Annotated in this window: 45 protein-coding genes and 1 pseudogene (1 of these 46 cut by a window edge); 32 read left to right on the forward strand and 14 right to left on the reverse strand. The window is 59.8% G+C overall.

Features of this window, described 5'->3' with window-relative positions; genetic code table 11:
• Window positions 1-49 precede the first annotated feature (49 nt).
• The 7 genes from AB4N82_RS22505 to AB4N82_RS22535 all read right to left on the reverse strand — a co-directional run bounded on the left by AB4N82_RS22505 (window position 50) and on the right by AB4N82_RS22535 (window position 7,961).
• Window positions 50-1,441 (reverse strand): sigma-54 interaction domain-containing protein, encoded by a 1,392-nt coding sequence (locus AB4N82_RS22505; RefSeq protein WP_122765434.1) that lies wholly within the window; start codon window positions 1,439-1,441, stop codon window positions 50-52.
• Entirely contained in the window at window positions 1,438-3,012 is a 1,575-nt protein-coding gene (locus AB4N82_RS22510; RefSeq protein ID WP_122765433.1) for an ABC transporter ATP-binding protein, read from the reverse strand. The genes AB4N82_RS22505 and AB4N82_RS22510 overlap by 4 nt, the downstream gene beginning before the upstream one ends.
• A 10-nt stretch (window positions 3,013-3,022) precedes the next feature.
• Entirely contained in the window at window positions 3,023-4,045 is a 1,023-nt protein-coding gene (locus AB4N82_RS22515) for an ABC transporter permease (RefSeq protein ID WP_034104518.1), read from the reverse strand.
• Window positions 4,045-5,106, reverse strand: coding sequence for a microcin C ABC transporter permease YejB (locus AB4N82_RS22520; protein ID WP_032886533.1), 1,062 nt, complete (start codon window positions 5,104-5,106; stop codon window positions 4,045-4,047). Before AB4N82_RS22520 ends, AB4N82_RS22515 begins: the two co-directional genes overlap by 1 nt.
• Entirely contained in the window at window positions 5,106-6,965 is a 1,860-nt protein-coding gene (locus AB4N82_RS22525; RefSeq protein WP_032886532.1) for an extracellular solute-binding protein, read from the reverse strand. Before AB4N82_RS22525 ends, AB4N82_RS22520 begins: the two co-directional genes overlap by 1 nt.
• Window positions 6,966-7,095: 130 nt before the next feature.
• Window positions 7,096-7,377 (reverse strand): peptidylprolyl isomerase, encoded by a 282-nt coding sequence (locus tag AB4N82_RS22530; protein ID WP_005788801.1) that lies wholly within the window; start codon window positions 7,375-7,377, stop codon window positions 7,096-7,098.
• An 89-nt stretch (window positions 7,378-7,466) separates the two neighbouring features.
• Window positions 7,467-7,961 (reverse strand): DUF1543 domain-containing protein, encoded by a 495-nt coding sequence (locus AB4N82_RS22535; RefSeq protein WP_339481698.1) that lies wholly within the window; start codon window positions 7,959-7,961, stop codon window positions 7,467-7,469.
• A gap of 106 nt (window positions 7,962-8,067) precedes the next feature.
• On the opposite strand from AB4N82_RS22535, the gene AB4N82_RS22540 reads away from it, so the two are divergent.
• Window positions 8,068-8,889 carry an aldo/keto reductase gene (locus AB4N82_RS22540; protein ID WP_032886530.1) on the forward strand — a complete coding sequence of 274 codons (822 nt, stop codon included), beginning with the start codon at window positions 8,068-8,070 and terminating at the stop codon, window positions 8,887-8,889.
• Between the two features lie 53 nt (window positions 8,890-8,942).
• Here AB4N82_RS22540 and AB4N82_RS22545 read toward each other — a convergent pair whose 3' ends face one another.
• Window positions 8,943-9,458, reverse strand: coding sequence for an Hcp family type VI secretion system effector (locus AB4N82_RS22545; RefSeq protein ID WP_032886529.1), 516 nt, complete (start codon window positions 9,456-9,458; stop codon window positions 8,943-8,945).
• A gap of 476 nt (window positions 9,459-9,934) precedes the next feature.
• Between AB4N82_RS22545 and tssA the strand changes: the two genes are divergently transcribed.
• The 17 genes and pseudogenes from tssA (at window position 9,935) to AB4N82_RS22630 (ending at window position 29,686) form a co-directional block, all read left to right on the forward strand.
• Entirely contained in the window at window positions 9,935-11,482 is a 1,548-nt protein-coding gene (tssA, locus tag AB4N82_RS22550; RefSeq protein ID WP_122765430.1) for a type VI secretion system protein TssA, read from the forward strand.
• A gap of 28 nt (window positions 11,483-11,510) precedes the next feature.
• Window positions 11,511-12,008 (forward strand): type VI secretion system contractile sheath small subunit, encoded by a 498-nt coding sequence (tssB, locus tag AB4N82_RS22555; protein ID WP_122765429.1) that lies wholly within the window; start codon window positions 11,511-11,513, stop codon window positions 12,006-12,008.
• A 28-nt stretch (window positions 12,009-12,036) separates the two neighbouring features.
• On the forward strand, window positions 12,037-13,512 hold the full coding sequence (gene tssC / locus AB4N82_RS22560; protein ID WP_122765428.1) for a type VI secretion system contractile sheath large subunit: 1,476 nt from the start codon (window positions 12,037-12,039) through the stop codon (window positions 13,510-13,512).
• Window positions 13,509-13,928, forward strand: coding sequence for a type VI secretion system baseplate subunit TssE (tssE, locus tag AB4N82_RS22565; protein WP_032886526.1), 420 nt, complete (start codon window positions 13,509-13,511; stop codon window positions 13,926-13,928). The genes tssC and tssE overlap by 4 nt, the downstream gene beginning before the upstream one ends.
• Window positions 13,918-15,705 carry a type VI secretion system baseplate subunit TssF gene (tssF, locus tag AB4N82_RS22570; protein WP_122765427.1) on the forward strand — a complete coding sequence of 596 codons (1,788 nt, stop codon included), beginning with the start codon at window positions 13,918-13,920 and terminating at the stop codon, window positions 15,703-15,705. The genes tssE and tssF overlap by 11 nt, the downstream gene beginning before the upstream one ends.
• On the forward strand, window positions 15,669-16,676 hold the full coding sequence (gene tssG, locus AB4N82_RS22575; protein WP_460103094.1) for a type VI secretion system baseplate subunit TssG: 1,008 nt from the start codon (window positions 15,669-15,671) through the stop codon (window positions 16,674-16,676). Before tssF ends, tssG begins: the two co-directional genes overlap by 37 nt.
• A gap of 9 nt (window positions 16,677-16,685) precedes the next feature.
• Entirely contained in the window at window positions 16,686-19,124 is a 2,439-nt protein-coding gene (locus tag AB4N82_RS22580) for an AAA family ATPase (protein WP_122765425.1), read from the forward strand.
• The gene (locus AB4N82_RS22585; protein ID WP_122765424.1) at window positions 19,121-20,653 is read left to right on the forward strand and encodes a sigma-54 interaction domain-containing protein; all 1,533 of its coding nucleotides are present in this window, start codon (window positions 19,121-19,123) and stop codon (window positions 20,651-20,653) included. The genes AB4N82_RS22580 and AB4N82_RS22585 overlap by 4 nt, the downstream gene beginning before the upstream one ends.
• 59 nt (window positions 20,654-20,712) lie before the next feature.
• On the forward strand, window positions 20,713-20,844 hold the full coding sequence (locus AB4N82_RS22590; RefSeq protein ID WP_081797692.1) for a type VI secretion protein: 132 nt from the start codon (window positions 20,713-20,715) through the stop codon (window positions 20,842-20,844).
• A gap of 16 nt (window positions 20,845-20,860) precedes the next feature.
• Window positions 20,861-21,292, forward strand: coding sequence for a type VI secretion system-associated FHA domain protein (locus AB4N82_RS22595; RefSeq protein ID WP_460103100.1), 432 nt, complete (start codon window positions 20,861-20,863; stop codon window positions 21,290-21,292).
• Window positions 21,241-22,044, forward strand: coding sequence for a type VI secretion system-associated FHA domain protein TagH (tagH, locus tag AB4N82_RS22600; RefSeq protein WP_460105155.1), 804 nt, complete (start codon window positions 21,241-21,243; stop codon window positions 22,042-22,044). The genes AB4N82_RS22595 and tagH overlap by 52 nt, the downstream gene beginning before the upstream one ends.
• Before the next feature lie 5 nt (window positions 22,045-22,049).
• Window positions 22,050-22,526 carry a type VI secretion system lipoprotein TssJ gene (gene tssJ, locus AB4N82_RS22605; protein WP_081797696.1) on the forward strand — a complete coding sequence of 159 codons (477 nt, stop codon included), beginning with the start codon at window positions 22,050-22,052 and terminating at the stop codon, window positions 22,524-22,526.
• An 11-nt stretch (window positions 22,527-22,537) separates the two neighbouring features.
• Window positions 22,538-23,866, forward strand: a pseudogene (tssK, locus tag AB4N82_RS22610) (type VI secretion system baseplate subunit TssK).
• A 5-nt stretch (window positions 23,867-23,871) separates the two neighbouring features.
• Window positions 23,872-24,735 carry a type IVB secretion system protein IcmH/DotU gene (gene icmH / locus AB4N82_RS22615; RefSeq protein ID WP_122765422.1) on the forward strand — a complete coding sequence of 288 codons (864 nt, stop codon included), beginning with the start codon at window positions 23,872-23,874 and terminating at the stop codon, window positions 24,733-24,735.
• 15 nt (window positions 24,736-24,750) lie between these two features.
• Window positions 24,751-28,128 carry a type VI secretion system membrane subunit TssM gene (gene tssM / locus AB4N82_RS22620; protein WP_460103105.1) on the forward strand — a complete coding sequence of 1,126 codons (3,378 nt, stop codon included), beginning with the start codon at window positions 24,751-24,753 and terminating at the stop codon, window positions 28,126-28,128.
• Window positions 28,125-28,847: a PP2C family protein-serine/threonine phosphatase gene (locus tag AB4N82_RS22625; protein WP_122756546.1), complete on the forward strand. Its 723-nt coding sequence runs from the start codon at window positions 28,125-28,127 to the stop codon at window positions 28,845-28,847. Before tssM ends, AB4N82_RS22625 begins: the two co-directional genes overlap by 4 nt.
• Complete coding sequence (locus tag AB4N82_RS22630) at window positions 28,844-29,686, forward strand: serine/threonine-protein kinase (RefSeq protein WP_122765420.1); 843 nt, start codon at window positions 28,844-28,846, stop codon at window positions 29,684-29,686. Before AB4N82_RS22625 ends, AB4N82_RS22630 begins: the two co-directional genes overlap by 4 nt.
• Window positions 29,687-29,694: 8 nt before the next feature.
• Here AB4N82_RS22630 and AB4N82_RS22635 read toward each other — a convergent pair whose 3' ends face one another.
• Entirely contained in the window at window positions 29,695-30,024 is a 330-nt protein-coding gene (locus AB4N82_RS22635) for a DUF6388 family protein (RefSeq protein ID WP_032886512.1), read from the reverse strand.
• A 284-nt stretch (window positions 30,025-30,308) separates the two neighbouring features.
• On the opposite strand from AB4N82_RS22635, the gene AB4N82_RS22640 reads away from it, so the two are divergent.
• On the forward strand, window positions 30,309-32,384 hold the full coding sequence (locus AB4N82_RS22640; RefSeq protein ID WP_095184563.1) for a PTS sugar transporter subunit IIC/EAL domain-containing protein: 2,076 nt from the start codon (window positions 30,309-30,311) through the stop codon (window positions 32,382-32,384).
• Here AB4N82_RS22640 and AB4N82_RS22645 read toward each other — a convergent pair.
• The 3 genes from AB4N82_RS22645 to AB4N82_RS22655 are packed head-to-tail and all read right to left on the reverse strand — an operon-like array spanning window position 32,381 to window position 35,655.
• The gene (locus tag AB4N82_RS22645) at window positions 32,381-33,214 is read right to left on the reverse strand and encodes a metal-dependent hydrolase (RefSeq protein ID WP_099602284.1); all 834 of its coding nucleotides are present in this window, start codon (window positions 33,212-33,214) and stop codon (window positions 32,381-32,383) included. The two genes, AB4N82_RS22640 and AB4N82_RS22645, sit on opposite strands and share 4 nt — an antisense overlap.
• A gap of 15 nt (window positions 33,215-33,229) precedes the next feature.
• The gene (locus AB4N82_RS22650; protein WP_460103110.1) at window positions 33,230-34,120 is read right to left on the reverse strand and encodes an SDR family NAD(P)-dependent oxidoreductase; all 891 of its coding nucleotides are present in this window, start codon (window positions 34,118-34,120) and stop codon (window positions 33,230-33,232) included.
• The gene (locus AB4N82_RS22655) at window positions 34,117-35,655 is read right to left on the reverse strand and encodes a flavin-containing monooxygenase (RefSeq protein ID WP_122765417.1); all 1,539 of its coding nucleotides are present in this window, start codon (window positions 35,653-35,655) and stop codon (window positions 34,117-34,119) included. Before AB4N82_RS22655 ends, AB4N82_RS22650 begins: the two co-directional genes overlap by 4 nt.
• Window positions 35,656-35,930: 275 nt before the next feature.
• Here AB4N82_RS22655 and AB4N82_RS22660 point away from each other — a divergent pair, with 275 nt between their 5' ends.
• The 11 genes from AB4N82_RS22660 to AB4N82_RS22710 all read left to right on the forward strand — a co-directional run bounded on the left by AB4N82_RS22660 (window position 35,931) and on the right by AB4N82_RS22710 (window position 50,241).
• Window positions 35,931-36,920, forward strand: a complete 990-nt coding sequence (locus AB4N82_RS22660; protein ID WP_206073156.1) for an alpha/beta fold hydrolase — start codon at window positions 35,931-35,933, stop codon at window positions 36,918-36,920.
• Between the two features lie 294 nt (window positions 36,921-37,214).
• Entirely contained in the window at window positions 37,215-38,495 is a 1,281-nt protein-coding gene (locus AB4N82_RS22665) for an alkane 1-monooxygenase (protein ID WP_095184567.1), read from the forward strand.
• A 113-nt stretch (window positions 38,496-38,608) separates the two neighbouring features.
• Entirely contained in the window at window positions 38,609-39,103 is a 495-nt protein-coding gene (gene praA / locus AB4N82_RS22670) for an alkane oxidation protein activator PraA (protein ID WP_032886505.1), read from the forward strand.
• Between the two features lie 133 nt (window positions 39,104-39,236).
• Window positions 39,237-39,740, forward strand: a complete 504-nt coding sequence (gene praB / locus AB4N82_RS22675; protein ID WP_081797686.1) for an alkane oxidation protein activator PraB — start codon at window positions 39,237-39,239, stop codon at window positions 39,738-39,740.
• Between the two features lie 222 nt (window positions 39,741-39,962).
• Window positions 39,963-40,466 carry an alkane oxidation protein activator PraB gene (gene praB / locus AB4N82_RS22680; RefSeq protein ID WP_277419709.1) on the forward strand — a complete coding sequence of 168 codons (504 nt, stop codon included), beginning with the start codon at window positions 39,963-39,965 and terminating at the stop codon, window positions 40,464-40,466.
• 127 nt (window positions 40,467-40,593) lie between these two features.
• Window positions 40,594-42,009, forward strand: a complete 1,416-nt coding sequence (locus AB4N82_RS22685; RefSeq protein ID WP_099602287.1) for an outer membrane protein transport protein — start codon at window positions 40,594-40,596, stop codon at window positions 42,007-42,009.
• Window positions 42,010-42,298: 289 nt separating this feature from the next.
• On the forward strand, window positions 42,299-44,824 hold the full coding sequence (locus AB4N82_RS22690) for an acyl-CoA dehydrogenase (protein WP_122765414.1): 2,526 nt from the start codon (window positions 42,299-42,301) through the stop codon (window positions 44,822-44,824).
• A gap of 149 nt (window positions 44,825-44,973) precedes the next feature.
• Window positions 44,974-46,317 (forward strand): 3-oxoacyl-ACP reductase, encoded by a 1,344-nt coding sequence (locus AB4N82_RS22695; protein WP_095184571.1) that lies wholly within the window; start codon window positions 44,974-44,976, stop codon window positions 46,315-46,317.
• A gap of 3 nt (window positions 46,318-46,320) precedes the next feature.
• Window positions 46,321-47,211, forward strand: a complete 891-nt coding sequence (locus tag AB4N82_RS22700) for a MaoC/PaaZ C-terminal domain-containing protein (RefSeq protein ID WP_032886501.1) — start codon at window positions 46,321-46,323, stop codon at window positions 47,209-47,211.
• Window positions 47,208-48,506 (forward strand): acetyl-CoA C-acetyltransferase, encoded by a 1,299-nt coding sequence (locus tag AB4N82_RS22705; protein ID WP_122765412.1) that lies wholly within the window; start codon window positions 47,208-47,210, stop codon window positions 48,504-48,506. Before AB4N82_RS22700 ends, AB4N82_RS22705 begins: the two co-directional genes overlap by 4 nt.
• Before the next feature lie 31 nt (window positions 48,507-48,537).
• Window positions 48,538-50,241, forward strand: a complete 1,704-nt coding sequence (locus AB4N82_RS22710; protein WP_099602292.1) for an AMP-binding protein — start codon at window positions 48,538-48,540, stop codon at window positions 50,239-50,241.
• Between the two features lie 151 nt (window positions 50,242-50,392).
• On the opposite strand, the gene AB4N82_RS22715 is transcribed toward AB4N82_RS22710, so the two are convergent.
• A complete protein-coding gene (locus tag AB4N82_RS22715; RefSeq protein WP_122765411.1) occupies window positions 50,393-51,508 on the reverse strand; it encodes a Gfo/Idh/MocA family protein in 1,116 nt (371 codons plus the stop codon).
• 307 nt (window positions 51,509-51,815) lie between these two features.
• On the opposite strand from AB4N82_RS22715, the gene AB4N82_RS22720 reads away from it, so the two are divergent.
• Window positions 51,816-52,856, forward strand: coding sequence for a WD40/YVTN/BNR-like repeat-containing protein (locus AB4N82_RS22720; RefSeq protein WP_032886495.1), 1,041 nt, complete (start codon window positions 51,816-51,818; stop codon window positions 52,854-52,856).
• A 15-nt stretch (window positions 52,857-52,871) separates the two neighbouring features.
• A complete protein-coding gene (locus AB4N82_RS22725; protein WP_032886494.1) occupies window positions 52,872-55,247 on the forward strand; it encodes an efflux RND transporter permease subunit in 2,376 nt (791 codons plus the stop codon).
• Window positions 55,248-55,297: 50 nt separating this feature from the next.
• Here the strand turns inward: AB4N82_RS22725 and AB4N82_RS22730 are convergent, their stop codons facing one another.
• Window positions 55,298-57,671, reverse strand: partial view of a hypothetical protein gene (locus AB4N82_RS22730; protein WP_460103121.1) — the 3' end only. Its footprint extends 2,519 nt past the window's final position; only the last 2,374 of its 4,893 coding nucleotides appear in the window; its start codon lies off the right edge, out of view; its stop codon occupies window positions 55,298-55,300.

A 57,671-nucleotide genomic window follows, 5' to 3' on the forward strand; every position in this document is an offset into this window, starting at 1 on the left:
CTCCCACATGGATTGTCTTTATATGGAGAACTTAGTCTCTTTGTGGAGATTAGGCGATGCCCAGTGCCACCATCTTCTTGTACAACGTCGACCGTCCCAGCCCCAATCGCTTGGCCGCCTCGACCACGTTGCCGTCACAGGCCTTAAGTGCCGTCGCAATCAGCTGTCGATCAAACCGCTCCCGCGCCGCCGCGAATGTCTCGCCCTCAACCGTTGCGACCGCGTCGCGCTCCACGGGGCTGAACGTGCCGATCGCCGCGCGAATGTCCGTGGCATTCAACACCAAGTCATCACTCAGCAACGCCGCCCGCTCCAGCACATTACGCAGCTCACGGATGTTCCCTGGCCACGCATGCTGTGCCAGCAGCGCCAGAGCCTCGCGGTCCAGCTCATGCTGGCTGCGCAGTTCTTCGAGGATCGCCTCGCTCAATGCGGGAATGTCCTCCAACCGATCACGCAGTGGCGGCACGTGGATCGGCAACACATTCAGCCGGTAATACAAATCGGCGCGAAACTCACCACGCTTGATCGCCGCTTCCAAGTCCATGGAGGTCGCCGCGATTACCCGCACATCGCTGTGCAGCATCTCGTTGGAACCCACCGGTTCGAATTCCTTTTCCTGCAACACCCGCAGCAATTTGCTTTGCAGCGGCAGCGGCATATCCCCGATTTCATCGAGGAACAGCGTGCCGCCCTGGGCAATCTGGAACTTGCCTGGACGGCCCTTGCGATCAGCGCCGGTAAAGGCGCCTGGCGCGGTGCCGAAGAATTCGGCTTCCAGCAGGTCATGGGGAATCGCCGCACTGTTGACGCTGACAAACGCCTTGTGCGCCCGTGGCGAGGCACCGTGGATGGCCTGGGCCAGCAACTCCTTGCCGGTGCCGGTTTCGCCGAGCAACAACACCGGCGACTCGGCACTCGCGCTGCGCCGGGCACGGCGTTTGACCTCAAGGCTGGCGGCGCTGGTGCCGATAAAGTGCGCGAAGTTGTACTTGCTCTGGCGTGAGCGCAGCAGCGAGCGGGTGGAGGCCAGCTCCTGCTGCATGCTCAGGTAACGTTCGATCAATGGCGAGAGGTTGCGCAGTTCATCGAACAACGCGAAACCAATCGCGCCGATCACCGCGCCAGCGTCGTTGTGGATCGGCAGGCGCATCACCACCAACGGGCCTTTGGGTGTGTCCTGGATATCCAGCAGGATCGGCTGGTCGTTACGTACCACTTGGCGCAACAGGCTATTGGAAATCACCTGCTCGCACGGCTGGCCGATGGCTTCGTCAGCGCTTTTGAGGCCGAAGCGCTTGGCGTAGCGCTCATTCATCCACACGATATTGGCGTCGCGGTCGACAATCACCGTGCCTTCGCTGGACTGCTCGATGATCTCGAACAGCGACTGGATCGCCAGGCCGCGAACCTGTTGGTAGTCCTTGAGGCTGGTGCTCATGTCGACAGCCCGCACGCCGCCGCCAACAACTCCTTGGTGTAGGGATGTTGTGGCGATTCGAACACATCATGGCTCGCGCCGCGCTCCACCACTTTGCCGTCCTTGATCACGATCATGTCGTGGGCCATGGCGCGTACCACGGCCAGGTCGTGGCTGATGAACAAGTAGGTCAGGCCGTACTTTTCCTGCAGCTCGCGCAGCAGTGCAACCACCTGTTTTTGCACCGTGCGGTCAAGCGCCGAGGTCGGTTCGTCCAGCAGCATCAGCGCGGGTTTCAACACCAGGGCGCGGGCGATGGCGATGCGTTGCCGCTGGCCGCCGGAGAATTCATGGGGGTAGCGATGGCGGCTGGCGGGGTCGAGGCCCACGTCCTTGAGCACCTGGATCACTTGCGCGTCGCGGTCGGCGAGGCTGCACGGCGCGTGGACTTCCAAGCCTTCGCTGATGATTTGCTGTACCGACATGCGCGGGCTGAGGCTGCCGTAAGGGTCCTGGAAAACCACCTGCATCTGTTTGCGCCATGGGCGCATTTGCTGATGGTTCAGCGGGTCGAGGGATTCACCTTGGAAGCGGATGCTGCCGGTGGAATCCAGCAGGCGCAGGATCGCCTGGCCCAGGGTGGATTTGCCCGAGCCGGACTCGCCGACAATACCCAGGGTTTTGCCGCGCTGCACGTTGAGGCTGATGCCATCCACGGCGCGCAGGTAGGTTTTGCGCCGAAACAGCCCACCGCTGAGGGGGAACTGTACGGTCAGGTCATCCACTTCCAACACGGTCTCGCGCGGATCGCTGCACAGCACATCGCCGGACGGCTCGGCGTCCAGCAACAGGCGGCTGTAAGGGTGTTGCGGCGCCGTGAACAAGGTCTCGCAGTCAGCCTGCTCGACAATCTCCCCGGCGCGCATCACGCACACGCGCTGGGCGATGCTGCGCACCAGGTTGAGGTCATGGCTGATCAATAGCAGCGACATACCGAGGCGCTGTTGCAAGGACTTGAGCAGCAGCAGGATCTTGCGCTGCACGGTCACGTCCAGCGCGGTGGTGGGTTCGTCGGCAATCAGCAACTCCGGCTCGCAGGCCAGGGCCATGGCGATCATCACGCGTTGGCGTTGGCCGCCGGACAGTTGGTGCGGATAAGCCTTGAGGCGCTCCTGGGGTTTCTGGATGCCCACCAGTTCGAGCAGTTCAAGGATGCGCGCCTGCGCCGCCTTGCCGCCCATGCCCTTGTGCAGCAGCAACGTTTCGCCGATTTGCTTTTCGATGCTGTGCAGCGGGTTGAGGGAGGTCATGGGCTCCTGGAAGATCATCGCGATACGGTTGCCGCGCAGTTTCTGCAGGGTCGCCGTCGACGCGCCGATCAACTCCTGGCCGCGATATTTAACCGAGCCCGTGGTAGCTGTGCCGGCTTCGGGCAGCAATTGCAGGATCGAATGGGCCGTCACCGACTTGCCCGAGCCCGACTCGCCCACCAGTGCCAAACACTCGCCGGGTTGCACGTCCAGGCTCAGGTTACGCACCACGGTCTGGCCGCTGAAGGCGACACTGAGGTCGCGGATTTCGATCAGGTTCATAGGGACTCACTCATGAACGTGGGTCGAAGGCGTCACGCAACGCCTCGCCAATAAAGACCAGCAGCGACAGAATCAGCGCCAAGGTGAAAAACGCCGTCAGGCCCAGCCATGGCGCTTGCAGGTTCTGCTTGCCCTGGGCGATCAGTTCGCCCAGGGATGCGCTGCCCGCCGGCATGCCGAAGCCGAGGAAATCCAGGGCGCTCAAGGTGGAAATCGCGCCGGTCAAAATAAACGGCAGGTAGCTCAAGGTGGCGGTCATCGCATTCGGCAGGATATGTCGGCGGATGATCTTGCCGTCGCCCAGGCCCAGCGCCCGTGCAGCCTTGACGTACTCCAGGTTGCGCCCGCGCAGGAACTCGGCGCGCACCACGTCCACCAGGGCCAGCCAGGAAAACAGCGCCATGATCCCCAGCAACCACCAGAAATTGGGCTCGACAAAGCCCGACAGAATGATCAGCAGGTACAGCACCGGCAGACCGGACCAGACCTCAAGTACCCGCTGGCCGATCAGGTCGACCCAGCCGCCGTAGTAACCCTGCAAAGCCCCGGCGGCGATGCCAATGGCTGCGCTGATGGCCGTCAGCGCCAGGGCGAACAGGATCGACACCCGCGCGCCGAAAATGACCCTCGCCAGCACGTCGCGGGACTGGTCATCGGTGCCCAGCCAGTTCACCGCCGAGGGCGGGCTGGGGGCAGGGCGGGTCAGTTCGTAGTTGGGGGTGTCATCGCTGAAAGGGATCGGCGGGAACAACATCCAGCCGCCGTCCTGTTTGATCAGCTTTTGCACATAGTCGCTGCGGTAGTCGGCCTGGAACGGCAGCTGGCCGCCGAACTGCTGCTCGGTGTAACGCTTGAACACCGGGAAATACAGTTCGTTCTTGAAACTCAGCACCAGGGGTTTGTCGTTGGCGATCAGTTCGCCGCCGAGGGTCAGGATAAAGAGGCCGATAAACAGCCACAGCGACCACCAGCCACGGCGATTTTTCTTGAAACGCTCGAAGCGTCGGCGTGCCACGGGAGACAAGTTAAGCATCAGGCGTTCCTCGCGGCGAAGTCGATACGCGGGTCCACCAGGGTGTAGCAGAGGTCACCGATGAGTTTTATCAGCAGGCCAAACAGGGTGAAGATAAACAGCGAACCGAACACCACCGGGTAATCCCGCGAAACCGCCGCTTCGTAGCTCATGCGACCGAGGCCATCCAGGGAGAAAATCACCTCGATCAGCAAGGATCCTGCAAAAAACACGCTGATAAATGCCTGGGGAATCCCCGAGATCACCAGCAGCATGGCGTTGCGGAACACATGGCCATACAAAACCCGTCGTTCGCTCAAGCCTTTGGCCCGCGCGGTCACCACGTATTGGCGGGTGATTTCATTGAGGAACGAGTTTTTGGTGAGAATGGTCAGGGTGGCGAATCCGCCGATTACCAAAGACGTCACCGGCAACACCAGGTGCCAGAAGTAGTCGGCGATCTTGCCCACGGTGCTCAGCTCTTCGAAGTTCTCCGACACCAGTCCGCGAACCGGGAACCAGTTCAGGGAGGTGCCGCCGGCGAACACCACGATCAGGAACATCGCGAACAGGAACGCTGGCATCGCATAGCCGATCACGATGGCGGTGCTGCTCCATACATCAAAGCTGCTGCCGTGGCGCACCGCTTTGCGTATCCCTAGCGGGATTGAGACCAGGTAAGTGATCAGCGTGGCCCACAGCCCGAGGGAAATGGTGACGGGCATCTTTTCCAGGATCAGGTCGATCACCGTCGAGCCGCGAAAGAAGCTGTTGCCGAAATCCAACTGGGCATAGCTCTTGAGCATCAGCCAAAGGCGTTCCGGTGCGGACTTGTCGAAGCCGTACTGTTTTTCAATGTCCTTGATCAGCTTCGGGTCCAGGCCCCGACTGGACCGCGAGCCGCTGCTGATGCCTTCGCCGGATGAGCCGCCGACACCGCCGCCGCCAATCCCCTGCAAGTGGGCGATGGCCTGTTCCACCGGGCCACCGGGGGCGGCCTGCACGATCACGAAATTCACCAGCAGGATGATCACCAGGGTTGGGATGATCAGCAGCAGGCGCCGCACGATATAGGCAAACATCAGCGCGCTCCTCCGCGTTTTTTCAGTTCGGCATTCATCTGCTCAGTGGTCAGAGGTGTGGGGCTGACTTCCCACCAGGTTTCCAGGGCCTCGTCATTCTTGGCCTCGATGGCCGGGCGGCCGAAACGGTTCCACCAGGCGGCGGACGTACCGGGCGGGTAGTAATTGGGGATCCATAGGTAATTCCATTGCAGCACCCGGTCCAGAGCATGGGCGTAGGTGAGCATCTGCGCCTGTGTGTCGGCTTTGACCAGACCTTTGATCAAGGCGTCAACCGCCGGGTCCTTGAGCACCATGTAGTTGTTTGCGCCCGAATCAAAAGCGGCGCTGGAACCAAAGTAGTTGTACAGCTCCATGCCCGGCGAGGTGGTGACAGGAAACCCGGTGACGATCATGTCGTAGTCCCGTGTCATCAAACGGTTGACGTACTGAGAGGAGTCGATGCGACGGATATTAAGGGTGATGCCGATCTGCGCCAGGTTGCGTTTGTACGGTAGTAACAGTCGCTCCAGACCAGCCTGCGCATTGAGGAAGGTGAACTCAAGCGGTTCGCCTTCGGCGTTTACCAGCTTGTCGCCGTTGGGTTTCCAACCGGCCTCTTCCAGCAGGGCCAGTGCTTGGAGCTGTTTGTCACGGATCATGCCGCTGCCGTCGGTGACCGGTGCCTTGAACACCTGGGTAAACACCTCGTCAGGGATCTGCCCACGCAACGGTTCAAGAATCGCCAGCTCTTCCTGGGTGGGCAGTTGGGTAGCCGCCAGCGGGCTATTAGAGAAGAAACTCTGCTGACGAATGTACATATTTCGCATCATCTGCCGGTTGGCCCATTCGAAATCCCACAGCATTGCCAGGGCCTGGCGCACCCGGCGGTCTTTGAATACCGGCTTCTGCACGTTGAAGACATAGCCTTGGGCCGGTTGCGGCATTTCCTTGGCCAGGTGAGCGCGTTGCAGGCGGCCATCGTCCAGGGCAGGGCCGTTGTAGCCGATGGAGTAGCCGGTGGCGGAAAATTCACGATTGAAATCGTAGGCGCCGCCTCGCAGCACCTGGCGGGCTACTTCGGTATCACCGAAAAACTCCAGGCTCAGGTGATCGAAGTTGTACAGGCCACGGCTGACGGGCAAGTCTTTGCCCCACCAGTCAGGGTCGCGCGTAAAGGTGATGGTGTTGCCGGAGTCGACCTTACTGACCTTGTACGGGCCGCTGCCCAGTGGGGCTTCGTAGCCGCCGCCATTGGCGAAGTCGCGGGTCTTCCACCAGTGCTCCGGGAACACCGGCAGGGTGGCGATATCCAGGGGGAGGGTGCGGTTTTCGTTGCTGGAAAAGTCGAAGCGCACCTGGCGCTCACCTTCCACTTCGACGTGCTTGACGTCGGCGAACAGTGTGCGAAAACGCAGGCTGCCTTGGGTCATTAATAAATCAAAGCTGTAGCGTACGTCTTCGGCGGTGATGGGTTTGCCGTCGGCAAAGCGCGCCTTGGGGTTCAGGTAGAAACGCAGGGACAGGCCGTCCTCGGCGCGCTCCATTTTTTCGGCGACCAGGCCGTAGACCGTATAGGGTTCGTCCAGAGAGCGCAGGGCGAGGGGCGCGTAGAGCCAGCCGTCAACCTGTGACACGCCGATGCCTTTGTCGATATAGGGCAGCACATGATCGAAGCGTCCGATTTCGATGGCCGAACGCCGCAGGCTGCCGCCCTTGGGCGCGTTGGGGTTGGCGTAGTCGAAATGGGTAAAACCGGCGGGGTACTTGGCCGGTTCGCCGTACACCGTCAGTGACGGTTGGGGGGCCGCGATCACGGCGGTGCTGGCCAGCAGCAGGGCGAGGGTAGAGCGAAATAGAGTCGAAAAGGCCAATCGCATTATCAGTCTTGAACGCCGGAAGAGCAGGAATAGGGATTTGTACGCTAACGGCATCAGCGTCGCCAGTCATCACATGCACAACGGCCCACCAAAAGGCGGGCCGTTGTTTGTCGCATCAGCGTGGACTGGATCAGTCCTGGCGGCTGGTGACTTCCAGCAGGTGGTAGCCGAACTGGGTTTTCACCGGGCCTTGCACGGTGTTGACCGGGGCGCTGAAAACTACGGTGTCGAATTCTTTAACCATTTGGCCTGGACCGAACGAACCCAGGTCGCCGCCTTGACGGCTGGATGGGCAGCTGGAGTTGGCTTTGGCGATTTCTGCGAAATCGGCGCCGCCTTCGATTTGGGCCTTGAGTTCGTTGCACTTGTCTTCAGTGGAAACGAGGATGTGACGGGCGGTGGCTTTGGCCATGGGGAGTAACTCCTTGAGTAAAAAGGGTGAGCGTACCGGATTCAGGCGGTTATTTCCTGGCAAAGTTCCCGGTATTTGATCGGCCGGTGTCAGGGCAGCACGATATAGTCGTTGCGCTGCAGGATTGCCCGGTGTGGTGCCTGGACGAGGTGCAGATAGCGCCCGTCGACCAGATCGATGGGCAGGCAGTCATCGATATCCAGCACGCCGTCGGTGTGACCCTGGGACCAATGCCCCAGCATCTGTTGCTTGCCCATGCGGGTGGCTTCCTGTTTGTTGCGCGCGACCACCAGCAGGTAATGATGGGACTCGCCAAAGGTGTTCGCTTCGTACCCGCCAAGGTTGATGAAGTACAAGTGATGGGCGCCGGCCTGGGGCGCCAGGTGGCTGAGTTCGACCTTCCAGCCGTCGACGCCATCCACGGCCATCCAGGAATCGATATGCACGCCCTTGGGGCTGCCAAACCAACCGTCGCGCAATTGCGGGTAAGTGGCTTCCAGCGTATCCGCAGCGGCGAACACCACATCGTGAACTTCGATTTTCGCCCTGGGGTGCTTGCCCCCGAGCATCACGATAAACAGCATTGCGGGTCTTTCCTCGCGACTTGGCAAAGGGCAACCATACTTCGATTGAACCCTTTTGTCCGACCAATGCCACACTGTTAATCCGCGAACTCATCAGGAGGTTGTCATGCGTACTATTGATCTGGCCGGCGTTCCCGTCCCTGTCATCGGCCAGGGAACCTGGCGCATGGGCGAAAACCCGGACCAGCACCGCGCCGAAGTTGCCGCGTTGCAACTGGGGATCGACGAGGGCATGACCCTGATCGATACCGCCGAAATGTACGGCGAGGGCGGCGCCGAAACGGTGGTTGGCGAAGCTATCCGCGGCAAACGTGACCAGGTGTTCCTCGTGAGCAAAGTCTACCCGCACAATGCCAGCCACAAGGGTGTGCCGCGGGCCTGCGAAGCCAGCCTCCAGCGGCTGGGCACTGACTACATCGATCTGTACTTGCTGCACTGGCGTGGCCAATACCCGCTTGAAGAAACCGTTGAAGCCTTCGAGCGTCTGCGCGAAGCCGGCAAGATCGGTCGTTGGGGTGTCTCCAACTTCGACGTGGCAGACCTGCAGGAGCTTGCCTCCCCAGCCTGTGCAACCAATCAGGTGCTCTACAACATCGAAGAGCGCGGCATCGAGTTCGATCTGCTGCCCTGGTGGCAGCAACATCACTTGCCCTTGATGGCGTACTGCCCGATCGCGCAAGGCGGTGAGTTACTGTCCAGCGCGACGCTCAAGCAGATCGCCCATCGTCATGAGGTCACACCGGCGCAGGTCGCTCTGGCCTGGGTGTTGCGCCAAGAGGGCGTGATCGCCATTCCCAAGGCTGTGTCGCCGGAGCACGTGCGACTGAACGCAGCCGCCGCCAAACTGGTGCTCGATGAGCATGACCTAGACGCCATCGACCGCGTCTTCGGTGCGCCCAAGCGCAAGCATCCGCTGGCGATGGTCTAACCCGCTGGCAGAAACGGCGCCGTCCCTGGCGCCCGTTCCTGCGTGGGGCCGGGTTAACCGGCTACCGGGCTGCGCCAGTCATCCGACCCGGACGTGCCGGACACTTCGTGGGTCCATACGATCTTGCGATAGGTGAAGTACACGTCCTCCAAGTGTGTGAAGTGGGCATTGCTCGGGTCCTGGCAGTTGGGCATGCGTGATTGGATGTCCACGATGGTTGCCCCTTCCAGTTCGATGGTGAAGTAGTGCTCCTGTGCTCCGGCAGATGTGCTGCGCATCCATTCCAGGCGGCACGTGACCTGCTCACCGCTGGTCAAGGCGCTGAACAGGAGTGGTGATGACTTATCGAAGACCTTACTGATCATCAGCGGTTTGTGAACCCTCTGGCCGGTTGGTTGACCGGACTGTGGGTCCCGCGGAACGACTACTTGGTGGGAAAAGGCCTGGACCAGGATCTGGTCTGCATGGCCCTGCTGATAAGTGTTGCCTACAGAGTCCTGAGTAAATGTGCCTGCCGTAATCAAACCCTGTTTGACGCCGGTGATAGAGAGATACGCGGGTGTTGGCATGACGGGTTTCCTTGCCTGATTGAAAGGTCGTTCACACCGGCGACTGCGCCGGTTGGAGAAATGCCTATAACAAGAAACGTGCCTGAAAGTGTGGGAACCAATAAGTACTTGGTGTCCGTTGAGTGTCTGCGTGGCATGTAGAAAGTTATTGAGGGTTTGGAGGCGGTTTGTCGGGTATTAATTGCGCATAAGTGCGCATTTAATTGCTCATGCCGATAGGGCGCCTGGCAATTGATTTTCGCTGATATTAGATTCGACAGGCTGGTTTTATTGCGCAATATCCAGCATATGCCTTAGTTTATGTCGCCCGTAGGACAAGTCTTAAGTATGTGGTTATTGCTTGCTGAATGTTATTGGCATGGCTAAGGTTTGCGAACTTCGTGGCGAGTCGAGCGAAGCCAAGATGACATTCTGGTGCGAATTTTAAGTTTGCTTAGTTTGTTGTTCGTACCTTGATTAATTGCGTGCGGTCCTAAATGGGATACTCGGATAAACTCTGCGTTCATTATCTTGAACTTGCCAAACTACCCTGTTCGCAAACAAGTTTTGCTGGCGGTGATATACGGTATTCGAGTGAGTATGAAGCCCTGGAGTCTGAACTGGGAAAGATGCAGTCCATTCATGGCGCTGGCCAGCCGGACTGGCAAAAGACTCTGAACATCAGCGAATGCCTGCTGCGAGAGCAGTCCAAAGATCTGCGCGTGGCTGTCTGGCTGACGTGGGCGCTGTACCAGCGCGAATCCTTTGCCGGTCTGCTGGCAGGCCTCGGGTTGCTGCGTCATCTCTGTGAGCATCATTGGTCCACGGTGCACCCACAAAAGCTGCGCACCCGCAGCGCGGCGTTCGGCTGGTTGGTCTTGCGCCTTGAGACACTGCTTGTTCAAAGCCTTTCGCTTCAGGACCAGCAGCCGTTATTCCGAGCGTTGCTAGAACAACTCTCGCGCCTTGATGAGCTCTGGACTGCCCATTTGGGCGAGGGCGCGCCGCTCTTGCTACCGATTCGCAGGCAACTGGACCAGCGGATGGAGCTTGCGGCGCAGGGTCATCCCGCCGTCACAGGGGTGAGTGCCGTGATTGCACACGTCAAACAGGCCACCACCCCGTTGTTGAAAACCGAGCTGACGGTCAACAACGAAAAGGACGCGCATAAATTGTTGCGTGCCTTGCAAGAACAAGCCCGTCCGTTGTGTACCTGGTGGTTGCGCCACAACGCTACCGACTTGCGGGCCTTGCACCTGAGCCGAACGCTGGCATGGCTGGCCATCGTCCGCTATCCGGACGCCAACAATGAGCGCGTCACCGCGCTGTACGCGCCGCCCTGCGACACGCTCAAACGCTATCAGGAGCGGTTTTGCCAAGGGCATCACGCCGATCTGCTGGTTGAACTTGAGGCTTGCTTCTCAGGTGCCATGTTCTGGTTCGACGGGCTGCACATGATCTGGCAATGCCTGGAGGCTCAGCAGGCGAAGCAGGCCATGACCGAACTGGAAGTGAGCTTTGCCCTGTTGCTGCAACGCTTGCCGGACTTACCGGCGTTTCGTTTTCACGATGGCGCTCCTTTTGCCAGCAGCAGTACTCGCGACTGGATCGCACTGCATGTTTCCCATCACCTGCAAGCGCCTGAAGTGCCCGGTGTGGTGGCCGATGCCGAGCCCTGGGAGATCGCTTTGCAGGATGTATTGCCTCGGCTGGGCAAAGAGGGACTCAAGGCCGCCGTGCAACAACTCAAGCAAGGCTTGCACGCCGCCCGCAGTGATCGAGCACGCTTTTACTGGCGCCTGGCCCAGGCGCGTTTATGTGTCCACGCGGGCAAGCATGAACTGGCGAAGATCCTGCTCGAACATTTGGATGTCGAGCTGCAACGCTCGGGCCTGGAGCGCTGGGAACCGGAGCTGGCGTTTCAAGTCACCCAACTCTTGCATCGCTGCTGCGACCTGATGCCGCAAAACCATGCCGTGCGCGAGCGCAAGGAAGACACCCACCGCAGGCTGTGCCTCTTCGATCTTGAAGCGGTACTTGAATAGGCTCACGAGCCAAAAAAGGAGAAATACCATGGCCAAAGAAGGTTCGGTAGCACCCAGGGAACGCATCAATATCACCTTCAAACCCGCCATCGGTGGTGCTCAGGAAGAAGTCGAGCTGCCGTTGAAACTGCTGGTGCTGGGGGACTTCACCCAGCGTGAGGACCTGCGCAAGCTTGAAGATCGCAAACCCATCGCCATCGACAAGAACACCCTTGATGAGGTGCTGGCCAAACAGGCGCTGAGCCTCACGCTGAATGTACCCAACCGTCTCCAGGAGTGCGCCGAAGTTGAAGAACTCGCCATCCAGGTACGCATTAATTCGATGAAGGATTTCAACCCCGCAAACCTGGTGGAGCAGATCCCCGAGTTACACAAGCTGATGGCCCTGCGTGAGGCGTTGATGGCGTTGAAGGGACCGCTGGGCAACACGCCGAGCTTTCGTAAAGCTATCGAACAGGCTCTGGCCGATGACGACTCCCGTGCCCGGGTATTGGCAGAGTTGGGCCTGAACAGCCAAATCGCCTGATATTTCTCAGTAAAAGGACACTGGTGCCATGACGACTCAACACACTCCGATACCTGTACACAGCACTGATGAGTGCAGCATCCTCGACAACATCATCGCTCAGACTCTGTTGAGTGCGGACGACGAGGCCTACGGCATTGCAAAGCGTGGGGTCTCGGCCTTTATCGAAGAACTGATCAAGCCGCAGAACAGCGGTGAACCGGTCAAGAAGCGTCTGGTTGACCGGATGATTGCCGAGATTGACGAAAAGCTCAGTCGGCAAATGGATGAGATTCTTCACCACCCAAGTTTCCAGGCGCTGGAGTCCTCCTGGAAAGGCCTGCAGCTGTTGGTCGAACGCACCAACTTTCGAGAAAACATCAAGATCGAACTGCTGAATGTCTCGCGGCAAGACCTGCTGGATGATTTCGAAGACTCGCCAGAGGTGACTCAGTCAGGGCTCTATAAGCATGTCTACAGTGCGGAATACGGTCAGTTCGGCGGCCAGCCGGTGGGCGCGATCATCGCCGACTATTTTCTGTCGCCCAGTGCCCCTGATGTGAAGTTGATGCAATACGCCTCCAGTGTGGCTTGCATGGCCCATGCACCTTTTATCGCTGCCGCCGGGCCGGGTTTTTTCGGCTTGGAAAGCTTCACCGACCTACCTGATCTAAAGGATCTCAGGGACCATTTCGAGGGCCCTCAATTCGCTAAATGGCAAAGCTTCCGCCAGAGCGAAGACGCCCGATATATCGGTCTGACTGTGCCGCGTTTCCTGCTGCGAACGCCTTACGATCCCCTTGAATGCCCGGTCAAGACTTTTGCCTACCGAGAAACCGTGGTGAACAGCCACGAGCACTACCTATGGGGTAACACCGCCTACACCTTTGCCACACGCTTGACCGACAGTTTCGCACGGTTTCGTTGGTGCCCTAATATCATCGGTCCGCAAAGCGGCGGCGCAGTGGAAGACTTACCCTTGCATCACTTCCACAGCATGGGCGAAATCGAAACCAAGATTCCCACTGAAGTACTGGTGTCCGACCGCCGCGAATATGAACTGGCACAAGAGGGCTTCATTGCCTTGACGATGCGCAAGGGCAGTGACAATGCCGCGTTTTTCTCCGCCAGTTCGGTACAAAAGCCCAAGAGTTTCGGCATCAGTGCCGAGGGCAAGGAAGCGGAGTTGAATTACCGCCTGGGTACTCAGTTGCCCTACATGATGGTGGTCAATCGTCTGGCCCATTACCTCAAGGTCCTGCAGCGGGAGCAACTGGGGTCGTGGAAGGAGCGTACCGACCTTGAGCTGGAGCTCAACAAGTGGATTCGCCAGTACGTCGCAGACCAGGACAACCCCAGTGCCGAGGTGCGTGGGCGGCGGCCATTGCGTGCGGCGCGCATCGTGGTCAGTGACGTTGAGGGTGAGCCTGGTTGGTACCGGGTCAGTCTGAGCGTACGACCGCACTTCAAATACATGGGGGCTGACTTCACGCTGTCCCTGGTTGGCAAGCTCGATAAAGAATGAGCAGGGGCCAAGGGGTGACCCGCAACCGAAGTCTGTTTGAGCGACTCGGGTATCCAGCTGAGCATTCAGCCTGTGGCGTGAGGTCTGTCGCAGCTCACCTGGGAAAAATGCTCAGCATCCGCGCAGGCAGTGTGCAGACACTGCCGGACTACGGAATGCCGGACCTCAATGACATGAACCAGAGTCTGCATGAGTCCTTGAGCCAGTCGCGCTTATTGATCGAGCGGTTTATCCGCGCCTACGAACCACGCTTGAAACAAGTCCGCGTGAGGTCGTTACCCCGAGGTCACGACGCTTTGGCCCTGGCGTTTGCCATCGACGCCACGCTCTCTATCGACGGGGTGACGCAACCTGTGGTGTTCACCGCGCGCCTGCGGGATGCGGGACAGGTTGAGGTCTTGCCTGATGTCCTTTAACCAGTATTACCAAAGTGAACTCAGTGCGTTGCGTCTGCTCGGGCGGCGTTTCTCCGAGCGAAATCCCGCGCTGGCGCCCTTTCTAGGGGAGGCTGGCCAGGATCCGGATGTGGAGCGATTACTGGAAGGTTTTGCCTTTCTCACCGGTCGCTTGCGCCAGAAATTGGATGACGAGTTGCCAGAGCTGACGCACTCGTTGATGCATTTGCTGTGGCCCAACTATATGCGGCCGATACCTGCGTTCAGCATTTTGCAGTTTGACCCGCTGAAGCATACGGGCGTCGGGGTGATGGTCGCACGGGATACGCCAGTCGAAAGCGGTGCGGTGAATGGCGAACGCTGTCGCTTTCGGACCTGTTACGACACCCGCATCCTGCCGTTGCAACTGAGCGCATTGGAGTATTGCGTCCAAGGCGAACAGGCGTTGATGAGTCTGCGCCTCGACATGAGTGCCGGAGGCAATTTCAGCGAATGTGAGTTCGACCAATTACGTCTGCATCTGGCGGGAGATCGCTACATCAGCCAAGGGTTATATCTGAGCCTATTGCGCGAGCTTGAAGGTATCGAGTTACGACCACTGGACTGCGATGGACGAGCTGTGAGCGGGGCTGATGGCAAGTCCCTGTTGTTGCGACTCGACGCTGAGCAGGTAAAACCGGTGGGGTTCGCCGAGGAGCATGCGCTGATGCCCTATCCGCACACTACGTTTAGTGGGTATCGCCATTTGCAGGAGTATTTCTCCTTTCCTGAAAAGTATCTGTTCGTCGATGTAAATGGGCTGGATGTGCTGCAGCGGTTGCCCCAGGACCAACTCAAGCAAATCTGCAGCATTCAAGTGTGCTTCACGTTGCGCGTGGGCTGCCAGACCACCGAGTGCCCCACTTTGAGCAACGTGAAGCTGTACTGCACGCCCATCGTCAACCTATTCAAACATGATGCAGTTCCGATACGCCTGGACGGCAAGCAGGACGAGTACCTGCTGATTCCTGGAGAGTACGCGCGGGAAAATGCTTGTGTGTTTTCCGTAGATAAGGTCATGGGTTGGCGCCCTGGCGGGTTGGGGTATCAAGCGTACGTCCCGTTTGAAACCTTCGAGCATGATGGCGATATCGACGCTTCGGCGCCCCCCACCAGCTACAGCATTCGGCAGCGCGCGTCGGCGCACCACACAGGGCTCGATACTTGGCTGACGTTTGGAAATGGGCAGGTGCATGCCCAGGAAACGCTGTCGATCGAGCTGACATGTACCAATCACAACCTGCCTCGGCAATTACAGGCAGGTGACATTAATCAACCCTGTGAGCAGACGCCGGAGGGGTTGTCGTTTCGCAATATCTGCGCGCCGACCGCGAGTTTTGCGCCGCCCCTTGACCAGGATTTTCTCTGGCGACTGATCAGCAACATGTCGCTCAACTATTTGTCACTGACCGATATCAACGCGTTCAAGGTGCTCCTGCAAACCTACGACGTGCCGCGTTACCACGACCGGCACGCGCAAAAGGTCAGCCAGAGAAGGTTAGGTGCGTTGCGATCCATCAGTCATAGGCCGGTCGATCGTTTGTACCGCGGAATGCCATTTCGTGGCTTGCAGATTGACCTGAGCATTGATTTCGAAGGCTTCCTCGGGAGGGGCGAAGCGTTTGTGTTCGCCTCGGTGCTGAACGAGTTCTTCGCGCTTTACGCAAGCCTCAATGCCTACCACGAACTACGTGTCATCAGCACACAAGGAGATGTGTACCTATGGCCACCCCGGATGGGGCAGCAGCCCCTGCTTTGAAGGAACTGTGCAGTGCGATCCGCGAATATTCGCTGTTCCAGGCGATTTTGCAGGTGATCAAGCGCCTGCGCGACGCCCATCCGTTGCTGGATGACGACGCGCTCTATGACAGGTTGGAGTTTCAGGCCAACCCAGGTCTTGGTTTTCCCGGTCACGACATCGATCGGGTGGAGTTTTTTGTTGAACACGGTCAATTGCGTGCGCGTCTTCGCCTCAACGTTCTGGGTCTGTGTGGCGCTGGGTCGCCGTTGCCGGCGTTTTACGGCGAGCAGGCGTTTGCCGATGAGGCGAGTGGACACGCCACTCGCGATTTTCTGGACCTGTTTCACCATCGTCTGCAACGGCTGATGCTGCCGATCTGGCGCAAATACCGTTACCAGGTGAGCTTCCAGGCGCAGGCCCGTGACGCGTTTTCCGAGCAGATGTTTGCGTTGATTGGGTTGAAGGGCCGGCAGCTGCGCACTGCAGCGCAGTTGGACTGCAAGCGGCTGTTGCCCTACCTGGGTCTGCTTAGTCTGCGGGCGCATTCGGCGGCGTTAATCGAGACAGTGCTGCGTTACTACTTCAAGCACGACCGCGTGTTTATTGAGCAGTGGGTCGAACGCTCGGTGGTCATTACTCCCGCGCAGTTGAACCAGTTGGGTGTTGCCAACAGCGTGCTGGGCACCGACCAGGTTTTGGGAGACCGGGTCGCCGATTGCGGTGGCAAGTTCAGGGTGCATGTACAGGGCCTGGATTGGCAGCAATTCCATGGTTTTTTGCCGACGGGTGCGGACTATCCGCTGCTGTGTGCGTTGGTTCGACTGACCGCTCGCGACCCGCTGGATTACGACCTGCGCCTGGTGCTGGACAAGGAGTCCATCAGGCCGTTGCACGTGGGTGAATACAACGTCTGCAGGCTGGGTTGGACCAGTTGGCTGGCACACGAATGCGCCGACGGTGTGGTCATCGTGGCCAACGACGCTCACTAGGGGCTCTTGATGATGAATGTAGACCTGCAACAACTTATCCGAACGTTGACGCCTGCGGTCCGCCAAGACTTGGAGCGCTCGGCTGAGCGTTGTGTGGCGCGTGGTGGCAGGGAAGTGCTTGTAGAAGACTTGCTATTGGTCCAGCTGGAACATCGCGATGGCCTTTTAATGAGAGCCTTGGCCGACGCGGGGATCGAAGCGCAGACGCTGCAAGCAACGCTGCAGCCCAAGGGGGAGGGAAGTGCTTCACTTAACCCGGTGTTTGCCCAAGCCCTCGTGCAATGGTTGCAGCAGGCATTGTTGGTTGCTCATCTGGAGTTGCGCCAAACCGAAGTGGACCACGGCGCGCTGTTACTGGCGCTGTTGCATCACCCGTTGCAACACGCAGGCAGTCGCTATTACGCGTTGTTGAGCCGTTTGGATGCACAGCGCGTACAGGGCTTCGTGCTGAGCCAGCGCCCGGACATCATCCCCGCCGCAAGCGACGAGTCATGGCTGGCACGTTTCACCCATGACCTGACACGCCAGGCGCGCGAAGGGCGTATCGACCCGGTGCTGTGTCGTGATGGCGAGATTCGTCAGTTGATCGACATCCTCATGCGTCGACGCAAAAACAATCCGATCCTTGTGGGGGAGGCAGGGGTAGGCAAGACCGCTGTTGTCGAAGGTCTTGCCTTGCGCATCGCCAGTTCACAAGTACCGGAGCCGCTCCAGAATGTGCGGGTGCTGACCCTGGACATGGGTTTGCTGCAAGCGGGTGCCAGCATCAAGGGCGAATTCGAACGACGGCTCAAGGGCGTGATCGACGAAGTCAATGCGTCGCCCCAACCGGTGATTCTGTTTATCGATGAAGCGCACACCTTGGTGGGCGCGGGCGCCCAGTCGGGAGCCGGCGACGCAGCCAACCTGCTCAAGCCAGCCCTGGCCCGGGGCGAATTGCGCACCCTGGCGGCCACTACTTGGTCCGAATACAAGAAGTACTTCGAAAAAGATCCTGCCCTGGCGCGGCGTTTCCAGCCTGTGCTGGTCGGTGAGCCCAGCGTGGAGCAGGCGATTTCGATCCTGCGTGGTCTGGTTCCGGCGTATGAAGCCAGCCATGGGGTGTACATCCGTGACGATGCGGTCGTGGCGGCGGCGCAAATGAGCGCACGCTACCTGGCAGGGCGTCAGCTGCCCGACAAGGCCGTGGATGTGCTGGACACCGCCTGTGCCCGTGCGCGCATCAGTCAGGTAACGATGCCCGAGGCATTAGAGCGTTTATGCACCGAACAGGCTGAAGGCTCGCGGCAACGGGACGCGCTGAGTCGAGACAGAGACGCGGGGCTTGCGGTGGATGAGCAGGCTGTGCACGCATTGAACCTGCGATTGGCGGCTATCGAGAGTGAGCGTCAACGTTTGGAACAGCACTGGTTCGAACAACGGGTGCTGGCGGACCAAGTGCACGTTTGCCCGCGACGGGTGGCACAGGTTATCGGCGCATGGACGGGTATTCCCGTTGAGCAGGTGTCCCTTGAACACAGTGAATCGGTGCTGGGGGTTGCCGATGCTCTGCGCTCGCGCATTCTCGGCCAGGAACCCGCCATACAGGCGCTCGACCGCAACTTGCGTGCCGTGGCGGCCGGGCTGAACAAGGCCGAAGCGCCGGTCGGTGTATTTTTGTTGGTCGGCCCAAGTGGCGTGGGCAAAACCGAAACGGCCTTGGCGCTGGGTGATTTGCTGTATGGCGGCGAGCGTTTTGTCACCACCCTCAACATGTCGGAATTTCAGGAAAAACATGCCCTGTCCCGGCTGATTGGCGCACCACCCGGTTATGTCGGGTATGGCGAGGGGGGTGTGTTGACCGAGGCTGTGCGTCAGCGACCCTATTCGGTGGTATTGCTCGACGAAGTCGAAAAGGCCGACCCGGAAGTGTTGAACCTGTTCTATCAGATCTTCGACAAGGGGCTGGCCAATGATGGAGAGGGCCGGGAAATCGATTTTCGCAATACGCTGATCCTGATGACCTCCAACCTGGGCAGCGAGTGCATCGTCGACTTATGCGCTGGAGGTCTGCGGCCTGACACCCAGGTGCTGCAAGACGCAATCCGCCCCGCGTTGCGCAACTACTTCAAACCGGCACTGCTCGCCCGGATGCGGGTCGTGCCTTATTACCCGGTTGTGGGTGCGGTGCTGCATGACCTGGCCAGAGTCAAGCTGGACCGTCTTGGGCGAAGGTTGCAGTCGCGCAAGTTGGCATTGAGCTATACGACAGAACTCGTCACTCACATGGCCGAGCGATGCACCCATAGCGACAGTGGTGCGCGGTACATCGATCACTGGATCGAGATTCATCTGCTGCCGCAGATAGTCGATCGGCTTTTGGGGGCGATGGCCATGGGTGAGTCCCTATCGCTGGTGCATGCCAGTCTGGATGGTGACGGGCAGCCGATCTGCGAGTTCAGCCTATGACCAACAGTGTGTTTGCCCAGCTACCCGAGCCGCTGGCCTATGCCGAGTCGTTATTGGCCTGGTTCACCCGAATGGGTATCGACAGTGACGAGTCAACGTTGCCAGACCTGTGTGTTGCAGCGGCAGCGCAACTGAGTCAATGCGAACTCAGCCAGTTGTACGGGTGTGACGAGAGCACAGGTCGACTCGATCTGATTGCCCAGCATTTGCCCGGCGCGCTGCCCCCGGGCGACCTCGCTTGCGGTCCCGACTTTCAGCATCAGCAACTGTTGCATTACGTCCTCAGTCGTTGCTGTTCCCTGAGCCTGGAGAACCTGGAAGACAGCGTGTATGAGAGCGGGTTTTTACCGGCGACAACAGTGCCGTGGCGCTCACTGTTATGCGTTCCGCTGGTCGGTCGCCACAATGCGGTCGCGGGTCTATTGCTGTGCGCCAGCCGGCAGCCGAGATGGCTGCAGAACTACGGCCCGTCGTTAAGTCAATTGGGTAGCTTCGCCTTGAGTCAACGGGCTTTGTTGCGACGGGGGCGTCCTGCGAACATCACTTCCCAGGCCAAAGGCTGCGCACCCACCGCTCGTGTGACCTATGGGCTGACCGGCAACAGCACAGCCATGGACGAAACCTACCGTCTGATCGGTAAGGTGCTGAATGCTCCCTACACGGTGCTTCTGCGCGGGGAGACCGGAACCGGAAAAGAAGTGGTGGCCCGGGCCATCCATACCTCTGGGCCGCGCGGTAGCAAAGCATTTGTGGTGCAGAACTGTGCGGCGTTTCCCGAGGGGCTGCTGGAAAGCGAGCTGTTCGGCTATCGCAAAGGCGCCTTTACAGGTGCGGAACGTAACCACGTCGGGCTATTTGACGCCGCCAATGGCGGCACATTGCTCTTGGACGAAATCGGCGATATGCCCTTGTCGCTCCAGGCCAAGCTGCTACGGGTGCTGCAGGAAGGCGAGGTCCGCCCGCTGGGAGCCTGTGCGGCCCATAAGGTCGATGTGCGGATTATCGCTGCGACCCATCGCGACCTCAGTGCAATGGTGGCCGACGGTACGTTTCGCGAGGACTTGTATTACCGACTGGCGCAGTTCCCGATCGAATTACCGGCCTTGCGTGAGCGGGACGGCGATGTGTTGCTGTTGGCGCGACAGTTCGCCCAATCGGCCTGTTCGGCACTGGGTCGCACATCGGTGCAATGGTCTGCTGCCGCCTTGGATCAACTGTCGTGCCACGCTTTTCCCGGCAATGTTCGTGAGCTCAAATGCCTGGTGGAACGCGCGGTGCTGCTCTGTGACGACGGAGTGGTGCTGCCGGAGCACCTATCGCTGTCGTCTGCGTCGAGCGCTACTCCCGTTGACGCAACATTGCGCCAGCGCCTGGAGCAGGTTGAACGGGCATTCCTGATCGACTGCCTGCACAAGAATCGTGGCAATCGGACCCGCACGGCACGTGAATTGGGTGTCGCTCGCCGCACGCTGCTCTACCGCCTTACACGCTTGAAAATCCCTGTTGGCGACGTTCGAGGGGGAGGCTGATTCATGCACATACAGACCTCACTCTTAGTGGTCAGCCTTACTTTCATTGGAGATACCTGATGCCTCTTCGTACGTGGAAAGCCTTGGGGCTTGTCCTGTGTTTGTTGAGCGGCTGCAACGCCAATTACGTTTTTGATGATGCCGACTACCGTCCGCTGGGTGATCCCCAGGCGACCCGTCGCAGCGATTGAACAGGGAAGCCTTGCCATGCAATTAGTGTTTGAGGTGTGTAATGCCGAAAGCGGTGAGCCTGCTTGCGTCAAAACATTTGATGGCGTTGGCGGCGTGATCGGCCGCGGGGCGGGTTGTGACTGGGTCATTCCCGACGCCAGTCGGTTGCTTTCCAGTCATCACGGTCTGGTCAGTTACCGGGAGGGGCAGTATTTCTTAACCGATATCAGCAGTAACGGCATTGGCGTGTCGGGCAGTACGGAGCGTTTGGGCAAAGGGCAAGCACGACTGATCAGCGAGGGCGATGTCTACCAATTGGGCGCGGTGCAAATCCGTGCGCGGTTGATGGCCCGGGGGCACAAATTGGCCAGCAGCCGTTGTTCCGCACCGACAGGATTCCTGACGATGCCTTTTTGGTGCTGGACCCCTTGCATGCGCTGGATTGTGAAGCACTGTATGGCGATTTAACCGAGGGGCTGGAGGTTTCAAAGCCCTTGGCCGAGCAAGCGAACGGTGCACTTTTTCACGGCGCCGTCGAGCAGGATCACTTGATCGTGCCCAGATGGAGTGGGCCATTGGCGGATGAGGTCTTGACTCCAGCCGAGCAGGTTGCTGCACCCGCTCGTGACCCCTTCTGGTCCCAATTCGCCGAGGCTTTGGGCATGCAGCTGGATGCGCTCGATCCACCGGCGTGCGAGGCCGTCGCGCTGAAGGTGGCGGGTCTTTTCAGGCAAACCATCGAAGGTCTGCAGCAGAGTCTGCGGACTCGCGATGAGTTGAACGCAGAGTTGGATCTGGGCCGGACCTCGCCTGCGCTCAAGCGCTACAACCCCTTGAATGATTGCGTCGATACCCAGTCAGCCTTGACCGCATTGTTGGGCCCCGGCGAGTTGGGGCAGTTGCCTGCTGAGGTAGCAGTCGCCCAGGCGTTCCGGGATATGCAAGTCCACCAACTGGCCTTGGTCGTTGCCTGCCGTGCCGCAATGCGCGGCGCGGTTGCGGCATTTGCACCCAGCCATCTGTTGCTGTGCTTCGAGCGCCAGAGCACACCGGCCAGGTTCTCAACGGATGGATCTCATTGGCGGGCTTACCAACGCCATTACCGGAGCCTGATCAATGAGCAAACCTCGGGCGAACATCTGTTGCGTAACGAGTTTTCCAACGCCTACGAAGAGCAGGTGCGCCTGGTCGCTACTTTGCACACGACTTATCCGGGATGACCTTCATGTATCGAGCCACCGTTGTATCAATACTGATCGCACTGAGCCTGCTGGCCGGTTGCGCCAGCCTGTCACCTTTTTCGACCCTGACCAAGGTGGACCTGACGTTGACGGCAAGTGAAGGCGTCAATCCCGATCTTCATGGCCGTCCTTCTCCTGTCGTCGTGCGCCTGCTTGAGCTGCGACACCCCGTAGCGTTTGAACATGCTGACTTCTTCACCCTCTATAACCGCGCCGCGCAGGCGTTGCCCAAGGACTGGGTAAACGGCGAGGAGTTGGAGCTGCGCCCCGGTGAGCAACTGGCGTTCAAGCTCAGTGTTGAGCCACAGAGCCGTTATGTCGGGGTGCTGGCTGCCTATCGGGACCTTCCCCATGTGCAATGGCGGCTTGTGCTGCCCGTAGCCCAGCAACGATTGACGCGTGTTGAGCTGATGCTCGACGAGTCCGGGGTTCGCGTCGTTACCCCTCAAGCCCCAAGGTAGGAGGATCAGAGATGCAGGTTCATAAAGTTGTCTGGCAGGAGGGCATGCTGCTTCGCCCCCAACACTTGCAGCACAACGACCGCTACTACCGCGAGCAGCTCAACCGCACCCGCTTGCTGGGAATTGATGGCTGGGGGTTCCTGACCCTTGACGTCGATGTGCAATACCTCAATTTGGGCAAAGTGGTCGTCAACCAGGCCAGCGGTGTATTTCCCGATGGCAGCTTTTTCGAGCTGAACAACGCAATGGAACCCCTGGTGTTGCAGGTCCCTGCCAACACCAGTGGGCAGGCTGTGTATCTGGCGTTGCCATTGGCCATTGGCAATCAAGTCGAGGTGCGCCAACGAGAGCAAAGCGATGTGTTGGCTCGCTACGTCAGTTGCGCAGCGCAGATCAGCGATTCCAATGCCGGTGTTGAGTCCCGTTGCCAGATCAACTGCGCACACCCGGATCTAAGATTGCTGTTAGGCGAGCAACCCGCTGACGCGCTGCATGTGAAACTGCAGGTCGCCCAAGTGCTGGACTCGACGGGCGAGGGAGGTGTGCGGCTGGACGCGGATTTTGTACCGACGTTTATCTATCTGCAAAGCTCTGGCTATGTCTCGTCATGCCTCAAGGAGGTCATCAGTCTGCTCACCACCCGAGGCGATGCGATTGCCGAGAGGATCAGGGGCGGGGGCGGATCGGAGGGCGCTCAGATTGGCGACTTTCTCATGCTGCAATTGATCAACCGTACCGAGTTGGTGTTACGCCACTTTTTGAGTCAGGGCCAAGTGCGTCCGGAGGCTCTGTACCGGGTGTTGCTGTCGATGCTGGGCTAGTTGTCCACGTTCTCCACCGATAACAAGCGCCCAACGGTAGAAAGTCGTTACAAGCATGGTGAGCAGGGGGCGAGTTTTCGCGGGTTGATGGACGGCATTCGTGCAGTGCTGTCGTTGGTGCTGGAGCAACACGCCATCGAGTTGCCATTGGAGCAGCGGCAGTATGGGGTGCTGGTGTGCCCGGTGAGTGACCTCAAATTGCTGGGCAGCGCGACCTTCATTTTGGCGGCAACGGCGCAGTGCGACTCCGAAGAACTGCGCCACCGCCTGCCGGCACACCTGAAAATTGGCTCCGTGGAGCGCATCCGCGAGCTGGTCAACCTGCACCTCGCCGGGATCAAGGTCAAGCCACTGCCGGTGGCGCCTCGACAGATTCCGTTCCACGCTGGCAAGACCTATTTCATGCTCGAACTCACTGCCCGAGACATCGCGCAGTTGGAGCAATCGGGTGGCTTTGCCTTCCACGCCAGCGGCGAGTTCGCCGGGCTCGAACTCAACTTCTGGGCCATCAGGAACTGAATGCCATGACGATGGACAGCGAATACCCGCAGGACGAAAAAACCGTTCTGCTTGACCTCGATGGTCGCGCGCCCGCCCAGGCGACGGTGACGGACTTCCCATCACCTCCGCGCTTTGAGCAGTTGGAGGACCGGATGATCTACACCGCCGGTCTGCAAGGAGCACAGAGCTTTAATATCGGCCCCAACGCCCTAGTGGCTGCCGCCTGGGAACTCTTGTCGCAGGTCGTCCAGCTCAAGGGCAGCACCGGCCGGGAAAGCTTACAGACCCTCAACGATCGATTGTCGTCGGGGATTACGGCGTTTGAAACGCATGCCTTGCACCAGGGCGTAGAGGCTTCTCAGGTCATGTCGGCGCGCTATGTGCTGTGCAGTGTTATAGACGAGGCGGTGGTCACTACGGCGTGGGGCAGTCGAAGTGACTGGTCGAAGACCAGCCTGCTGAGCCGCTTTCACAACGAAACCTTCGGTGGCGAAAAGTTTTTCCGGCTACTGGAGCGCTTATCCCGCGACCCCGTCAAGCACCTGGCGTTGCTGGAGCTGATGTACCTGTGCCTGTCACTGGGTTTCGAAGGTAAATACCGCATCATGGAGCGAGGAGGGATGCAGCTGGAAACGGTACGAGATGGTTTGTACCGACAAATCAGGCATGTGCGTGGTGAGCGCCCGCTGATGTCTTCTCCCGCTCCCTTGAGACGGGCACCTGGAGCACGGCTGCGCATAATTTCCGTTACCGGGTTCGTCGTCTTCACCCTCGGCTGTGTGCTGGCTATGTACTTGGCGTTTGCATGGGCATTGGCTAATGAACGCATGACAGTGCTGCAACCTTTTCAAATGTTGGCGCCGGATCAGACACGGTCGCCCTTGTAACGCTGGGAGTAATGAATGAACGCATTCTTCATGGGCGTGGGCACAGTGCTGCGCAAAAGTTGGGTCTGGAGCCTGTTGATCGTGTTGTGCAGCGCGCTGCTCGTATGGTTTTTTGGGCCGTTGCTGGCGGTGGATGATCACCGGTTCTGGCAAGGCGCTCCGGCTCGGCTGTTGACCATCAGTGGATTGTTCCTGCTGTGGGGGCTGGCGATGGTCATGGTGGGTGGGCGCCGTTCCGCACGACTTAACCAGCCTGCACACCAGGAGCGTCATGAGCGCCTGGGGTTGGTCGAGGACGAGCAGAAGCAGGTAAGAGGGCGCTTCAAGGAGGCGTTGCACACGCTGAAAACCTCGCGTCGCTACGGTGAACGCAGTGAGCGTTGGCGCAACGACTTGCCGTGGTATCTGTTGATCGGCCAGCAGGGCAGTGGCAAGACTCGCCTGTTGGCTGCCTGCGGATCGCACTTTGCGCTCGATCGAGGCGAGGGGATTAAAACCCCTGGCGCGACCCAGTATTTTGATTGGTATCTGGCCGACGAAGCCGTACTCGTCGAGAGTGCGGGGCGCTACCTGGCTCAACCGGATAGCGCCGTCGACGGGGCAGGGTGGTCGACGTTTCTAGGCCTGCTCAAAGTCCGGCGCAGGGCACGTCCGCTCAATGGCGTGATCGTGACCCTGGCGGTGGAGACGCTGCTTGGCAGCAATGAGCGCGATCTGGACTTGCATGCGCGAAACGTACATACGCGGTTGCAGGACATCCAGCAGACGCTGCATGCGGATGTGCCGATTTACTTGGTGTTGACCCACGCTGACCGACTGCCAGGCTTTGTGGAATTCTTTGATGCGGCACAGGGCGACAGTGCCGACTCTCTGCTGGGAGAGCGTTTGGTGACAGGCCCGGCCGGTGCTGACATTACACAGGTCCGTAAAGCGTTCGAGGCGTTGCTGCAACGCCTCGCCGCAGAGTTAATCCCGCGTTTGCATCAGGAGCGAAACGCAGAGCGTCGCGGCCAGATGCTCGACTTTCCGCGGCAGGTCGCGCAAATCGGTGAGCGTTTGTGCCTGTTTGTGGAGTCTGCGTTCTCTGCCCACCGCTTCCAGCGTATTAACGGTTTGCGCGGGTTTTACCTGACGTGTGCGCAGACGGCTGACAGACCTTCCCACTTTGTACAGGGCCTGTTCAACCGGGTGATTTTTGCCGAGGCCAATCTTGCGGGACTGCATACTCCAGAGCGACAGCGTATCCGTCGACATCAAGGGTTGCTGGCGTTGGCGGCTTCCCTGGCTATTCTCGGCGCGGGAGGGCTGTGGGCCTACAGCTATTCGGTCAACCACCAACGCTTGATTCAACTGGCTCAACTGAGCAAACCACAGCCGCCCGCCGTGCCAGGGTTGGACGTTACCCTGGCGCGGCTGCCGCTGTTAGATGCTCGCTTGGCCGCTACTCAGGTATTTCCCGCGTTGGCGGACGCTCGATTGGTCGAGCGCGGTGGGTTGTATCAAGGGGAGCTGAGTCGGCCGCTGCTGGTGAGTGCCTATGAAGATTCACTGCGTGAGCAGTTGCTGCCTCTGGTCTCCTCGATGCTGGAAGAACAGGTGCGAGCCAGTCTTGGCGACCGCGAGGAACTGCTGGATAGCCTACGGGCTTACCTGATGCTCAGTCTGCGTGAGCGTCGCGATAACGGTTGGCTGGCGCAGCGTGTAGCCGGTCATTGGTCGGTGCGTTATGCCGGTGATGCTGCGACGCAGAATCGGTTGAATGAACACCTTGCACGATTACTGGGGCTGTCGTTCGAGACGTCCTCGGACGTTGAACTGGTTGCCGAGGCTCGCCAGGAGTTGCGTGGTGAATCCTTGGCAGGCGTGGTCTACCGGGTGCTGCGTGACCAAGCGAGAAGTCTTGAGCCTCTTCGCCTGGCCGAGGGACGGGGGGTTGTCACTGCCGAGCAGCCCATACCCGGCTTCTACACCAAACGGTATGTGCAGTATTTTGAAAGGCAAGGCCCGCGCCTGGTCAACTCCATCGCTCAGGATAATTGGGTCATCGGGGAGGGCGCAGATCTGAGTGCACTGGATTTGCGGCGTTTGATGCTGGAGTTGGAGCAGCGCTATTTCAGTGAGTACGCTGATACGTGGAGTGAGGCCCTTGGCCAAGTTCGTCTGCAGGAAAGTAACAGCCTGAGGCAGCATGCGGACGGGCTTGCCAGCCTGGCGTCAGCGCAGTCGCCGTTGGTGCAACTGTTGCAACAGGTTCGGGAAAATACGCGCTTGCTCTCGGCCACTGATCGCCTTGAGGCAGTTACCCAACAGGTCTTGGATGTGGAGACTTCCGCTTCCAGTGTGTTGCTCAGCCAACTGCAGGGGCAGGCTGCACCTGACTCTGCCCGACGCGCGCTGCAGCGTCGGTTCGAACCTCTGCATCAATTGCTGGATGCGGAACAAAACCCCGGCGTTGAGCTGACGCAGGCTTTGCGGCTGCTCGATGGATGGCATCTGCAACTGGCGGCCCTGAACCGCGAAGGCGTGCCGGAGCAGGCGGTATTCACGATGGTCAGGCAGCGTATGGAAGGGCAACAGCCGTTGTTGGGTAGCCTGCGTGATGCTGCTGCGCGCTTGCCGCTGCCGCTCAAAGGCTGGTTTGAAGGCATTGCCGATGACAGCTGGCGACTACTGCTCGACGATGCCTATGTGTATATCAATCAGCGCTACCAAAGTGAGGTCTATGGCTTTTACGCCAAGGCGATCCAGCATCGGTATCCGTTCGATGCCACTGCCACCAGTGATGTCGCCCTAGGCGATTTCCAGGCGTTTTTCAAACCCCAGGGCGCCATGGCGAGCTTTTATGAAAGCTACCTGCGCTCCTTTGTCAGTGCCGAGGGCAGTCGCTATCGCCTACGGGGACTCGATGGCCGTAGCCTGGGGCTGTCGCGCTCACTGTTGGACCAACTGACCAGAGCCCAGATGATCCGCCAGGGCTTCTTCACTGAAGATCAGGGGGACTGGGCGGTGCGGTTCACGCTGGCTCCCTATAGCCTTGATCAGGCAGTCAGCCGTGCCGTCTTGAGCATTGGGGATCAACACCTTGAATACCGTCATGGTCCGATTGTGCCTATGGCGTTCCAGTGGCCGGGCGAGACGGATAATGGCCGTAGCAGCCTGGTACTGGAGAGGGGTGTGCAGCGGCCGTTGGGGATTGAAAAAAACGCGGGCCCCTGGTCGTTGTTTCGATTTTTCGAGCTGATGCAAAGTGAGCCCGCGATTGGTCAGGGCGCACAGCTGATCAAGGCCGAACTCGATGGCATGCGCGCCAACTTCCTGCTCAGCAGTCAGCGCAGTCTCGGTCCGTTCCAAATGGCGAACTGGCGCACATTCCGCTTGCCGGAGCAACTGTGAACCAGGCACATACCGCGGGATACAGTGCTGGGCGAACGGCCCGGGGCAAGGCGCGTTTGCGCAACGAGGACGCGTTTCTCGACTGCCCCCAGCGGGGGTGTTGGGCAGTAGCCGACGGTATGGGTGGTCATCAGGCTGGGGATGTGGCCAGCCGCTGGGTAATCAGCAGCCTGGCTTCGTTACCTGATCAGGGCAGCTTTGACGAACGGGTCGAGGCCGTGAGGCGGTGTTTGCGATCGCTCGACAGTGAAATGGGGCAAGCAATAAAGCAAGCCGCCGAGGGCATCATGGGCAGCACCGTGGTGGTGCTACTGCGCGAGGGCAATCGCGCCGCGTGCATTTGGGTCGGGGATAGCCGTTGCTATCTGTGGCGGGGACAGCGGTTGTACCAACTGTCGCGGGACCACGCGCTGTGGCAGCACCTGATGGACAAGCAGCAGTTGAGCCTGGAGCAGGCCCAGGCCCATCCGGATGCCAAGGCGTTGACCCGTGCCATTGGCGGCCGACAGCCGCTGAGCCTGGCAGTGCTGGAACTCAGTATCCAGCCGGGGGATGTATTTTTGTTGTGCAGCGATGGTTTGTATCAGGGACTCAGCCACGGCGAACTGGGCAGTGCCCTGAGTGTGGGGACACCCTTGCAGGTCGTGGATCGCTTATTTACCAACGTGATGCGAGGGGCCGCGCGGGATGACCTGACGGCCGTGGTGGTTCAGCCATGAGTGCAGTCACCGGCCCGCCGAACCTGCTTGCAGGACGCTATCACCTCGAACGCGAATTGGGCACAGGCGGGATGGGCGTGGTTTACCGCGCCCGTGATCTGCTGCACGAGGCGTTCGGCGAGCCCAACGCATGGGTGGCGCTGAAGCTGCTGGGCGATACGCTCGCCGAATCCCCCGACGGCCATGTATTGCTGTACAGCGAGTTCGCCCTGACCCGAAGCCTGCGCCACGATCATGTGGTCAGAACGTTTTCCTTCGAGGTTGACACCCCGCGCCAGGTTGCATTTTTCACCATGGAGTTGCTTACCGGTATGACCCTGGACCGGCTGCTCAAGGAGTGCCCTGATGGATTGCCATGGAGGGAGCTGAAACCCATCGCAATGCAACTCTTGGATGCGCTGGCGTATGCCCACCAGCAGGGCGTTCTGCATGGCGACGTGAAGCCCGCCAATATCATGGTGGGCGAGCAGGGTGTGCAGTTGTTTGATTTTGGTTTGGGGCATGGCGAGGCACAGCAGGCCGCAGGTTTGCCTGGCTTGAGTCGCAGCCGTTTAAACGCCTGGACGCCGGCGTATGCGGCACCGGAATTGCTGGCGGGCGGGCGCCTGTCTCCCAGGGCCGATCTGTATGGCGCGGCCTGTGTGATCTATGAACTCGCCCAGGGAAACCGCCCCGGCAAGGGGCAGTTGAATAAGCCATTGCCGAGGCCACGACAACTGCCCCGCCAGTGCTGGTCCGCGTTGCGTTCTGCGTTGGAGGTGGACCCTGAACGACGCACCCTTTCGGCCGAAGAATTGTGCGAAGCGATAAATGGACGGCGACGCCACTGGTTGTTTTAGTGGGCGTATCAGCCGTTCAAATCGTGCAGTTGGCAGTATTCGACCCAACTCAGTCCGGCCATCTGCGCCACTTCCTTGTGCACTTCCAGGCGCAGGGCCTCGAAGTCCTCGGAGGAGTCGGTGGTCAGTTTGAGCGTCAATTCCCATGCAAAGAGACCCTGGCGTTCGGCTTCTGCCTCAAACGCTTCATGCAGCCGTTCGGCGCGGTACTGTGCCAGGGTTTCGCCCTTGGCCTGGGCGGCCAGCGGGTTCAGCGTGTTCAGTTCTGCGGCCACATCGGGGTGTTCATTCAAGAATCGGTCCAGCGCGAGCTGGTGGTTATCGCCAGGTGGTGACAAGGGTGTGCTCCAAATCAGATGGAATCAGGCTTCAGTTTTTGGCCCGAGACGAGCCATATGCGCATTAAGCGCAGACAACAGGTATTGAAGCAGATTCCAGGATTGGCCCAGGTCACAACATTCAACAATTGAAAAAAACCGGCGTTGTCTGCTATTCATTGCTGAAATTTCCGCCCTGAACATGGCAAAAGGCTTTCGCTCCCGGTGTCAGGACGTGTAGCGTTAGCCCCGGTATTTTGGGCACTGCCTTCCATGGGCAGAGGGCGATGGGCAGAGGGTGGGTCATGGCGCAAACGCTGTTCAAACTGTTCTTCACCCAGCGTCTGGCTGCCTTGGCCAGTACCGAGTCGTTGCGTGCGATCCGCGAAGGGCTGCTGTGGATCCTGCCGTGCCTGCTGGTGTCAGCGGGTTTTCTGATCCTGTCCGAATGTGCGCGGGTCCTGGGGTTCGATCCGCAGGTGGTAGCGCTCCTCGCAGGGTTGCACAACCAGATCAGTTCAGTGATTCCGCTGCTGGTGGCGGCTTCCATCGGTTACATGCTGGCGATTCAGTACCGCCTGCCGCAGCTACCGGTGGCGTTTCTGTGCCTGGCTCATGTAGTGGTCGCGACCTTTATCCTGCGTGAATACCCCCGCGCGTCTGCCACGTTCGTCCTGTTTATCGCCATTGCCTCACCGCTGTTGAATGTGCCGGCCATGGCCTGGTTGTACCGCTACCGCTGGACCCGCCTGGTCAATGAAGACCTGGTAGGGCACAACCTGCGGGGTACGATCAATATGGTGGTGCCCGGTGCCATCACCGCTCTGGCGCTGGTGGTGGCGCTGTCTTTGTTGCTGCAGATTCCTTATGTGGCGCAGTTGCAGGGGCCCCAGGTGATTGAAGCCCTGGAGTCGCCCTATGGCAGCGGTTTGTTTGTCACGTTGATGAACTCGCTGTTGTGGTTTTTCGGGATCCACGGCGTGTACGCCATGCAACCGCTGTTCGACGTACTGGATCAGGCGGTGGTGCTCAACGGCGCCGCACTGGCAGCAGGTGAGCCGATTAAATATGTACTCAACAGCGGCCTATTGGGCAGTTTTGCCTTTATCGGCGGCTCGGGCGGTGCATTGTGCTTGTTGGTGGCAATCCTGCTGTTTTCCAAGAGTCAGTCGATGCGCCTGCTGGCCGTGGCGAGCTTGCCGCTCTCGCTGTTCAACGTCAGTGAAGTCCTGCTGTTCGGCCTGCCGATCATCCTCAACCCACGCCTGTTCATTCCGTTTCTGGTAGTCCCTGCCCTGAACGCAATGGTGGCGTTGACCGTGGTGGAGTTGGGGTGGGTATCTCCGGCGGTGGCCAGCGTGCCGTTCACTTCCCCGGTATTGCTCAATGCCTACCTGAGCACCCACGGCGATCTGGCGGCAGTCGCGCTGCAAGTAACGCTATTGGCCCTGGGCACCCTGGTGTACGCGCCGTATGTACGTGCAATCCATCGCCAGGCCGCTGAAGGTGGAACGGTGTACCTGAAATCCCTCGACATGACCTTCCGAGGCCTCGAAGAGAAAGGCCGGCTGCGCGAGCTGGACCCGGTGCTGGCGTCCCACAGGACCTTCGCGCGCCAAGCCAATGAACTGAGCCACATCCAACAGATCAGCGACTACGAGTTCTACCTTGAATTCCAGCCGCAGGTCTCGACACGCACCGGCCTGTGTACTGGCTGCGAAGCGCTGATGCGCGCCCGCGATGCCCAGGGCACCGTGCACTCGCCGTGGGAATTCCTGCAATGGTTGGCGCAGGCGCGGCTGATGCCGGACGTGGATGTGTGGGTGGCGTCCCAGGCGATTCGTCAGTATCAGAAGTGGCAAAAGCTCGGTTTTGCGCTGCCCATGACCATCAACATTTCCAGCGCGACCCTGACCGACGCGGCCTATGGCGAACGCCTCGTGGAAATCCTCGCTCAGGCCCATGGGCAGGTGTCGGTGGAAATCACCGAAGACGCGCTGATCAGCGACATCCCGGCCACGCGCCAGACCATCCGCAAATTGCAGGACATCGGCGCCAAGGTCTATATCGATGACTTCGGCACCGGGTTTTCGGCCCTGAGCTATCTGCACCAATTCCCGGTGGACTTCATCAAGATCGATCGCAGTTTCGTGGTGGCCCAACACGATCCCAAAGGCGCGCAAGTGCTGACCGGCATGCTGCGTTTCTGCGAAGCGCTGAACCTGGGCGTGGTGGTGGAGGGCGTGGAGACCGCCGAGCAGTTGGCCTTCCTGAACACCGGCCCTGAGTTGATTATCCAGGGCTGGTATTTCAGCAAGGCACTGCCGGGCGATCAGTTGGAAGGCTTTGTGCGCGAGCGTGAAGCCTTGGCGCAAGCCTAGTAGCCGCGCTGAGTCTGTTCGATGTCTTCGATCAGGCTGTCGATGCCCTCCAGGCGCGCGCGGTTATCGTGGTCCCATGGATGAAAGCCGGGTTTGAAGTAGTGCAGCCAAGGCCGCAGCATCCGTGGGAAAACTCCCTTGGGCCCATACAGAAACTTCAGCATGCGCCAGAAGCCTTTGAGGTGCCCGCCGGCCTTACGGTCTGCGATCAAGAGGCGTACGTGGAAGTCCAGCACGACCAGCCAGAAGAACACCGTGGTGGTCAGCATGGCGCCGGTGCGCAGCAGATAGCGCTTGGGGCCGGGCTTGATCACCGTATTCCACACGTCGAAGGCCACAGCCTTGTGTTCGGTTTCCTCTAGAGCGTGCCAGTACCACATCTGCTGGTAGCCCTTGAGTGAGTCGCCAAAGCGGGACGGATCGCTGAGCAGGATTTCCGCAAGCATCGCTGTGTAGTGCTCAAGGGCAATGGTGATTGCCAGGTTGAAGGCGGGTGGAAAGTGTTTTTTCTGCAGGTCCAGGACGAACTTGAGACGACGGTCCAGGGTGTGTGCCGGCAGCCCTGCCGCTTGCATCAGGTCGTTGTAGGCCACGTGTTCACGGCTGTGCATCGCCTCCTGACCGATAAAGCCCTGGATCTCTTTTTTCAGCGCAGGGTCCTCCACGCGCTGGCGGTAGTGGCGCACGCTGTCCATGAAAAACAGCTCGCCCTGGGGAAACAGCAGGGACAGGGCATTGAAAAAATGCGTGATGAACGGGCCCTGTTCGTGCCAGTTGGTGATGCGCTCGGCGGGCAGGACAAAACGGACGTCGCGGCGGATAGGCAGCATAGTGCGTGCTCCTGTTCAGAGACGGGGTTCGTCATTGGTTTCAAATACTGGCCTGCGTTGCTTGGGCGCCATGCGTTTGCTGGCGAACACCACCAACGCTTGATAGGCCGCGGGCATGCAACGGGCGAGCAGGTCGAGGAAATACGCATCGCGGCCGATCAGCACGCGGCGTTTGTTTTTGCGGATGCCTTGCAGGATCACTTTGGCGGCCTGGTCGGCATCGGTGATGAAGAGTTTTTCGAAATCGGCGCGGGCTTGCTGTTCGCTGTGGATCAGGAAGCCGGTCATGTTCGCGTCGATGCGGCTGCTGCGGCAAATGTCGGTCCGAATGCCACCGGGGTGAACGCAGGTGGCCGATACGCCGCAGCGTTGCAGATCCAGTTCCTGGCGCAGTGCTTCGGTGAAGCCGCGCACGGCGAATTTAGTGGCGTTGTAGCCGCTCATTCCCGGTTGGGCAAACAGGCCAAACACGCTGGAGGTGTTGATTACATGACCTTCGCCGCTGGCTTTGAGATAGGGCAGGAACGCCTTGGTGCCGTGGACTACTCCCCAGAAGTTGATGCCGACAATCCATTCCAGGTCGGCATAGTCCACGCCCTCCACGGTGCTGGAGAGGGCCACCCCGGCATTGTTGAACACTAGGTTGACCTGGCCGTGCTCAGCCATGCAGCGCGCGGCCCATTCTTCCATGGCCTGGCGATCGGACACGTCCAGCACCTGGGTGGTGATCATCACGGGTGACAGGGTGGAGGTCTTGATCAGCGTCAGGGTTTGCTCCAGGCCTGAGGCGTTTTTGTCCGCCAGCGCCAGATGGCAACCTTCCCGCGCGAGTGCCAGAGCCAACGCGCGACCCATGCCGGATGCCGCGCCAGTGATGGCCGCCACGCGACCGTTGAATGACTTCATGACAGGCTGCCTTCTGCGGTGGAATGGGCGGCCGCCGCGGGACGGGCGGGCGTATTGAGCGGTAACCGATCGACTTCATAGTCCTTGAGCGCAAACTGTCGCGTGACCTGCTTGAAGCGCCACGTGGAGCCGGGCCACAGGGTGGTGTTTTTACCGGTGCGCGGGTCTAGGTACCAGCTCTGGCAACCGCCGGTGTTCCAGATGGTGCGCTTGAGTTGGTCCTGCAGTTGGCGGTTGTACGCTTGTTCCACCGCTGGCTTGACGTCCACTGTGGCGATGCGCTGGCGCTGCATCTGCTTGAGTGCGTCGAGGATGTAGGTCACCTGCGCCTCGATCATCAGGATCATCGAGTTATGCCCCAGACCGGTATTGGGCCCGACGATCAAAAACAGGTTGGGATAACCCGGTACCGTCGTGCCCTTGTAGGCATGGGCGCCGTCGTGCCAGGCGTCCATCAGGTCCACACCGTCGCGCCCGATGATGCAGTCGCGGGGCACGGGGTCGGTAGCTTGGAAGCCGGTGCCGAAGATCAGGCAATCGGCCGGGTGCTTGATGCCGTCGGCGGTGATCACGCCGTCGGCTTCGATGCGCAGCACGCGGTCGGTGACCACCTCGACATTGCTGCGCGACAGCGCCGGGTAGTAGTCATTGGAGATCAGCACGCGCTTGCAGCCGATGGTGTAGTCCGGCGTCAGGGTCTTGCGCAGGGACGGGCGGGCCACTTGCTTGTGCAGATGGCGTTGGGCGATTTTCTGCACCATCTTCATCAGCCTCGGGTGCAGGGCAAAGCCCACTACGCGACCTTCCAGCGCCCAGTAAAAGCCGCCGCGCACCAGGCGCTGGGTGAAAGGCAGGTGCTTGAACAGCCAGCGTTCGACGGGCGAAATTGCCCGGTCAGGCTTGGGCATGATCCACGGTGGCGTGCGCTGGAACAGGTCCAGGTGGGCCACCTGCGGCGCAATCTGCGGCACGAACTGGATGGCACTGGCGCCGGTGCCGATCACCGCCACGCGTTTGCCTTTCAAGGAATAGTCATGGTCCCACTGCTGGGAGTGGAAGCGCTTGCCCTTGAAGTTCTCCAGGCCTGGAATCTCCGGCAGCGCCGGGCGCGACAGGCCGCCCATACCCGATACCAGCACCCGTGCGCTCACGTGCCGGCCATCGCTGAAGCTCAATTGCCAGCGTTGCTGCTGTTCATCGAATACTGCGCGCTCAAGGCCCTTGTTGAAACGCAGGTAAGGCGCCAGGCCGAAGCGCACAGCGCATTGCTCCAGGTAGGCGCGGATTTCCGCTTGGCGCGCGAACTGTCGCGTCCAGTTCGGGTTGGGCGCAAAGGAAAACGAATACACATGGGACTGCACATCGCAGGCGCAGCCTGGGTAGTGGTTGTCCCGCCAAGTACCGCCGAGGGTCTCGGCCTGTTCGGCGATAAAGAAGTCGGTGAACCCGGCCTCTTTGAGTTTGATGGCCATGCACAGGCCGGCGAAGCCTGAACCGATGATGGCGATGTCGATGGATTCACTGTGGGCATTCATAGGCTGTCCTTGATGGGCATCGGATGTGCTCCTGTTTTTGTTTTGTCTTTTAGATAAAACACCATTGCAAAGGAAAATTGAATTAATTATTTTAAAAAAGATTTTAAATAATCTACCTGAAAATATCGCCTACGCTAGGACCATGTTTGGTATGCACCACTTGTCCGACGGACGAGCACGGTCCGCATGAGGTCAAAGTCCAGGGGCGGGCGATGGCTGAGGCCTTGACCAATTCCGGTCGGGTCGCCAGCAGCAGGGAAGCAGAGGACCGAGCTATGGCTGTGGAGTGGGTTGCCGCTGCGGCGGGCGCAAGTGCGGTGTTATGGGGCTTCAGCGCCTGGATGACACGGCGCATCGAAGCCGCTGTCCCCATCAATGGGCGCTTGGTGGAGGTCGATGGCGAGCGCTTTCATTATGTAGAAGAGGGCAAAGGCCCACCCCTGGTGATGATTCACGGGCTGATGGGCAGCAGTCGCAACCTGACCTATGCCTTGTCCGGCCAGTTGCGTGAGCATTTTCGGGTGATCACCCTCGACCGTCCCGGGTCGGGTTATTCCACGCGTCATAAAGGCACGGCAGCGGACCTGCCGGCCCAGGCGCGTCAGGTCGCAGCGTTTATGCGAGCACTGGGCCTGGAAAAGCCCCTGGTGTTGGGGCATTCCCTGGGCGGAGCGATATCCCTGGCCCTGGCCCTTGACCACCCCGAGGCCGTATCCGGTCTGGTGCTGGTGGCGCCGCTGACCCATCCCCACCCCACCTTGCCGTTGGTGTTCTGGTCGCTGGCGGTGCGACCGGCCTGGTTACGGCGCTGGGTCGCCCATACCCTCACCGTGCCCATTGGCCTGTTGACCCGGCGTTCGGTGGTCAAGGGCGTATTCGCCCCGGACACCGCTCCCGAAGATTTCGCCACCCAGGGCGGCGGGCTGCTGGGCATGCGCCCCGACAACTTTTATGCAGCCTCCAGCGAGATCGCACAGGTCAACGACTTCCTGCCGGACATGGTCAAGCGCTACTCGCAACTGACGCTGCCCATCGGCCTGATCTATGGCGCGCGAGACAAGGTGCTGGACTTTCGCAAACACGGCCAGGCCCTCGCCGACAAAGTGCCAGGCCTCAAGCTGCAAGTGGTGGAAGGGCGCGGCCATATGCTGCCGATCACCGCAACGGCGCGAGTGGTAGAGGCGGTGTTGCAGGTGGCCAAGCGCGCGCGTCCGGCGCAAACGGCCACAGTCCTGCATCCGCCCTTTGCCCTGGCGAACAAATAATCGTGGTCCTCATTGCGGGTTCGAACGGCGCAAATGCTTGCCCTAGAGACCTGACCAAACGGCTGAAAAAGAGACTGCTCGGTCACGTAAAAAAGGCTTCGAAAAAGTAGTTGACGACCTAACGATTCCGCGTTATTTATTTAAAAAAATATTTCAATGTTTGTTTTGAAATGATTTTTGAAATGCCTAAGAGCGAATAAAAATGAAAAAAACGTCTTTTATCGCATGGTTGATTTCCCGGAGCCTTCTGCGCTCCCTGAACCTGTTTTCCACCTCCCTGCCAAGGAGGCTGCCATGAACCAGACTCTGGCAGCGCCAAGCGTGTGGACCGATGGCAAGCGCCACCTGTGGTGGTTGGGCATCATGCCGTTGGCCACACCCCTGTTGTCCGGCTCCCTTGCCATTTTCACCGGCGTCCAGCAGTTATGGTGGGTCGGCGTGCTGGTGATCTTCGGGCTGATCCCACTGATTGACGGCCTGCTCGGCGAAGACGTGAGCAACCCGCCCGAGTCGGCTGTCAGCCATCTGGAAACCCAACGCTACTACCGCTGGATCGTCTACACCGGCGTGCTGTTCGTCATCTCGTCAGTGATCATTACCGGCTGGCTGGCTGCCGGCGGCATCGAATGGATCATCCAAGGTGGTCTGTTGCACGCCACCGCTCACCTTGATCCTTCCAACTGGCTGGTCCACGCCGCCAGTTACATCACCGATCGCACGCAACTGCATGGCGCACCGAGCTGGTTCACCTACTTGGGCATGGCCATGTCGACCGGCGCCGCCACCGGCATTGCCATCAACACTGCCCATGAACTGGGGCACAAACCCAACGCCTTGGAAGTGTTCCTGGCCAAGGTCACATTGGCACCGACCTTCTACGGGCACTTCTACACCGAGCACAACCGTGGTCACCATGTGCGTGTCGCCACGCCAGAAGACCCGGCCAGCTCGCGCCTGGGCGAAAGTTTCTGGGCCTTCCTACCGCGCTCGGTGTGGTTCAGTGCGCACTCAGCGTGGAACTTGGAGCGCGAACGCTTGCGCAAACTCGGCCTGCCGGCCTGGCACTGGAAGAACGGTGTACTCAGTGCCTGGATGTACAGCGTAGTGCTGTGGGGCGCGATGATTGCCTGGCTGGGGGCGGCGGTGATTCCCTTCTTGATTATCCAGGGCATCTACGGGTTCTCGTTGCTGGAAGTCGTGAACTATGTCGAACACTACGGCCTGAAACGCCAGAAGTTACCCAATGGTCGTTATGAACGCTGCTCGCCTCGGCACTCCTGGAACAGTAATCGGATTGTCACCAATATCTTTCTGTTCCAGTTGCAGCGGCACTCCGACCACCACGCCAACCCCACGCGCAGTTATCAGTCGCTGCGCCACTTTGATGAATCGCCGCAACTGCCCTATGGGTACGCGAGCATGATTGTCTGGGCCTATGTACCTTACTTATGGCGCCGGCGCATGGACCATCGGGTGCTTAATCATTACGCCGGGGATATCAGCCTGACCAATCTTCAGCCCTCACAACGTTTGAAGTATCTGGAGAAGTACAGCAACAGCGCCAAGCCGTTCTGACATGAAGTAATACCCAGTTGTGTACTCGGGGCTTTAAATGCCGCGCAGGATTTTATCGCCCCGAGGAAGTGGTTTGACCCGAACAACAATAATTAAAGGGAAGGACGTACACCATGCAATCACCTGCCAAGTTCACTACCCATATTCTATTGGCTGCACTGGGCCTGATCGTTTATCACCAGGCCCAGGCCGCCCGTATCGAACCGGCCGGCAGTGCGTTCACCGCCCAAGGCCCCATCAGTTTTTCCAAGGGGGCGCTGATCAGCGCCGACTGCACCATTAAGGTCGCGGGCAAAGTCGCGGCCGATGGTTCATCCGTGAATGTCGACAAAGTTGAGTTCGATGGCGGCCTCAAGTGCAGCCGGGTCGAAGCCACCAACTTGCCGTGGGTGCTGGTGGCCAAAGACACCAAGAGCGGTTCCATGTCGAATATCAGCGTGGATGTGCACGCCTTCGGACTGGGCGGTAAGTGCGGGCCTTCTACCGCTGATGGCACGTGGGACAACGCCACCGGAAAGTTGGAAGCGGCCAATGTGCCTATTGGCGAAGACTGCAAGATCAAGACGGTGTCGATCAAGATGCCGCCCACCTTCAAAGTAGTTGAATAACGCCGTCCACGTTTAGAGCGGTAATTGAATTGAGATTTGGCTGGAAAGGGAAGTTCTGCAGTTTCACCGTGACCTCTCGTTCATGGCCATTACCCCCTGGCGAATGACTCGCCATTACATGTGAGGAAAAACAATGAAAAGTTTGAAAACCCTCGTTTGTGCAACTTCTTTTGCTCTGTGCTTTGGTGCCGTTTCGATGGCAAACGCCGCGACCATTGCACCTGCTGGTGCCGCTTTTACCACCTCGGGCTCTATCACCGTTAAGTCGCCGGCGTCCCTGAATATCCCGGTCACTTGCAACATTATCTTCACCGGTACCGTGGCGAGTGGTGGTGCTGGAGCTTCGATTACCGGCGCTACGGTCAGCGGTTCCAACCCGCTGTGCGGCGTTCCGGTGTTGAGCAACCTGCCATGGCCGCTGACGGTCGCTGGTACTGGGCCTGACGCGTTCACCGGCACTGTTTCGGGTGTGAAATTCAAAATCGCCTCTGACTGCAGCGCTACGCCGGTGACCATCGCGGTCAACTGGAAGAACTCCACCAACACGCTGGGTATTTCTACGCCTCAAACCGTGGGCTCTTGCACAATTACCGCCCTTACCGCTGTTCCAAGTCCAGCGTTCACCGTTAGCCCATAAGTACCCTGAGTACTTGACGTGATGATCACACGTTGAAACTGGCAAGTGCCTCGTAAGAGGCACTTGTTTGAAAAAGTTTGCAAGGGTGGAATACAACAATAAGGAGTGGCGCATGAGTATTAAGAGAATAGCCGCACGCAGTCTATTGGGCTTTAGCATTTCATCTGATCAGTGGCGCTACGCATAGGCGAAGTGACTCGCCAGACCCTGTGAGGAATAACAATGAAAAGCTTGAAAACGTTCGGTTGTGTAACACTCTTTGCTCTTTGCGGTGGGGCCATATCGACGGCCAGTGCGGCCACTATTGCCCCTGCCGGTAGCGCATTTACCACGGCGGGCACTATTACTATAAAGTCTCCCCTTAGTCTTAATGTACCAGTGACTTGCAACTTCGCGATGGCCGGTTCGGTTGCATCTGATGGATCAGTTGCAGCGATTACCAGTGCCGTGTTCAGCGGTTCAAACCCCATATGCTCAATTCCTGTCGCGAGTAATTTTGTGTGGCGTTTGAAGCTGACAGGTAGCGGTCCCGACGTGTTCCCCGGAACGCTTGGTGCGTTGAAGTTAAAGGTTGCATCGGACTGCAGCAGTTCTCCAGTGAACATCAGTGTTATCTGGAAAAACTCTACTAACACCCTGAGCATCACAAGCCCTCAAACCGTGGGTGCTTGCACGATCACAGGTCTCACTGCTTCACCCAGTCCGGCGTTTACTGTTTCTCCGTAAATGGCCTGGGTGCTGGATGGGACGGTCATGAATTGCAGTGAGCAAGTGCCTGGCAAGAGGCACTTGTTGAAGTAAACCGGGTTCGGAAAAACCGATATCGGTGCTTAACAACTATAAGGAGTCGGGCATGAATAATAAGAAAGCACACGCACGCACGTTAATAAACCTGGCCGTTATCGGCGGCCTGATGGTTATAACCGGCAGTGCGCAAGCCGGTGGGTTCTCTACTCCGACGTTCGGGGCGGAAGGCTGGGGCCGCGCGTTCGGTGGTGGTTCGATGTTTAAGGATGATCCGTCATCGGCTTACAACAACCCGGCGGCGATGGCGTTCATTGATCACAATATCTCGCAGTTCAACGTTGACTACGCGCGTATCAATATTCACTACAAAGGTACCGCCAAAGACTACGCAGGCAATCCGACCTCCACCACGACTGTTAACCCCGATACCTTTGAGTTCAATTCCGTGCCCCGCGATGGTGATGGAGGGCAGGGCGGTTTTACCGCCTGGGTGCCGACCGGATTCATGGTCATGCCGATCGGTGACCGTTTCGCTTTCGGTCTCAGCCAAGTGGTGCCCATGGGCGCACGTACCACCTGGGACAATGACTGGAAGGGCCGGGATTTTGCGGTTGACACGCGCATCGAAACCGTCGGGTTGACGGGGTCGCTCTCGTTCAAGGTCAACGATGAGTTTTCCATCGGCGGTGGCGCGATTGTTCAGCACACCAAAGGCTTCGTCAGCCAGAACGTTGACCTCTATGCCGCCGCTGCACTTGCTCCGAATTCGATTCCATTCCCGGCGGGCATTGGCTACTCGCTCATGCGAGTCAAAGTCGACAATACCTCGGTGGGCTGGTTTGCCGGCCTGGCCTGGAAGCCAACCCCACAAGACACTCTGGGTTTGAACTACCACGCCAAGATCAAGAACAAGCTCGAAGGCAAATACAACATCTACGCTGACGAAGGCTCCCAGGGCCTGATCGATGCTGGGTTGCCGGGCATTTTGTATCCAGGTCTCAACCTTCAAATGAACGGTAAAGCCTCCACCCAATTGGACGTTCCTGCCAGCGCAGCGATTGATTGGGTTCACCAGTTCAATGATCGTTTTACCCTCGGTGCCAGTGTCTTGTGGACCCAATGGTCGTCATTCAAAAACCTGACCCTGAAGTCTGAGGGGTCGACCATCGTTGCCATCCCTTACAACTACAAGGACGCCTGGATGGTGTCTCTCGGCGGCGACTATAAGCTCACCGATGATTTCACGTTGCGCGCCGGTGTTGCGACGGACCAGACACCTACCCGTAACTCCACCCGCGACCCGCGTATCCCGGATGGCGACCGGATCTTCACCTCGCTGGGCTTCGGTTACAAAATCAGAGCGATTCCAGGCCTGGGCATCGACGGCTCCTACTCCCACCAGTTCGTGGAAAAAGCCAAGTTGAAAACCCAGAACCAAGATCGTCTCGGGGGGGCAACCCTGGACGGCAAAGCCGAAGCCTATGGCGATGTCGTGAGCCTGGGGGTCACTTACAACTTCTGATCCTGTGTTACGCCGTGCCGGTGCGAAGCCCGCAGTCAGCGCATCTTTCTGCAGGTTTTTCACCGGTAATGCAACGAAGGGGTCGCCCACGCGACCCGTTCCGATTTCGTCCAATTCGCGTTGATTCGGCTGACAGGTTCAGTCGCTATTTTTTTCGCTTAAGCATTAAATAAAAATTTCAAAACAAAATTTGAAATTAGCTTTCCAAGTTTGTAGTGTGGCTTTACGCCGCAGGTCAATTCGACCTTGCGCACGTAAACCACGCCCTGAATCGAGTAGAGGTATCCCCATGGTTATCTGGTTATTGGTGGGTTTCGCAGCCGCGATTGCCCTGGCGTATCGACAAGCTGCCGCGACCCTGTGGTTAGGGGCCGGCTTGATCTGGTTGGCACTGGGTTACGGGTTCAACGTGGTGGCAGGTTTTGGGGCCAGCGTCGCGGCGCTGCTGGTGATAGCGCCCGCGTTGCTGATGACGATCAAACCCCTGCGTCGCACCTTGCTCACCAGCAAGGCCCTCGGCCTCTTTCGCACGATCATGCCGGCAATGTCCGACACCGAGCGTGCGGCTATCGAGTCCGGTACCGTGTGGTGGGACGCCGAGTTGTTCAGCGGCAAACCCGATTGGCAGCGCCTGTTGCAAGCCGCGCCGGCCAGCCTCAGCGCCGAGGAGCAAGCCTTCCTCGACAATGAAGTGGAAACCTTGTGCGACATCGCCAACGACTGGGAAACCACCCAGGTCTGGCAGGACATGTCCCCCGAAGGCTGGCAGTACACCAAGGATGCCGGTTTCCTCGGCATGATCATTCCCAAGCAGTACGGCGGCAAAGGCTTCTCCCACTATGCCCATTCGCAAGTGGTGATGAAGCTGTCGACGCGCTGCTCGGCGGCGGCGATTTCGGTGATGGTGCCCAACTCCCTCGGCCCTGCCGAGCTGTTGTTGCACTACGGCACCGACGCCCAACGTAATTACTACCTGCCGCGCCTGGCTCGGGGTGAAGACATCCCGTGCTTTGCCCTGACCAGCCCGTATGCGGGCTCGGATGCCGGGGCCATTCCAGACTTGGGTATTGTCTGTAAGGGCATGCACGAGGGCGAAGAAGTGCTGGGTTTCAAAGTGACCTGGGACAAGCGCTATATCACCCTCGGCCCCATCGCCACCGTGCTGGGCCTGGCGTTTCGCGCCGAAGACCCGGACGGCTTGCTGGGCCCGAAAGGTTCGCTCGGCATCACCTGCGCACTGATCCCCACGTCCCACCCCGGCGTAAACAGCGGTCGCCGCCATTGGCCACTTAACGCCGTATTCCAGAACGGCCCGACCACCGGCAAGGACGTCTTCATCCCGTTGGAATGGGTGATCGGCGGCCGTGAACAAGTCGGTAATGGCTGGCGCATGCTGATGGAGTGCCTAGCAGCGGGCCGTGCCATTTCGTTGCCGTCGGCCAACGTCGGCCTGGCCAAGGTTGCGGTGCGTGGCACTACGGCTTATGCCGCGATGCGCAAGCAGTTCGGCCTGCCCATCGGCAAGTTCGAAGGGGTGCAGGCACCTCTGGCGCGCATGGCCGGGCATTTGTATGCCTGCGATGCGGTGCGCAAGGTATCGGTAGCGTCCCTGGATGCCGGCGAGAAACCTTCGGTGATCTCCGCCATTGCGAAGTACCACGTCACCGAGCGTGCGCGAATCATCGTCAACGACGGCATGGACATCGTCGCCGGCAAGGGCATTTGCATGGGCCCGAATAACTTCCTGGCCCGTGCGTATCAGCAAAGCCCCATCGCCATCACGGTGGAAGGCGCGAATATCATGACGCGCTGCCTCATCATCTTTGGCCAGGGCCTGATCCGTTGCCATCCCTATGTGTTCCGTGAGATGGAAGCGGCGCGCAACCCGGACCGGCGTAAGGCGCTGGAAGACTTTGACAGCGCGATGTTCGGCCACGTGAGTTTCGTGCTAGCCAACACCGTACGTGCGGCCGTGCATTCGCTGACTGGCGGCCGTCTGATTTCCGCACCTGCCAAGACCGACCCCGCGCTGGCGTCCTACTACCGCCAGGCCAATCGTCTGTCGGTGGTGCTGGCGCTGATCTCGGACATTTCCATGGGTGTGCTGGGCGGTGCCCTCAAGCGCAAGGAAAGTATCACCGGGCGTCTGGGGGATATTCTGTCGCAGCTGTACATTTTGTCCTGCGTGCTCAAGCGTTTCGAGGATGACGGCCGGCCTCAGTCAGACCTGCCGCTGGTGCACTGGTCGGCTCAGGATGCGCTAGTGCGTGCTCATGAAGCCCTTGCCGAAGTGCTGGAAAACTACCCATCCAAAGCCGCCGCCGCCGTGGTGCGCGGCCTGACGTTCCCATTCGGCATTCCGCTGCGCAAACCGTCGGATCGCCTACTGGCCCAGGTGGCCGATGTGGTGCAGACACCGGGCGAGACCCGTGACCGGTTGTTGGCCAATTCCTACATTCCACGTCCGGAAATCGACAAGTTGGCGTATGGCGAGTTGGGCTTCCGTCTGCTGCCACAGGTGGAGCTGATCGACGCCCGGCTCAAGCCTGCCATCAAGCAAGGCGTGCTCGAACCGATGCCTATTTCCGCCACGGCTTTCACCACCTGGCGCGTCAAGGCCAGGGCGCTGGACTTGATCAGCGACGATGAAGACGCCTTGCTCGCGCGCTATGTGGAATACGCCGACCACGGTATCCAGGTGGATGACTTCCCGCAGGACTTTGGTTTGCTGGAGGCATTGCAGCAGCGCAAGCAGGCGTTGGAACCGGCCACCAAGCGGCGCAGCAGCCAAAGCGAAAACGCCTCGGTCAACTAGGACAAACGCGGCCAGTGTGGGAGGGCGCTTGCACCCGATAGCAATCCATCAGTCACCGAGCCATTGGCTGAACCACCGCTATCGGGGGCATGCCCCTCCCACATGGATCGGGTTTACAAGGTCAGAATGTGTTGTGAGTGAATGCTGATATGAGTGACAGCTACCTATCGTTCGTCAATTCCCCCTGGGGCCGTCGCCTGGCCCAGGCAGTGGGCTTGCCCCAGCCCGTGCCGTTGCAACGCCATCGCAGCGGTCAGCCGGGCCTGGCTAACCCGGTGATTGTCGCCGGGGCAGGGCGCCTGGCCTCCCAGGTGCACCAGGTCTTCAGCGCCACCGACACGGTCGCGGCTACCCCGGCAACGCTCAAGGCGCCGTCCACGGTCAAGGCCCAGGGCGCGGTGTATGACGCCAGCGCGGTGGTCGACCTTAAACAGTTGGATGAGCTGTACGTATTCTTCCACGCCAACGCCAAGCGCCTGGGCCAACACGCACGGGTGGTGGTGCTCGGCACTGCACCGGAGCATTGCGCGGACTTGCCCCACGCCGTCGCCCAACGCGCCCTCGAAGGGCTGGTGCGTTCGCTGGCCAAGGAGCTGCGTCGGGCGATCACCGTCCAGTTGCTTTATGTTGCGCCAGGCGCCGAAGACGGGTTGGACAGCAGCCTGCGTTTCTTCCTGTCGCGCCGTTCGGCCTATGTGTCGGGGCAAGTGGTGCGATTGGAAAAACCGGTAGATGGCAACCCTAGTGTCAACTGGGACAAGCCTTTCGCTGGCCGACGTGCGCTGGTCACTGGCGCTTCCCGTGGCATCGGTTTGGCCATCGCCCAAGTCTTGGCGCGTGAAGGGGCGCACGTGGTGTGTGTGGACGTGCCCCAGGCCCAGCAATCGTTGGAACAGGCCGCCGCCAGCGTCGATGGTTCAGCGTTGCCCCTGGACATCACCGCGCCGGACGCAGCCTCGTCGTTGCTGGCCCACGTCAGCCAATACGGCGCGTTCGATGTGGTGGTGCACAACGCCGGCATCACCCGCGACAAGACCATCGCAAAAATGCCCGAAGCGGCCTGGCGCGATGTGCTGGCGGTCAACCTCGAAGCACCGTTGCACCTGAGCACCGCATTGATGGAAAACCAGGGGCTTAATCCCGGTGGGCGCATTGTGTGTGTGTCATCGATTTCCGGTATTGCCGGCAACCTCGGCCAAAGCAACTACGCCACCTCCAAGGCTGGCGTGATCGGCCTGGTGCAAGGCCTCGCGACACGCGCCGCCACGCAGCAGGTCACAGTGAATGCCGTAGCGCCGGGGTTTATCGAGACCCAGATGACAGCAAAGATCCCCCTGATGATTCGCGAAGCAGGGCGGCGCATGAACTCTATGAGCCAGGGCGGGCAGCCCATCGATGTGGCCGAGACCATCGCCTGGTTGGCGCATCCCGCGTCGGGTGGCGTCAATGGCCAAGTCGTTCGTGTGTGCGGCCAAAGTCTGCTGGGAGCCTGAGCCATGGACTACGTGACCCAGATTATCGACCCGCCGCCCTCGCGCACCCAGTTGTTGCTGGATGGCGTGCGCGCCCTGCGTAAGCCCAAGTTCGACGGCGCGCCGGTACTGCCCAAGGAGCGGCTGGTGCGCTCGGCGGTGGGGTTATCCGCCGCCGGCATCGCCGCCTATGGCCGTGCCTGCGGGTTCCGGCGCGAGCAGGGTGTGCCGCTGTCCTATCCCCATGTGCTGGCGTTCCCGCTGCACTTGATGCTGTTGACCCGGCCAAGCTTCCCGTACCCGGCCAGCGGCATGGTGCACTTGGCCAATCGCATTCGTCAGCACCAGCGCCTGCACGAAGGTCAGGCCTTGCGCCTGGAGGTGTATGCCGAGCGCTGGGTCGCCCATCCCAAGGGCCAGGCGCTGAGCATCGCCACACGCGCTTACAGCGCCGGCACCCTGGCGTGGGAAAGCGACAGCCTCTACCTGCGCCGCGACGTAAAAGACCCGATTGGCGAGCCCTGGGGCGACGCGTTGCCATTGCAGGAACACGGCCTGCTGCGCACCCAGCGCTGGGTTTTACCCGCCGACCTGGGCCGGCGCTTCGCCAAGGTTTCGGGGGATTTCAACCCAATCCACACCTCGGTGATCGGCGCAAAACTCTTCGGTTTCCGCCGCGCCATCGCCCACGGCATGTGGACGCTTGGCCGCGCTTTGGCCGCCCAGCAACCGCCCGGTGGATTGGATCAGGCCGAAGCCCATTGCGACTTCAAGTTGCCGATCTTTTTGCCCGGCCAAGTTGCCCTGTGGCAACACCCTGTGACCGGCCCGCGTCGCGAATTCGAAGTGCGCAATTTCGCCGGCGACAAACCCCATATGCGCGGGCTATTTGTCTGGAATGAGAGCCATACATGAGTGACTACAGCTTCAATCCGGCCCCGACCCGCCGCGTGGCGATTATCGGCGGCAACCGTATCCCTTTTGCCCGTTCCAACACGGTGTATGCCCACGACAGCAACCAGGATTTGCTGGTAGCGGCGCTGCAAGGCTTGGTCGACCGTTACAACCTGCACGGCCAGCGCCTGGGCGAGTTTGCCGCCGGCGCGGTGATCAAGCATTCGCGGGATTTCAACCTCGCACGTGAGTCCCTGCTATCAACCACCTTGTCCCCCGAGACCCCGGCCTACGATCTGCAACAAGCCTGCGGCACGGGCCTGGAAGCGGCATTGCTGGTGGCGAATAAAATCGCCCTGGGCCAGATCGAAGTAGGCATTGCCGGTGGCGCCGATACCACCTCCGACGCCCCCATCGGCATCAACGAATCCTTGCGCCATACCTTGCTCGCAGCCAACCGCGCCAAGGGCTTGGGCGACAAGCTCAAGGCTCTGCTGAGGGCGCGGCCGTCGATGTTTTTCAAACCGCTGCTGCCACGCAACGGCGAGCCGCGCACCGGTTTGTCCATGGGCGAGCACTGCGAAGAAATGGCCAAGCGCTGGCAGATCAAGCGCCTGGCCCAAGATGAGCTGACCCTCACTAGCCACCAACGCCTGGATGCCGCGTACAAACGCGGTTTCTTCGAGGACCTGATCAGCCCCCACCGCGGCCTGACCCGTGACAACAATCTGCGGGCCGACGCCAGCCTGGAAAAACTCGCCGGTCTATCTCCAGCCTACGACCGCCAGAACGGCACGCTCACAGCGGGCAACTCCACGCCCCTGACCGATGGCGCCTCGGTGGTGCTGCTGGCCAGCGAAGAGTGGGCGGCCGCCAACGGCTGGCCGGTGCTGGCTTACCTACGCACCGGCGAAACCGCCGCGGTGAATTTTGTCGACGGCACCGAAGGCCTGCTGATGGCCCCGGCCTATGCCGTGCCGCGGATGCTCAAGCGCGAAGGCCTGAGCTTTGCCGACTTCGATTTTTTCGAAATCCATGAAGCCTTTGCCGCTCAGGTGTTGTGCACCCTCAAGGCCTGGGAAGACGCCGACTATTGCCGCGAACGCCTGGGCCTCGACGCGCCGCTGGGCGTCATCGACCGCGCCAAAATGAACGTCAACGGCGGTTCCCTCGGCTGCGGTCATCCGTTTGCCGCCACCGGTGGCCGGCAATTGGCGGCGTTGGCCAAGGCCATCCACGAGCGCGGCGGCGGGCGCGGTTTGATCTCGATCTGTGCAGCGGGCGGGCTGGGCATTACCGCCATTGTCGAAAAGTAGCGCTACCCAAAATAACAATAAGGAGACTGCCATGAACGCTATCAGCCAGGAACACACCGAACGCGTGTGGTTGAACGCTTATCTGCCCGGCGTCCCGGCAGACATTGATGCCGCGATTGAGGAATACCCATCGCTGCGGGAAGTATTCCTGGAGCACCTGGAAAAATTCCGTGAGCGCGTGGCTTACGTCAGCATCGGCACCGAAATGACCTACGCCGACTGGCAGGTCCAAGGCATTGCGTTTGCCGCCTGGCTCCAGGGCCAGGGCGTACAGCCGGGCGACCGTGTGGCGCTGATGATGCCCAATTGCTTGCAGTACCCGATCTGCCTGCTCGGCACCATCCTGGCTGGCGCGGTGGTGGTCAACGTCAACCCGCTGTACACCGCCCACGAACTCAAACACTTGCTCAAGGACAGCGGCGCCGAGACGGTGGTGATCTTCGAAAACTTCGCCCACACCCTGGAGAAGGTTGTGGCTGGCAGCAGCGTCAAGCGCGTGGTGATCGCGGCCATCGGCGACTTGCTCGGCACCTTCAAGGGCGCGGCAATGAACTTCATCTTGCGCAGCGTGCAGAAGCAGGTACCCGCGTTCAAGCTGCCGGGGGCGGTACGTTTCAATCGGGTGTTGAAACAGGGGCGGGCCCTCAACCACTTTCCGGTGAGCATGGCCCTGGATGACCTGGCCTTCCTGCAATACACCGGCGGTACCACTGGCGACGCCAAAGGCGTGATGCTCAGCCACCGCAATATCATCGCCAACCTATTGCAGGCCAAGGCGTGGGTCGGCGACCAACTGGACCAACACAAGCAGGAAACCAACGTCACGTTGCTGCCGCTTTACCACATCTTTTCCCTGACGGTGAACTGCCTGATGTTCATGTGCCTGGGCGGGCGCAACATCCTCATCGCGAACCCTCGGGATGTGAAACGGGTGCAGATGATCCTGCGCAAGGAGCGCTTCAACGGCATTGCCGGGGTCAACACACTGTTTAACGGCTTGCTGGAAAACAAGGAGTTCTGCGCGCGGGACTTTTCCGATCTGCGCATGGTGATCGCCGGCGGCATGGCCACGCACACGGCAGTGGCCAAGCGCTGGAAGGAAGTCACTGGGCTGCCGATCATCGAAGGTTATGGCCTGACCGAGTGCTCGCCGGTAGTGAGCATCAGCCCGATCAACATTGCGCGCATGCGCGAGATGGAGTTCACCGGCAGCATCGGTGTGCCGTTGCCGTCCACCTGGGTGCGCTTTATGCGTGAGGACGGTGAACTCGCCGACATTGGCGAGCAGGGCGAACTGCAAGTGCGTGGCCCGCAGGTGATGCAGGGCTACTGGAAACGCCCCGAGGCAACCGCCGAGGTGCTGGATGCGCAGGGCTGGTTGTCCACCGGCGATATTGGCGTGATGGACGAGCGCGGCTATATCCGCCTGGTGGATCGCAAGAAGGACATGATCCTGGTCTCGGGCTTCAACGTGTATCCGAATGAAATCGAAGACGTGGTGGCGATGCACCCCGGCGTAGGCGAAGTAGCGGCGATTGGCGTGGAGGACGGCGTCACGGGCGAGAAAGTGAAGATCATCGTGGTGCGCAAGGACCCGAACCTGACCCAGGAACAGATCCTCGCCCATTGCCGGGAATACCTGACGGGCTACAAGGTGCCCAGGTATGTGGAGTTTCGCACCACCGAGTTGCCTAAAACCACCGTGGGTAAAGTGCTGCGCCGAGCCTTGCGCTGATTTATATGTGTGTAGGCGATCTAAATGTGTAGGCGATCTAAATGTGTAGGTGATCTAAATGTGGGAGGGGGCTTGCCCCCGATGGCGGTGGCCCAGTTGGGACATCTTCGTCTGACACACCGCCATCGGGAGCAAGCCCCCTCCCACATGTTCAAACCGAGTTCACGTTGACCCAACGTTCTTCCTGGGCAGCCAAGCGAATCGCCGTCGCCAACCGCTCCACCTCCCACGCCGCTTCAAAGTCGGTGCCATCGGTCCCCTGGCCTGCGACGGCCATGATCAATTCTTGCACTTCCAGGGTCTTTAACTCGTTGTAGCCAAGTTGGTGTCCCGCTGCCGGGCTGAACGCCGCATAACCGGGCAGGGAAGGGCCGGCCAGCAAGCGTTGGAAGCCGTCCTGGCCGACACGGCACAGGCGAAGCTCATTCAAGCGCTCCTGATCGAACACCAAGGTGCCTTTGGAGCCGCTGATCTCGAAGCTCAAGTGGTTCTTGTAGCCATGTTTGAGCCAACTGCTGCTCACCGTGCCGCGCGCGCCATTGGCGAAACGCAGCAGGGCGTGTACCTGGTCATCCACGGCGATAGGTTTGAGTTCGTTGCTGCCTTTGACAGCCGGGCGTTGAACGTGGACGGTCTGGGTATCGGCGCAGACGCTGACCACATCCCCGACCAGATAGCGCGCCATCGACAGCAAGTGGCTGCCCAAGTCCGCCAGGGCGCCGCCGGCGTGTTCCACTTCGCAGCGCCAGGACCAGGGTGATGTTGGGTCAGCCATAAAGTCTTCGCTGAACTCGCCCTGGAAGCTGATGAGGTCACCCAACTCGCCACTGGCGATCAATTGCCGCGCCAAGGTGATCATCGGGTTGTGTTGATAGTTGTAGCCCACCCGGGTTACCACCCCGGCGGCACTGGCGGCGCGGCGCATGGCGTCGGCCTGTTCCAGGCTCACGGCCAGGGGTTTTTCGCAATACACCGCTTTGCCGGCGGCAATCGCGGCCATCGCCATGGGGTAGTGCAGGTGGTTGGGGGTGGTGATGGCCACGATATCGACCTTGGGGTCGTTGATCAGCGCCTGCCAGTCGCCATGGGCGTGATCGAACCCCCAGGACGAGGCGCAGTGCTGGGCGCGTTCGGTGTCGGCATCGGCCAGGGCGGCCAGCTTCAGGGTGACTGGCAGTTCAAACACCGCCCGGGCATTGTTGAACGCCAAGGCGTGGGCGCGGCCCATGAAGCCTGTGCCGATCAAGCCGATTCCGAGTTCACGCATAGCCGTGGTCCTTTGGATTATTGTTTTCAGGATGTGCATTAATGGAATAAAAATTCCCATATTTCAATAGATGGAATAAAAATTCATTAACGCCTCGGTAATCACCTTGGCGAATGCAGCTATATTCACCAAGTGGCCAAAAGCCGCCAGTTAACAAAAGATAACGTAGCGCCGATTGTCAGACGATTCCAAAGCCCGATAGGATGGCCCCTGCTTCCTTCAGGCGCTCTAGATTGCAGGTTTCAGAGCCCGGGAAGGCAAGACCTAACAATAATAAATGGGAGAAAGGTCTATGAGTGAGCCTGTCATGGGTTGGGTTGTTTGCCGCCCACGCGCCGCACGCAGGGTTGCGTTGCTGGCCACAGCGCTCTCGTTGCTGGCCGGTGCTGCGTTGACGACACCGGTGCTGGCAGCCAGCGATACCCCCGCAACGCCAGCGTTTGCGATTGAGTCCCCCAAGGCCGCCAAAGGCCTGATGATCGACGTGGTGCATGCCGGCAAGCGCCTGGTAGCCGTCGGTGATCGCGGGCATATCCTCTATTCCGATGACCAGGGCTCTACCTGGACCCAAGCCAAAGTCCCCACCCGCCAATTGCTCACGGCAGTGTTTTTCGTCGACGACAAACATGGCTGGGCGGTAGGCCACGATGCGCAAATTCTCGCCAGCACCGACGGCGGCGCCACCTGGACCCAGCAATACCAGGACCTCAAGCGTGAAGCGCCGCTGCTCGATGTGTGGTTCAAAGACGCCAATCACGGCCTGGCCGTCGGCGCCTACGGTGCATTGATCGAAACTACCGATGGCGGCAAGAGCTGGAACGACGTCAGCGACCGCCTCGACAACGAAGACCAGTTCCACCTCAACGCCATCGCCCAGATCAAAGACGCCGGCCTGTTTATCGTCGGCGAGCAGGGCAGCATGTTCCGCTCCAGTGACGACGGGCAGACCTGGGAAAAACTCGAAGGCCCTTATGAAGGTTCGCTGTTCGGGGTAATCAGCACCGCGCAACCGCAAACCCTGCTGGCCTTCGGCCTGCGCGGCAACCTGTACCGTTCCACCGATTTCGGCAGCACCTGGGAGCAGGTTGAGTTGAACGCCACCCGTGGCGCCTTGGAGTTTGGTTTGTCGGGCGCGACCTTGCTGGATGACGGCGCAATCGTGGTGGTCGGTAACGGTGGCAGCGTGGTGGTCAGCCACGACGATGGCCAGACCTTTAGCGTGTTCAACCGCCCTGACCGTATTTCACTGTCGTCGGTGACGGCGGCGGGCAATGGCAACTTGATTCTGGCCGGGCAGGGTGGCGTTCGCGTATCGACGCCGACTGGCGCTGAGCTCGTAAAACAATAAGAAGGCGGGGACAGAATGAGCAGTCATCACAACGATAAAGCGACCTTTCTTGAGCGCCTGATTTTCAACAATCGCCCGGCAGTGATCGTCATCTGCCTGCTGGTGAGCGTGTTCCTGTTCTGGCAGGCGACGCTGATTCGCCCGTCCACCAGCTTTGAAAAGATGATCCCCCTCAAGCACCCCTTCATCGAAAAGATGATGGAACACCGCAACGACTTGGCCAACCTGGGCAACACCGTGCGCATCTCGGTGGAGGCCAAGGACGGTGACATCTTCACGAAGGAGTACATGGAGACCCTGAGGCAGATCAACGACGAGGTGTTCTACATTTCCGGCGTCGACCGCTCGGGCCTCAAGTCGCTGTGGAGTCCTAGCGTGCGCTGGACCGAAGTGACCGAAGAAGGCTTCGCCGGCGGTGAGGTGATCCCCCAAAGCTACAACGGCTCGGCGCAAAGCCTCGATCAACTGCGCAATAACGTACTCAAGTCCGGCCAGGTCGGGCGCTTGGTCGCCAACGATTTCAAGTCGAGCATCGTGGATATCCCGCTGCTGGAGTCCTATCCGGACCCGCAGGATCAGGGCAAGTTGCTGGCCCTGGACTATCGCAAGTTCTCCCATGAACTCGAAGACAAGATCCGCGACAAGTTCGAAGCCCAGAACCCCAACGTCAAGATCCACATCGTGGGCTTTGCCAAGAAGGTCGGCGACCTGATCGACGGCCTGGTAATGGTGGTGCTGTTCTTCGGCATCGCATTCGTCATCACCCTGATTCTGCTGCTGTGGTTCACCAACTGCCTGCGCAGCACCATCGCGGTGTTGAGCACCACCCTGGTGGCGGTGGTCTGGCAACTGGGGTTGATGCACTTCTTCGGCTTCGGGCTGGACCCGTATTCGATGCTGGTGCCGTTCCTGATTTTCGCCATCGGTATTTCCCATGGCGTGCAGAAGATCAACGGTATCGCCCTGCAATCCAGCGAGGCCGACAACGCGTTGACGGCTGCACGGCGGACCTTTCGTCAACTGTTCCTGCCGGGGATGATCGCGATCCTGGCGGATGCGGTCGGGTTCATTACGCTGTTGATCATCGACATCGGCGTGATCCGTGAACTGGCCATCGGCGCGTCCATCGGCGTGGCGGTGATCGTGTTCACCAACTTGATCCTGCTGCCGGTGGCGATTTCCTATGTCGGCATCAGCAAGCGCGCCATCGCCAAGAGCAAGAAAGACGCAAACCGCGAGCATCCGTTCTGGCGCCTGCTGTCCAAATTCGCCAGCGCCAAAGTCGCGCCAGTGTCGGTCCTGCTGGCCCTGGTCGCCTTTGGCGGCGGCCTCTGGTACAGCCAGAACCTCAAGATCGGCGACTTGGACCAAGGTGCACCGGAGCTGCGCCCGGACTCGCGCTACAACAAAGACAACAACTTCATCATCAGCAATTACTCCACCAGCTCCGACGTGCTGGTGGTAATGGTCAAGACCAAGGCCGAAGGCTGCTCGCGGTATGAAGCCATGGCGCCCATCGATCAGTTGATGTGGAAGATGCAGAACACCGAGGGCGTGCAGTCGGCGATCTCGCTGGTGACCGTGTCCAAGCAGATGATTAAGGGCATGAACGAGGGCAACCTGAAATGGGAAACCCTGTCGCGTAACCCGGACGTGCTGAACAACTCCATTGCCCGCGCCGACGGCCTGTACAACAACAACTGCTCACTGGCGCCGGTGCTGGTGTTCCTCAACGACCACAAGGCCGAAACCCTCGACCGCGCCGTGCATGCGGTGCAGGACTTCGCCAAGGAAAACAACAAGGACGGCCTGGAATTCATCCTCGCCGCCGGTAACGCCGGGATCGAAGCTGCCACCAACGAGGTCATCAAGGAGTCGGAACTGACCATCCTGATCCTGGTATACCTGTGTGTGGCGACCATGTGCATGATCACCTTCCGCTCGTGGGCCGCGACCCTGTGCATCGTGCTGCCACTGGTGCTCACCTCGGTACTGGGCAATGCGCTGATGGCGTTCATGGGCATCGGCGTCAAGGTCGCGACCTTGCCGGTGGTGGCGTTGGGCGTGGGGATTGGCGTGGACTACGGCATCTACATCTACAGCCGCCTGGAAAGTTTCCTGCGTGCCGGATTGCCGTTGCAGGAAGCCTATTACCAGACGCTCAAATCCACCGGTAAAGCCGTACTGTTTACCGGCCTGTGCCTGGCCATCGGCGTGTGCACCTGGATCTTCTCGGCCATCAAGTTCCAGGCCGACATGGGCCTGATGCTCACCTTCATGCTGCTGTGGAACATGTTCGGTGCACTGTGGCTGCTGCCGGCACTGGCGCGCTTCCTGATCAAACCCGAGAAGCTGGCGGGTCAGAAGGGCAATTCGCTGTTTGCCCACTGAGCTCAAGGCGGTACACAACGTCCGGCGTCAGCGACGCCGGACGTTGAGGGTCAATTGATGGTTGGGGCGATAGCCAGGAAGAGCTGGTCCTGGGGCGGCGCGATCAATACGTACAGGATTCTTTCCACTGGGTCGGCCCCTGCCGCCTGCTCACTGCGCAATTTCGCCTGGACATGTTCCTTGAGCAAATCCTTTTGCGTGTATTTGCGCTGGCTCGCCAGTTTCAAGTGGGCTCGCGTGTAGCGCTCAGGCGGCGCGTCGGCGGTGGCGTAGTGAAAGTGGGCATACCACAGCACACTGGGCGGCTTTTGCGCTTTGTCGTACACCGCGTATTCGGTGAAGAAATCCCCACTGAGGGTTGGCCGCTGCGGGTCTGCCAGGCTGGTCAGGTTGATATCGATTTCTTTGTGTCGCCAGAGGTAATCGAGGCTTTCCAGGGTCGGCCACTGGCGTTTGTAGGCGTCGCTGCACAGTCGTGTGGCCATGCGCTGCATGTCCCTGGCGTTGGCGCGGTAGCGATCGATGGCGTCCTGCGCCCTGGGCTGGTCACTGTGATCCCGTGCGATTTCATCCGCAAGTGCGTTGAGTCTATCGGCCTGTCCGGTGAGCAACTCATCCCAGTCGGCCGGGTTGACGTCTTGCCGGGTGAGGGCGGACTCCAGCTTCTTCTGTTGGGCACTGATGAGCCGTTCGATCTCGGGGCGTTGCCGCAGCACTTTCTCGCCCTGGTCTTTGAGCATTGCCAGGGTAGAGGCCGGCGCCGCCGGTTCGGGGGCGGCCATGGGTTGCTGGGGCGTTTCCACCCAACTGCCGGCATCATCCGCGTCGAAGGTGGTCAGGGGTTCACCGGTCAGGCTATTGGTAATGGTGAGCCGTTCGCGAGGGTGTAGACCATCGACAGGTTTCAGCTCGCCGATCCAGTACGTGCGCGTACGGGTTTTGAAGATGCGTTTGGCCGGCTCTTTCGGCCTGAGCAACGTGGCGGCGGATGCTTCGACCTCCAGTGCTTCCTGGCTGCGCACCACACTTTCCAGCTCGTTTTCAGCCAGCGTCCGCGCCCGACTCAGCCCGGCCAGCAGGCGTTCGGCCACGGGGTGTACGCGTTGCGGATTGATGAACGTGAGCGCCTCGATGGCCTGCTCGTAGCTGCGGTACTTGTCCAGGATTGTGCCGTACAGCAATCGTTGCTCATCCAGCGGATAACCGCTGCTGCTGCGCACTTCGGTATGTGACAGCAAGGCCTGGCCCAGGCTCGAATTGTTTAGATGGTCGATGTACAGCGCCTCCAGCGGCGACGCCTCCAGCGCCGACGATTTCACCACCACCCACGAGAGCGGGATCAGCGCATGCATCTCCAGGTTCTGCGCAAAAAAGTGCTGGAACGTCGTAATTTTGGACAACGCTTGCGTGCGCAACACGCGTCCGGCCACGGAGTCCTGTTCCAGCAACTCAAGGGTGGTTTCCATCTCGCGCGAGCGGGCCGCCATGCGTTGAACGACGTCCGCCAGTTCAATCGAGCGGGTCACATGTTCGTTATACGCCCAGGGGCGACCTTCGCGCAGTTCCTCGCGCATCCGGCTGGCCAGGTGGCTCATGGGCTCACCACGCTCAGTGAACATAAAGGTGTCGGCCCATTTCTGCAGGTGGAAATGCGTGCGCATTTGCTCGTCCCAAAGCGTTTTGAGCGTGATGGCCTGGTCCTGCACATGGGGGCCGGCACCCGCGTATTTCTGCAGGTCCTGACCTACCTTGTACAGCTCGATGCGCTTTGGCAGTACCTTGGCGTAACTCTGCTCGAGTTTATCCAGGACCACCTCATAGTCGGTGCGCGCCTTCGAATAGGCCGCTATCTCCTGCTGATGCCGTGCTTCGATCGCGGGTCTCTGCGCATCGGTGGCTTTTTGCAGCAGGTTCCACACCAGTTTCAACGTAGTGGTCTGCTTGATCAGGACCGCGCGGTTATTGTTAAGGCGGGTCAACCAATCTCTGAACTCGGCCATGTCCGGGGAAATCTGCGCATTGAGCGTGTCCATCCGGTCCTTCAATTGCACCGCCTGGCGACGATTCTCCTCGCGCAGCGTTGCCAGGCGCTTGGGACCGCCGCCCGCCAGCTTGAGCCCGCGGTCTAGGGTCCAGTGGCCCTTGCCATCGGTGCGCAGCTTGATGCCGGGGTGATCGGGTTTGTTCGGGTCAATGATGAATACGTCGTCCGCGTCCGGGGTAATGTTGACGCGAAACAGCAGGCCGCCCACCGTGGCGTGCCAGCGCTGGCCGATCTTGAACAACCCGCGATAAGGGCCGAGCGCCACGGGGTCCGGGGCGTGTTCAGGCCAGGGCACATTGACCTCCAGCAGTTTCCTTAACAAACGTGTCGCGGCCCTGTCGCTGGCCAGGGAGCGGTCGATATCCAACAGGGTGCGGCCG

It is taken from the genome of Pseudomonas sp. H1_D04 (genome assembly GCF_054683855.1).

What these genes read in the sequence shown, in the direction of transcription:
- AB4N82_RS22505 (WP_122765434.1), bottom strand. Translation starts at nt 1,441, where the DNA reads ATGAGCACCAGCCTCAAGGACTACCAACAGGTTCGCGGCCTGGCGATC.
- AB4N82_RS22510 (WP_122765433.1), bottom strand. Translation starts at nt 3,012, where the DNA reads ATGAACCTGATCGAAATCCGCGACCTCAGTGTCGCCTTCAGCGGCCAG.
- AB4N82_RS22515 (WP_034104518.1), bottom strand. Translation starts at nt 4,045, where the DNA reads ATGCTTAACTTGTCTCCCGTGGCACGCCGACGCTTCGAGCGTTTCAAG.
- AB4N82_RS22520 (WP_032886533.1), bottom strand. Translation starts at nt 5,106, where the DNA reads ATGTTTGCCTATATCGTGCGGCGCCTGCTGCTGATCATCCCAACCCTG.
- AB4N82_RS22525 (WP_032886532.1), bottom strand. Translation starts at nt 6,965, where the DNA reads ATGCGATTGGCCTTTTCGACTCTATTTCGCTCTACCCTCGCCCTGCTG.
- AB4N82_RS22530 (WP_005788801.1), bottom strand. Translation starts at nt 7,377, where the DNA reads ATGGCCAAAGCCACCGCCCGTCACATCCTCGTTTCCACTGAAGACAAG.
- AB4N82_RS22535 (WP_339481698.1), bottom strand. Translation starts at nt 7,961, where the DNA reads ATGCTGTTTATCGTGATGCTCGGGGGCAAGCACCCCAGGGCGAAAATC.
- AB4N82_RS22540 (WP_032886530.1), top strand. Translation starts at nt 8,068, where the DNA reads ATGCGTACTATTGATCTGGCCGGCGTTCCCGTCCCTGTCATCGGCCAG.
- AB4N82_RS22545 (WP_032886529.1), bottom strand. Translation starts at nt 9,458, where the DNA reads ATGCCAACACCCGCGTATCTCTCTATCACCGGCGTCAAACAGGGTTTG.
- tssA (WP_122765430.1), top strand. Translation starts at nt 9,935, where the DNA reads ATGGGATACTCGGATAAACTCTGCGTTCATTATCTTGAACTTGCCAAA.
- tssB (WP_122765429.1), top strand. Translation starts at nt 11,511, where the DNA reads ATGGCCAAAGAAGGTTCGGTAGCACCCAGGGAACGCATCAATATCACC.
- tssC (WP_122765428.1), top strand. Translation starts at nt 12,037, where the DNA reads ATGACGACTCAACACACTCCGATACCTGTACACAGCACTGATGAGTGC.
- tssE (WP_032886526.1), top strand. Translation starts at nt 13,509, where the DNA reads ATGAGCAGGGGCCAAGGGGTGACCCGCAACCGAAGTCTGTTTGAGCGA.
- tssF (WP_122765427.1), top strand. Translation starts at nt 13,918, where the DNA reads ATGTCCTTTAACCAGTATTACCAAAGTGAACTCAGTGCGTTGCGTCTG.
- tssG (WP_460103094.1), top strand. Translation starts at nt 15,669, where the DNA reads ATGGCCACCCCGGATGGGGCAGCAGCCCCTGCTTTGAAGGAACTGTGC.
- AB4N82_RS22580 (WP_122765425.1), top strand. Translation starts at nt 16,686, where the DNA reads ATGATGAATGTAGACCTGCAACAACTTATCCGAACGTTGACGCCTGCG.
- AB4N82_RS22585 (WP_122765424.1), top strand. Translation starts at nt 19,121, where the DNA reads ATGACCAACAGTGTGTTTGCCCAGCTACCCGAGCCGCTGGCCTATGCC.
- AB4N82_RS22590 (WP_081797692.1), top strand. Translation starts at nt 20,713, where the DNA reads ATGCCTCTTCGTACGTGGAAAGCCTTGGGGCTTGTCCTGTGTTTGTTG.
- AB4N82_RS22595 (WP_460103100.1), top strand. Translation starts at nt 20,861, where the DNA reads ATGCAATTAGTGTTTGAGGTGTGTAATGCCGAAAGCGGTGAGCCTGCT.
- tssJ (WP_081797696.1), top strand. Translation starts at nt 22,050, where the DNA reads ATGTATCGAGCCACCGTTGTATCAATACTGATCGCACTGAGCCTGCTG.
- icmH (WP_122765422.1), top strand. Translation starts at nt 23,872, where the DNA reads ATGACGATGGACAGCGAATACCCGCAGGACGAAAAAACCGTTCTGCTT.
- tssM (WP_460103105.1), top strand. Translation starts at nt 24,751, where the DNA reads ATGAACGCATTCTTCATGGGCGTGGGCACAGTGCTGCGCAAAAGTTGG.
- AB4N82_RS22630 (WP_122765420.1), top strand. Translation starts at nt 28,844, where the DNA reads ATGAGTGCAGTCACCGGCCCGCCGAACCTGCTTGCAGGACGCTATCAC.
- AB4N82_RS22640 (WP_095184563.1), top strand. Translation starts at nt 30,309, where the DNA reads ATGGCGCAAACGCTGTTCAAACTGTTCTTCACCCAGCGTCTGGCTGCC.
- AB4N82_RS22645 (WP_099602284.1), bottom strand. Translation starts at nt 33,214, where the DNA reads ATGCTGCCTATCCGCCGCGACGTCCGTTTTGTCCTGCCCGCCGAGCGC.
- AB4N82_RS22650 (WP_460103110.1), bottom strand. Translation starts at nt 34,120, where the DNA reads ATGAAGTCATTCAACGGTCGCGTGGCGGCCATCACTGGCGCGGCATCC.
- AB4N82_RS22655 (WP_122765417.1), bottom strand. Translation starts at nt 35,655, where the DNA reads ATGAATGCCCACAGTGAATCCATCGACATCGCCATCATCGGTTCAGGC.
- AB4N82_RS22660 (WP_206073156.1), top strand. Translation starts at nt 35,931, where the DNA reads ATGGCTGTGGAGTGGGTTGCCGCTGCGGCGGGCGCAAGTGCGGTGTTA.
- AB4N82_RS22665 (WP_095184567.1), top strand. Translation starts at nt 37,215, where the DNA reads ATGAACCAGACTCTGGCAGCGCCAAGCGTGTGGACCGATGGCAAGCGC.
- praA (WP_032886505.1), top strand. Translation starts at nt 38,609, where the DNA reads ATGCAATCACCTGCCAAGTTCACTACCCATATTCTATTGGCTGCACTG.
- praB (WP_081797686.1), top strand. Translation starts at nt 39,237, where the DNA reads ATGAAAAGTTTGAAAACCCTCGTTTGTGCAACTTCTTTTGCTCTGTGC.
- praB (WP_277419709.1), top strand. Translation starts at nt 39,963, where the DNA reads ATGAAAAGCTTGAAAACGTTCGGTTGTGTAACACTCTTTGCTCTTTGC.
- AB4N82_RS22685 (WP_099602287.1), top strand. Translation starts at nt 40,594, where the DNA reads ATGAATAATAAGAAAGCACACGCACGCACGTTAATAAACCTGGCCGTT.
- AB4N82_RS22690 (WP_122765414.1), top strand. Translation starts at nt 42,299, where the DNA reads ATGGTTATCTGGTTATTGGTGGGTTTCGCAGCCGCGATTGCCCTGGCG.
- AB4N82_RS22695 (WP_095184571.1), top strand. Translation starts at nt 44,974, where the DNA reads ATGAGTGACAGCTACCTATCGTTCGTCAATTCCCCCTGGGGCCGTCGC.
- AB4N82_RS22700 (WP_032886501.1), top strand. Translation starts at nt 46,321, where the DNA reads ATGGACTACGTGACCCAGATTATCGACCCGCCGCCCTCGCGCACCCAG.
- AB4N82_RS22705 (WP_122765412.1), top strand. Translation starts at nt 47,208, where the DNA reads ATGAGTGACTACAGCTTCAATCCGGCCCCGACCCGCCGCGTGGCGATT.
- AB4N82_RS22710 (WP_099602292.1), top strand. Translation starts at nt 48,538, where the DNA reads ATGAACGCTATCAGCCAGGAACACACCGAACGCGTGTGGTTGAACGCT.
- AB4N82_RS22715 (WP_122765411.1), bottom strand. Translation starts at nt 51,508, where the DNA reads ATGCGTGAACTCGGAATCGGCTTGATCGGCACAGGCTTCATGGGCCGC.
- AB4N82_RS22720 (WP_032886495.1), top strand. Translation starts at nt 51,816, where the DNA reads ATGGGTTGGGTTGTTTGCCGCCCACGCGCCGCACGCAGGGTTGCGTTG.
- AB4N82_RS22725 (WP_032886494.1), top strand. Translation starts at nt 52,872, where the DNA reads ATGAGCAGTCATCACAACGATAAAGCGACCTTTCTTGAGCGCCTGATT.